This window comes from Mesorhizobium sp. M8A.F.Ca.ET.165.01.1.1 (genome assembly GCF_004792065.1).
Lineage (GTDB): Bacteria > Pseudomonadota > Alphaproteobacteria > Rhizobiales > Rhizobiaceae > Mesorhizobium.
On the sequence record NZ_SRTH01000012.1, the window covers coordinates 54,185 to 110,701 of the forward strand.

Annotated in this window: 53 protein-coding genes, 1 pseudogene and 1 riboswitch (2 of these 55 only partly in view); of the genes and pseudogenes, 25 read left to right on the forward strand and 29 right to left on the reverse strand. The window is 64.2% G+C overall.

What is annotated here, in order from left to right:
- The 4 genes and pseudogenes from serA to EN808_RS25875 form a co-directional block, all read left to right on the forward strand.
- On the forward strand, window positions 1-1,334 hold the 3' portion of the coding sequence (gene serA, locus EN808_RS25860) for a phosphoglycerate dehydrogenase (RefSeq protein WP_127279677.1). Its footprint begins 268 nt before the window's first position; 1,334 of the gene's 1,602 nt are visible here — the last part of the coding sequence; its start codon lies off the left edge, out of view; it ends in the stop codon at window positions 1,332-1,334.
- 383 nt (window positions 1,335-1,717) lie between these two features.
- Window positions 1,718-2,470, forward strand: a complete 753-nt coding sequence (locus EN808_RS25865) for a gluconate 2-dehydrogenase subunit 3 family protein (RefSeq protein ID WP_189524166.1) — start codon at window positions 1,718-1,720, stop codon at window positions 2,468-2,470.
- Window positions 2,471-2,472: 2 nt separating this feature from the next.
- Window positions 2,473-4,238 (forward strand): annotated as a pseudogene (locus tag EN808_RS25870) (GMC family oxidoreductase).
- On the forward strand, window positions 4,235-5,446 hold the full coding sequence (locus EN808_RS25875) for a cytochrome c (protein WP_135917139.1): 1,212 nt from the start codon (window positions 4,235-4,237) through the stop codon (window positions 5,444-5,446). Before EN808_RS25870 ends, EN808_RS25875 begins: the two are co-directional and overlap by 4 nt.
- A gap of 62 nt (window positions 5,447-5,508) precedes the next feature.
- Here EN808_RS25875 and EN808_RS25880 read toward each other — a convergent pair whose 3' ends face one another.
- Window positions 5,509-6,408, reverse strand: coding sequence for a DMT family transporter (locus EN808_RS25880; RefSeq protein ID WP_135917140.1), 900 nt, complete (start codon window positions 6,406-6,408; stop codon window positions 5,509-5,511).
- Between the two features lie 211 nt (window positions 6,409-6,619).
- Here EN808_RS25880 and EN808_RS25885 point away from each other — a divergent pair, with 211 nt between their 5' ends.
- Window positions 6,620-7,918: an adenylosuccinate synthase gene (locus EN808_RS25885; RefSeq protein ID WP_127279499.1), complete on the forward strand. Its 1,299-nt coding sequence runs from the start codon at window positions 6,620-6,622 to the stop codon at window positions 7,916-7,918.
- A gap of 75 nt (window positions 7,919-7,993) precedes the next feature.
- Window positions 7,994-9,733, forward strand: a complete 1,740-nt coding sequence (locus EN808_RS25890) for a hypothetical protein (protein ID WP_127872118.1) — start codon at window positions 7,994-7,996, stop codon at window positions 9,731-9,733.
- A 26-nt stretch (window positions 9,734-9,759) separates the two neighbouring features.
- On the opposite strand, the gene EN808_RS25895 is transcribed toward EN808_RS25890, so the two are convergent.
- The 4 genes from EN808_RS25895 to EN808_RS25910 form a co-directional block, all read right to left on the reverse strand.
- Window positions 9,760-10,059, reverse strand: a complete 300-nt coding sequence (locus EN808_RS25895; RefSeq protein ID WP_127279501.1) for a CcdB family protein — start codon at window positions 10,057-10,059, stop codon at window positions 9,760-9,762.
- Entirely contained in the window at window positions 10,059-10,301 is a 243-nt protein-coding gene (locus EN808_RS25900) for a type II toxin-antitoxin system CcdA family antitoxin (RefSeq protein ID WP_135917141.1), read from the reverse strand. Before EN808_RS25900 ends, EN808_RS25895 begins: the two co-directional genes overlap by 1 nt.
- An 86-nt stretch (window positions 10,302-10,387) precedes the next feature.
- A complete protein-coding gene (locus EN808_RS25905) occupies window positions 10,388-12,205 on the reverse strand; it encodes an ABC-F family ATP-binding cassette domain-containing protein (protein ID WP_135917142.1) in 1,818 nt (605 codons plus the stop codon).
- Between the two features lies 1 nt (window position 12,206).
- Window positions 12,207-12,851: a thiamine diphosphokinase gene (locus tag EN808_RS25910; protein ID WP_135917143.1), complete on the reverse strand. Its 645-nt coding sequence runs from the start codon at window positions 12,849-12,851 to the stop codon at window positions 12,207-12,209.
- Between the two features lie 86 nt (window positions 12,852-12,937).
- Window positions 12,938-13,052, forward strand: a riboswitch (TPP riboswitch).
- A gap of 43 nt (window positions 13,053-13,095) precedes the next feature.
- Between EN808_RS25910 and thiB the strand changes: the two genes are divergently transcribed.
- The 4 genes from thiB to EN808_RS25935 all read left to right on the forward strand — a co-directional run bounded on the left by thiB (window position 13,096) and on the right by EN808_RS25935 (window position 18,409).
- Window positions 13,096-14,094: a thiamine ABC transporter substrate binding subunit gene (gene thiB, locus EN808_RS25915; RefSeq protein ID WP_135917144.1), complete on the forward strand. Its 999-nt coding sequence runs from the start codon at window positions 13,096-13,098 to the stop codon at window positions 14,092-14,094.
- 224 nt (window positions 14,095-14,318) lie between these two features.
- Window positions 14,319-15,938 carry a thiamine/thiamine pyrophosphate ABC transporter permease gene (gene thiP / locus EN808_RS25925; protein ID WP_135917145.1) on the forward strand — a complete coding sequence of 540 codons (1,620 nt, stop codon included), beginning with the start codon at window positions 14,319-14,321 and terminating at the stop codon, window positions 15,936-15,938.
- Window positions 15,931-16,707, forward strand: a complete 777-nt coding sequence (gene thiQ, locus EN808_RS25930; protein ID WP_135917146.1) for a thiamine ABC transporter ATP-binding protein — start codon at window positions 15,931-15,933, stop codon at window positions 16,705-16,707. Before thiP ends, thiQ begins: the two co-directional genes overlap by 8 nt.
- Before the next feature lie 232 nt (window positions 16,708-16,939).
- Window positions 16,940-18,409, forward strand: a complete 1,470-nt coding sequence (locus EN808_RS25935) for a M48 family metalloprotease (RefSeq protein WP_023784820.1) — start codon at window positions 16,940-16,942, stop codon at window positions 18,407-18,409.
- Between the two features lie 15 nt (window positions 18,410-18,424).
- On the opposite strand, the gene EN808_RS25940 is transcribed toward EN808_RS25935, so the two are convergent.
- A complete protein-coding gene (locus EN808_RS25940) occupies window positions 18,425-19,288 on the reverse strand; it encodes an RNA polymerase factor sigma-32 (RefSeq protein WP_135863176.1) in 864 nt (287 codons plus the stop codon).
- Window positions 19,289-19,599: 311 nt separating this feature from the next.
- Between EN808_RS25940 and EN808_RS25945 the strand changes: the two genes are divergently transcribed.
- From EN808_RS25945 to EN808_RS25955, 3 genes are all read left to right on the forward strand, one after another.
- On the forward strand, window positions 19,600-20,373 hold the full coding sequence (locus tag EN808_RS25945) for an amino acid ABC transporter substrate-binding protein (RefSeq protein ID WP_135863173.1): 774 nt from the start codon (window positions 19,600-19,602) through the stop codon (window positions 20,371-20,373).
- Between the two features lie 137 nt (window positions 20,374-20,510).
- Complete coding sequence (locus tag EN808_RS25950; RefSeq protein ID WP_127279397.1) at window positions 20,511-21,191, forward strand: amino acid ABC transporter permease; 681 nt, start codon at window positions 20,511-20,513, stop codon at window positions 21,189-21,191.
- A complete protein-coding gene (locus EN808_RS25955) occupies window positions 21,188-21,958 on the forward strand; it encodes an amino acid ABC transporter ATP-binding protein (protein ID WP_135917147.1) in 771 nt (256 codons plus the stop codon). The genes EN808_RS25950 and EN808_RS25955 overlap by 4 nt, the downstream gene beginning before the upstream one ends.
- Window positions 21,959-22,037: 79 nt before the next feature.
- Here EN808_RS25955 and EN808_RS25960 read toward each other — a convergent pair whose 3' ends face one another.
- From EN808_RS25960 to EN808_RS36445, 7 genes are all read right to left on the reverse strand, one after another.
- Window positions 22,038-22,619 carry a CarD family transcriptional regulator gene (locus tag EN808_RS25960; protein ID WP_006327799.1) on the reverse strand — a complete coding sequence of 194 codons (582 nt, stop codon included), beginning with the start codon at window positions 22,617-22,619 and terminating at the stop codon, window positions 22,038-22,040.
- A 370-nt stretch (window positions 22,620-22,989) separates the two neighbouring features.
- On the reverse strand, window positions 22,990-23,328 hold the full coding sequence (gene fdxA / locus EN808_RS25965) for a ferredoxin FdxA (RefSeq protein ID WP_095089463.1): 339 nt from the start codon (window positions 23,326-23,328) through the stop codon (window positions 22,990-22,992).
- Window positions 23,329-23,563: 235 nt separating this feature from the next.
- Window positions 23,564-23,950, reverse strand: a complete 387-nt coding sequence (locus EN808_RS25970) for an RNA-binding S4 domain-containing protein (protein ID WP_127279399.1) — start codon at window positions 23,948-23,950, stop codon at window positions 23,564-23,566.
- 13 nt (window positions 23,951-23,963) lie between these two features.
- Entirely contained in the window at window positions 23,964-27,350 is a 3,387-nt protein-coding gene (locus EN808_RS25975) for a helicase-related protein (RefSeq protein ID WP_135917148.1), read from the reverse strand.
- A gap of 725 nt (window positions 27,351-28,075) precedes the next feature.
- Window positions 28,076-28,801 (reverse strand): acetoacetyl-CoA reductase, encoded by a 726-nt coding sequence (phbB, locus tag EN808_RS25980; RefSeq protein ID WP_127277284.1) that lies wholly within the window; start codon window positions 28,799-28,801, stop codon window positions 28,076-28,078.
- Between the two features lie 122 nt (window positions 28,802-28,923).
- The gene (locus tag EN808_RS25985; RefSeq protein WP_127277282.1) at window positions 28,924-30,108 is read right to left on the reverse strand and encodes an acetyl-CoA C-acetyltransferase; all 1,185 of its coding nucleotides are present in this window, start codon (window positions 30,106-30,108) and stop codon (window positions 28,924-28,926) included.
- 23 nt (window positions 30,109-30,131) lie between these two features.
- Window positions 30,132-30,290 (reverse strand): hypothetical protein, encoded by a 159-nt coding sequence (locus EN808_RS36445; RefSeq protein WP_167531411.1) that lies wholly within the window; start codon window positions 30,288-30,290, stop codon window positions 30,132-30,134.
- A 120-nt stretch (window positions 30,291-30,410) separates the two neighbouring features.
- Here EN808_RS36445 and phaR point away from each other — a divergent pair, with 120 nt between their 5' ends.
- Window positions 30,411-31,019, forward strand: coding sequence for a polyhydroxyalkanoate synthesis repressor PhaR (phaR, locus tag EN808_RS25990; protein WP_127277280.1), 609 nt, complete (start codon window positions 30,411-30,413; stop codon window positions 31,017-31,019).
- Window positions 31,020-31,115: 96 nt separating this feature from the next.
- Here phaR and EN808_RS25995 read toward each other — a convergent pair whose 3' ends face one another.
- A complete protein-coding gene (locus EN808_RS25995; RefSeq protein WP_127872113.1) occupies window positions 31,116-31,535 on the reverse strand; it encodes a rhodanese-like domain-containing protein in 420 nt (139 codons plus the stop codon).
- Between the two features lie 108 nt (window positions 31,536-31,643).
- On the opposite strand from EN808_RS25995, the gene ftrA reads away from it, so the two are divergent.
- Entirely contained in the window at window positions 31,644-32,642 is a 999-nt protein-coding gene (gene ftrA / locus EN808_RS26000; RefSeq protein WP_135917201.1) for a transcriptional regulator FtrA, read from the forward strand.
- A gap of 15 nt (window positions 32,643-32,657) precedes the next feature.
- On the opposite strand, the gene EN808_RS26005 is transcribed toward ftrA, so the two are convergent.
- On the reverse strand, window positions 32,658-33,800 hold the full coding sequence (locus EN808_RS26005) for a citrate synthase (protein ID WP_135917149.1): 1,143 nt from the start codon (window positions 33,798-33,800) through the stop codon (window positions 32,658-32,660).
- 93 nt (window positions 33,801-33,893) lie between these two features.
- Here EN808_RS26005 and EN808_RS26010 point away from each other — a divergent pair, with 93 nt between their 5' ends.
- The 5 genes from EN808_RS26010 (at window position 33,894) to EN808_RS26030 (ending at window position 41,864) form a co-directional block, all read left to right on the forward strand.
- The gene (locus tag EN808_RS26010; protein WP_135917150.1) at window positions 33,894-34,982 is read left to right on the forward strand and encodes a citrate synthase/methylcitrate synthase; all 1,089 of its coding nucleotides are present in this window, start codon (window positions 33,894-33,896) and stop codon (window positions 34,980-34,982) included.
- Between the two features lie 223 nt (window positions 34,983-35,205).
- Entirely contained in the window at window positions 35,206-36,336 is a 1,131-nt protein-coding gene (locus EN808_RS26015; RefSeq protein ID WP_135917151.1) for a patatin-like phospholipase family protein, read from the forward strand.
- Window positions 36,337-37,163: 827 nt separating this feature from the next.
- Window positions 37,164-38,336 (forward strand): efflux RND transporter periplasmic adaptor subunit, encoded by a 1,173-nt coding sequence (locus EN808_RS26020; protein WP_135917152.1) that lies wholly within the window; start codon window positions 37,164-37,166, stop codon window positions 38,334-38,336.
- Window positions 38,337-38,414: 78 nt separating this feature from the next.
- On the forward strand, window positions 38,415-41,585 hold the full coding sequence (locus EN808_RS26025; protein WP_135917153.1) for an efflux RND transporter permease subunit: 3,171 nt from the start codon (window positions 38,415-38,417) through the stop codon (window positions 41,583-41,585).
- A gap of 120 nt (window positions 41,586-41,705) precedes the next feature.
- The gene (locus tag EN808_RS26030; protein ID WP_127278628.1) at window positions 41,706-41,864 is read left to right on the forward strand and encodes a DUF3309 family protein; all 159 of its coding nucleotides are present in this window, start codon (window positions 41,706-41,708) and stop codon (window positions 41,862-41,864) included.
- 50 nt (window positions 41,865-41,914) lie between these two features.
- Here EN808_RS26030 and EN808_RS26035 read toward each other — a convergent pair whose 3' ends face one another.
- Window positions 41,915-42,874 carry an SDR family oxidoreductase gene (locus EN808_RS26035; RefSeq protein ID WP_135917154.1) on the reverse strand — a complete coding sequence of 320 codons (960 nt, stop codon included), beginning with the start codon at window positions 42,872-42,874 and terminating at the stop codon, window positions 41,915-41,917.
- A gap of 95 nt (window positions 42,875-42,969) precedes the next feature.
- On the opposite strand from EN808_RS26035, the gene EN808_RS26040 reads away from it, so the two are divergent.
- Window positions 42,970-43,884: a LysR family transcriptional regulator gene (locus tag EN808_RS26040; protein ID WP_135917155.1), complete on the forward strand. Its 915-nt coding sequence runs from the start codon at window positions 42,970-42,972 to the stop codon at window positions 43,882-43,884.
- On the opposite strand, the gene EN808_RS26045 is transcribed toward EN808_RS26040, so the two are convergent.
- The 3 genes from EN808_RS26045 to EN808_RS26055 all read right to left on the reverse strand — a co-directional run bounded on the left by EN808_RS26045 (window position 43,842) and on the right by EN808_RS26055 (window position 46,239).
- A complete protein-coding gene (locus EN808_RS26045; RefSeq protein WP_135917156.1) occupies window positions 43,842-45,023 on the reverse strand; it encodes an MFS transporter in 1,182 nt (393 codons plus the stop codon). The genes EN808_RS26040 and EN808_RS26045 overlap by 43 nt on opposite strands.
- Before the next feature lie 98 nt (window positions 45,024-45,121).
- A complete protein-coding gene (locus tag EN808_RS26050) occupies window positions 45,122-45,430 on the reverse strand; it encodes a DUF1244 domain-containing protein (RefSeq protein ID WP_135917157.1) in 309 nt (102 codons plus the stop codon).
- An 11-nt stretch (window positions 45,431-45,441) separates the two neighbouring features.
- Window positions 45,442-46,239: an N-formylglutamate amidohydrolase gene (locus EN808_RS26055; RefSeq protein ID WP_135917158.1), complete on the reverse strand. Its 798-nt coding sequence runs from the start codon at window positions 46,237-46,239 to the stop codon at window positions 45,442-45,444.
- A gap of 287 nt (window positions 46,240-46,526) precedes the next feature.
- Between EN808_RS26055 and EN808_RS26060 the strand changes: the two genes are divergently transcribed.
- From EN808_RS26060 to EN808_RS26070, 3 genes are all read left to right on the forward strand, one after another.
- Entirely contained in the window at window positions 46,527-46,973 is a 447-nt protein-coding gene (locus tag EN808_RS26060; protein WP_245464385.1) for a DUF1036 domain-containing protein, read from the forward strand.
- Entirely contained in the window at window positions 46,970-48,403 is a 1,434-nt protein-coding gene (pyk, locus tag EN808_RS26065; protein WP_127278621.1) for a pyruvate kinase, read from the forward strand. Before EN808_RS26060 ends, pyk begins: the two co-directional genes overlap by 4 nt.
- Before the next feature lie 320 nt (window positions 48,404-48,723).
- Complete coding sequence (locus EN808_RS26070) at window positions 48,724-49,356, forward strand: L,D-transpeptidase (protein ID WP_335930841.1); 633 nt, start codon at window positions 48,724-48,726, stop codon at window positions 49,354-49,356.
- 33 nt (window positions 49,357-49,389) lie between these two features.
- Here EN808_RS26070 and EN808_RS26075 read toward each other — a convergent pair whose 3' ends face one another.
- The 4 genes from EN808_RS26075 to ykgO all read right to left on the reverse strand — a co-directional run bounded on the left by EN808_RS26075 (window position 49,390) and on the right by ykgO (window position 51,891).
- Window positions 49,390-49,854 carry a hypothetical protein gene (locus EN808_RS26075; RefSeq protein ID WP_127278619.1) on the reverse strand — a complete coding sequence of 155 codons (465 nt, stop codon included), beginning with the start codon at window positions 49,852-49,854 and terminating at the stop codon, window positions 49,390-49,392.
- A 42-nt stretch (window positions 49,855-49,896) separates the two neighbouring features.
- Window positions 49,897-50,964, reverse strand: a complete 1,068-nt coding sequence (locus EN808_RS26080; protein ID WP_127278618.1) for an alpha/beta hydrolase — start codon at window positions 50,962-50,964, stop codon at window positions 49,897-49,899.
- Between the two features lie 83 nt (window positions 50,965-51,047).
- The gene (locus EN808_RS26085) at window positions 51,048-51,656 is read right to left on the reverse strand and encodes a hypothetical protein (protein WP_135863162.1); all 609 of its coding nucleotides are present in this window, start codon (window positions 51,654-51,656) and stop codon (window positions 51,048-51,050) included.
- Window positions 51,657-51,765: 109 nt separating this feature from the next.
- Window positions 51,766-51,891, reverse strand: a complete 126-nt coding sequence (gene ykgO, locus EN808_RS26090) for a type B 50S ribosomal protein L36 (protein ID WP_006203764.1) — start codon at window positions 51,889-51,891, stop codon at window positions 51,766-51,768.
- A gap of 243 nt (window positions 51,892-52,134) precedes the next feature.
- On the opposite strand from ykgO, the gene EN808_RS26095 reads away from it, so the two are divergent.
- Window positions 52,135-52,554 carry a lysozyme inhibitor LprI family protein gene (locus EN808_RS26095; protein ID WP_127281106.1) on the forward strand — a complete coding sequence of 140 codons (420 nt, stop codon included), beginning with the start codon at window positions 52,135-52,137 and terminating at the stop codon, window positions 52,552-52,554.
- A gap of 16 nt (window positions 52,555-52,570) precedes the next feature.
- On the opposite strand, the gene EN808_RS26100 is transcribed toward EN808_RS26095, so the two are convergent.
- The 6 genes from EN808_RS26100 to EN808_RS26125 form a co-directional block, all read right to left on the reverse strand.
- On the reverse strand, window positions 52,571-53,647 hold the full coding sequence (locus tag EN808_RS26100; protein ID WP_135863159.1) for a 5-(carboxyamino)imidazole ribonucleotide synthase: 1,077 nt from the start codon (window positions 53,645-53,647) through the stop codon (window positions 52,571-52,573).
- Window positions 53,644-54,141, reverse strand: a complete 498-nt coding sequence (purE, locus tag EN808_RS26105; RefSeq protein WP_135863157.1) for a 5-(carboxyamino)imidazole ribonucleotide mutase — start codon at window positions 54,139-54,141, stop codon at window positions 53,644-53,646. Before purE ends, EN808_RS26100 begins: the two co-directional genes overlap by 4 nt.
- 98 nt (window positions 54,142-54,239) lie before the next feature.
- Window positions 54,240-55,148, reverse strand: a complete 909-nt coding sequence (locus EN808_RS26110) for an anti-sigma factor (protein ID WP_127278471.1) — start codon at window positions 55,146-55,148, stop codon at window positions 54,240-54,242.
- Window positions 55,145-55,684 (reverse strand): sigma-70 family RNA polymerase sigma factor, encoded by a 540-nt coding sequence (locus tag EN808_RS26115; protein ID WP_127278470.1) that lies wholly within the window; start codon window positions 55,682-55,684, stop codon window positions 55,145-55,147. Before EN808_RS26115 ends, EN808_RS26110 begins: the two co-directional genes overlap by 4 nt.
- A gap of 46 nt (window positions 55,685-55,730) precedes the next feature.
- The gene (locus EN808_RS26120; RefSeq protein ID WP_127278469.1) at window positions 55,731-56,054 is read right to left on the reverse strand and encodes a hypothetical protein; all 324 of its coding nucleotides are present in this window, start codon (window positions 56,052-56,054) and stop codon (window positions 55,731-55,733) included.
- Between the two features lie 19 nt (window positions 56,055-56,073).
- On the reverse strand, window positions 56,074-56,517 hold the 3' end of the coding sequence (locus tag EN808_RS26125) for an aminotransferase class V-fold PLP-dependent enzyme (RefSeq protein WP_127278468.1). Its footprint extends 762 nt past the window's final position; only the last 444 of its 1,206 coding nucleotides appear in the window; its start codon lies beyond the right edge, outside the window; the stop codon is at window positions 56,074-56,076.

Below are 56,517 nucleotides of genomic sequence, written 5' to 3' on the forward strand. Positions count from 1 at the left end.
GTATCATCGTGATGAATACGCCCTTCGGCAATTCGATCACGACGGCCGAACACGCCGTGGCGATGATCTTCGCGCTCGCCCGCCAGATACCGGAAGCCAACGCTTCGACCCATGCCGGTAGATGGGAGAAGAACCGTTTCATGGGCGTCGAGATCACCGGCAAGACGCTCGGCGTCATCGGCTGCGGCAACATCGGTTCGATCGTCGCCACACGCGGCGTCGGGCTGAAGATGCATGTCGTCGCCTTCGACCCGTTCCTGTCGGACAAGCGGGCCGAGGAACTCGGCGTCGACAAGGTGGAACTGGACGAACTCTTCGCCCGTGCGGACTTCATCACGCTGCACACGCCGCTGACCGACAAGACCCGCAACATCATCGATGCGGCCGCCATCGCCAAGATGAAGAACGGCGTGCGCATCATAAACTGCGCCCGTGGCGGGCTGGTGGTCGAAGCCGACCTCGTCGCGGCGCTGAAGAGCGGCAAAGTGGCGGGCGCCGGTATCGACGTGTTCGAGGTCGAACCGGCGGAGCAGAATACGCTGTTCGGCATGGAGAACGTGGTGGCGACGCCGCATCTCGGCGCCTCGACGGCGGAAGCGCAGGAGAATGTCGCGCTGCAGGTCGCCGAGCAGATGGCCGACTACCTGATCAAGGGTGCAGTCTCCAACGCCATAAACATGCCGTCGATCACGGCGGAAGAGGCGCCACGGCTGAAGCCGTTCGTCAAGCTCGCCGAAGTGCTCGGCGCCTTCGTCGGCCAGGTGACCGAGGATCCGATCACCGAGGTCGAGATCCTGTTCGACGGCTCGACCGCGACGATGAACACGCGCGCGCTGATCAGCGCTGCCCTGGCCGGGCTGATCAGGCCGCAGGTCGCCGACGTCAACATGGTCTCGGCGCCGATCATGGTGAAAGAGCGCGGCATCATCGTCGCCGAGGTCAAGCGCGACAAATCGGGCGTCTTCGACGGCTATATCAAGCTGACGGTCAAGACCGAGCACAGGACCCGCTCGATCGCCGGCACCTGCTTCTCCGACGGCAAGCCGCGCTTCATCCAGATCAAGGGCATCAACCTCGACGCCGAGGTCGGCCAGCACATGCTCTACACGACCAATGCCGACGCGCCCGGCATCATCGGCCTGCTCGGTACTGTCTGTGGCGAGAATGGCGTCAACATCGCCAACTTCCAGCTTGGCCGCAATCGGCCGGGGGGCGACGCCATCGCCCTGCTCTATCTCGACGCGCCGTTCCCGGAAAAGGTGCTGGAGCAGGTGCGGGGCCACAAGTCGATCGACTCGGCAAAGCGCCTCCAGTTCGACGTGGGCGGGTTCTAGTCGATCCCTCCGCACCCTCAGGGTGATAAGCAAAACCATTACGACGCCCCGTTTGCCGGCATGCATGCGGGGCGTTGCCGTGACCGCTGGAGTGGCCTGGCGGATTGGGCCGTTGCCGGCGGTAGCACGCTTTGGAAACCCGCCTGATGATACGCCCGTTGCTTCAAGCTGCTACAAGGATATCCTCTTTAGCCATCAGTACATTAGCGCATTCCGATAAGAAGATGACTGGCCTAATCTAACGATTTTGTGATCTGCTTGACGATCCCGGTTTCTTTCCGCAGGCTGACACCAAGTGATTGGCATGACTTAAACTTAACTGATTTTGTCATGATTTTGCGCGCCCCTTTCGGCGCGCCTCTATTGTTGTCGGGGTGCCTTCGATGGATCGTCACAATACTGTCGGACTGAGCCGCCGTCTTTTTCTGTCTTCGGTTGCGATGTTTACGGTAACGGCAACATCGGCAAGCTTTGCCCGATCCTTGTCGGGCTCGCTGCCTTGGGCGCCGCTGTCGTCCGATCCGCCGATGCAGGTCGTGTCCGGCGGCTGGCAGTTCTTCACGCCGCAGGAAGCCGCGCTCGTCGAGGCCATCGTCGACCGCCTTGTCCCCGCCGACGATCTCTCGATGGGCGGCAAGGAGGCCGGCTGCGCTGTCTATATAGACCGTCAGTTGACGGGCGCGTTCGGAACGTCGAGCCGGCTCTACACAAAAGGACCGTTCCTGCCGGGGTTGCCCACGCAAGGTTACCAGGGCGAAGCCAATCCCGCCCAGCGTTACCGCATCGGCCTTGCCGCCATCGACGCTTTCCTGAAACAGCGCGACGGCAAGACATTCGCCGAGCTCCAGCCGGCGGACCAGGATGCATTCCTGACCGCCATGGAAGCTGGAAAGGTTGACTTGCCAAACGGCGTCAAGGGTCCTGGTTTCTTCGGGCTTCTGCTGCAGAACACGATGGAAGGGTTCTTTGCCGATCCGGTCTATGGCGGCAACAAGGACATGGTCTCGTGGCGCATGCTTGGTTTCCCCGGCGCGCGCTATGACTACCGGGACCACGTCAGCAAGCACAATCAGCCCTATCCGCGGCCGCCCGTCTCCATCGAGGGCAGCCCGGAATGGCTCGTGAAAAGGAGCTGACCATGACGACGATACTGCCTCGCAAGGATGTCGTGATCGTCGGCCTCGGCTGGACAGGGTCCATCCTTGCGCATGAACTCACCGATCAGGGCCTGGACGTTCTGGCCATCGAGCGTGGTCCCTGGCGCGATACGGCAACCGATTTCAACATCGGCTACGCACAGGACGAGTTGCGCTACAGCGTGCGGCGCGACCTGTTCCTGCAGCCTGCCGTGGAAACGCTGACCATGCGCAACGACCCGTCGCAGACGGCGCTGCCGATGCGCGATTTCGGCTCGTTCCTGCCAGGCAACGGTGTCGGTGGCGCCGGGGTGCACTGGAACGGCCACACCTGGCGGTTCTGGGATTCGGATTTTCAGATCAAGACCAACCTGACCAAGAGGTATGGCGCGGCACGGATCGCCGATCTCCAGGTCGAGGACTGGGGCGTGACCGGCGCCGAGATGGAGCCTTATTACGACCAGTTCGAATATCTGGCGGGCATCTCGGGCAAAGCCGGCAACATCAAGGGGCAGCTACAGGAAGGCGGCAATCCGTTCGAGGATCCGAGGTCGCGGGACTATCCGAACCCGCCGATGGAGATGACCTACGCGCCGACCCTGTTCGCCAATGCCGGCCGGTCCATGGGATTGCACCCGTTCCCGACACCGTCCGCCAACATGTCGCGGACCTATGTCAATCCGCTCGGCATCACCATGGGCAGTGCACCTATTGCGGATTCTGCGAGCGGTTCGGCTGCGCCAACTATTCCAAATCCAGCGCCCAGACCACCATCCTTCCCGTCCTGATGAAGAAGGCCAATTTCGAGGTCCGGACCGACAGCGAGGTGCTGCATGTCGATCTTGCCGCCGGCGGCAAGTCGGCGCGCGGCGTAACCTATGTCGATACGTCGGGACAGGAATTCTTCCAGCCGGCCGATCTCGTGCTTCTGTGCGCCTACGGCCTGCACAATGCCCGGCTGATGATGCTGTCGGGCATCGGCAGGATCTATGATCCCGCTACCGGCGAGGGCACGGTCGGCCGCAACTACTGCTACCAGACCAACGCCGGCGTGCAGGTGTTCTTCGATGACAAGAACTTCAATCCGTTCATTGCCGCGGGCGCGCTCGGTCAGACGATCGACGACTATAATGGCGACGCCTTCGACCACGGCGGGCTCGATTTCGTCGGCGGCGCGGGCATAAACTGCATCCCCACCAATGGACGTCCCATTGGGACCCGGCCGACGCTGCCGGGCACGCCGAAGTGGGGCAGCGCCTGGAAGAAGGCGACCGTCGCGGGCTACAAAAGCACGCTCGGCTTCTCCTCGCAGGGCAGCAGCTACGCGACACGCACCAACTATCTCGACCTCGACCCGACCTACAAGGATCGCTTCGGCCGGCCGCTTATGCGCATGACCTTCGATTTTCCGGACAACGATATCAGGATGTCGAATTACCTCTGCGACCGGATGGAGGAAATTGCCAAGACGCTTGGCGGCAAGCAATACAATGTAGGCCGTCGCAAAAAGGGCTGGGACAGCGTCCCATATCAAAGCACCCACAATACTGGCGGCGCCATCATGGGAACCGACCCGAAGAAGAGCGCGGTCAACACCTTCCTGCAAAGCTGGGATGTGACCAACGTCTTCGTCATCGGCGCGTCGGCCTTTCCGCAGAATGCCGGCAAGAATCCGACCGGAACGGTCGGCGCGCTCGCCTACCGCGCCGCTGACGGCATCCGCAATCATTATCTTCGCAATCCCGGCGCCCCGTTGGTGCAGGCATGAGGACGCTCGCTGCCGGCGCCGGCGCGGCCCTGCTGGCGATCACGCCTGCACCTGCCGCCGATCAGGCCGACCAGATCATCCGCGGCCAATACCAGGCGGTGCTCGGCGATTGCGCGGGCTGTCATACGAGGCCGGGGGGCAAGCCGCTGGCCGGCGGCCTGCCGCTCGAAACGCCCTTCGGCGCACTGGTGCCGCCCAACATCACGCCCGACCACGAGACGGGCATCGGCAATTGGTCGGAGATCGATTTCCGCAACATGATGAAGACGGGCGTCGGCCACGATGGCGTGCGGCTCTATCCCGCCATGCCGTATCCCGCCTATACCAGGATGACCGAGCAGGACATCTCCGACCTGTGGGCCTACATGACCACGGTCGAGCCGGTCGCGAACAAGGTCGAGGCGAACCAGTTGCCGTTCCCGTTGAACATCCGGCTGGCGATGTGGGGCTGGAATCTCCTGAACTTCAGCGAGGCGAGCTTCCAGGCCGATCCCTCCAAGTCGGCGGAGTGGAATCGCGGCGCCTATATCGTCCAGGGGGCCGGGCACTGCGGGACCTGCCATACGCCCAAATCCTTCCTGGGCGCCGATCAGGACTCCAGCTTCCTGCAAGGGGCGTCGCTGCAGGGCTGGTTCGCCCCCGACATCACCAACAATGCTCAATCCGGCCTTGGCAAATGGTCGCAAGAGGATGTGGTCGCTTACCTCAAGACCGGCGTCAACGCGCATTCGATCGCGTCCGGTCCGATGGCCGAGGCGATCGAGAACTCGACCTCCAAAATGACGGATCCCGACCTAAAGGCCGTGGCCGTCTATCTCAAGAACCTGGGGTCGGACACCGGCAGTGCGCAGGCGCCCAAGCCCGACGAAGCGCGGATGGTGGCGGGCGAGGCGATCTACCGTGACAATTGTTCGGCCTGCCATGGCGGCGACGGCGCCGGGGCCGGCGCGTTGTTCCCCACCCTCATCGGCAATTCCATCGTCGCGCAGGGCAATCCCGAGACGCTTGCGCGCGTCGTTCTTGCCGGAAGCCAGGCGGTGCACACGACTGGTGCTCCGACCACGCCTTCGATGCCCTCGCTGGCATGGCGGCTGAAGGACCAGGAAATCGCCGACGTGCTGACCTATGTGCGCGGCAGCTGGGGCAATTCCGCGCCGGCGGTCTCGTCCGACGATATCGCGGCGGTGCGCAAGGAATTGGTGCCGTAGCCTGCATTCCGGGCTGGATTTCGATATCGTTGCGAAAGCCGAACGATTGACTGACGGCGGCTCTATCGGCGGTTCAGCATCGTCTTTCGTCCGCTGTATTCGGCGAGCCAGATGCCGCCCAGAACGAGGACCAGCGCCAGCGCCTGATAGAGCTGGAAAGTCTCGCCGACGATCAGCACCGAAAGCAGCGTGCCGAAGATCGGCACCAGATTGATGAACAGGCCGGCGCGGTTGGCGCCGATCAGCTCGTTGCCCCTGATATAGGTAATCTGCGAGATCACCGAAGCGCCGATCGCCGTATAGACGATGACAGCCCAGCCGCGCGCATCGGGCACGATCACCTTGCCGGCGGCGGCCTCCCACAGGAAAAAGGGCAACGAGGTGATGAGTGCCGCGAACGACATGGCCAGCATCAGGCTTTGCCAGCGCATCGCCGGCTTCAGCCGCAACCCGACCGAATAGCCGCTGTAGAGAACGACCGCGACCAGCATGATGGCGTCGCCGAAATTGAGTTCCAGCGTCAGCAGCCGGCGTGGATCGCCATGGCAGGCCGTCAGGATGACGCCGAAGATGGTCAGCACCACGCCGGCGATCTGCGCCCAGTTCACGCGCAGGCGGAAGAAAACGAAATTGGCTGTCATGATCAGGATCGGCATCGCCGCCTGCTCGATAGAGACATTGATTGCCGTGGTGTAATTGAGCGCGGTGTAGAAAATGGTGTTGAACAGGGTGAAGCCGCTGGCGCCCAGCGCCGCCAGCACGATCCAGTGCCTGCGCACGACAGGCCAATCCTCCTGGATCGTGCGCCAGCCGATCGGCAGTAGGATTGCCACGGCCAGCATCCAGCGCAGGAAGACCAGCGTCATCGGCGAGACGTGGTCGACCGCCAGCTTGCCGGCCACCGAATTGCCGCCCCACAGCAAGGTGGTGAGCAGCAGGAACATGTAGGCGCTTCGATGCATCGCGGGCTTCCGGCCGCAGGATGAGTTGCGGTGTTTGCCGGCCTATTGCCCCCGTCAGTCCAAGTAAATGATGTCAAAGCCGAAAATTGTTGTGCCTCAGGGCATTTTCGGCGGCAAAGAAAGGTCGCACTCGCGAGGTCTTGACGCTATAGAGGCCTGTCGTTTCGAACCATATCCAAGCCGCGCGGCGGCGTCTCAAGGGAAAAGAAACATGGCCAATGTGGTGGTCGTCGGCTCGCAGTGGGGCGACGAAGGCAAGGGCAAGATCGTCGACTGGCTGTCGGAGCGCGCCGATGTCGTCGTGCGTTTCCAGGGCGGCCACAATGCCGGCCACACGCTGGTCGTCGACGGCAAGGTCTACAAGCTGTCGCTGCTGCCTTCCGGCGTCGTGCGGGAAGGCAAGCTGTCCATCATCGGCAATGGCGTGGTCTTCGATCCGCATGCTTTCGTCGCCGAAGTGGAGAAACTGAAGGGCCAAGGCGTGGACGTGACGCCGGATCGCCTGAAAATAGCCGAAAACACGGCGCTTATCCTGTCCGTACACCGGGAGCTGGACGGATTCCGCGAGGATGCCGCTTCGAATTCCGGAACGAAGATTGGCACGACCCGGCGCGGGATCGGCCCCGCCTACGAGGACAAGGTGGGCCGCCGCGCGGTTCGGGTGATGGATCTGGCGGATTTGGAAACTTTGCCTCTGAAGGTCGACAGGCTGCTGACGCACCACAATGCGCTGCGTCGCGGGCTCGGCCATGGCGAAGTCACGCATGACGCGATCATGCAGGAATTGACCTCGGTCGCGAACGACATCCTCCCCTACATGGACCGCGTCTGGAAGGTGCTCGACGACAAGCGCCGCGCCGGCGAGCGCATCCTGTTCGAGGGCGCGCAAGGCACGCTGCTCGACATCGACCACGGCACCTATCCGTTCGTCACCTCGTCCAACACGGTCGCCGGACAGGCGGCCGCCGGCTCCGGCGTCGGTCCGGGCGCCATCGGCTACGTGCTCGGCATCACCAAGGCCTACACCACGCGGGTCGGCGAAGGTCCGTTCCCGACCGAGCAGAAGAACGAGATCGGCGAGTTCCTCGGCACGCGCGGCCATGAATTCGGTGTCGTCACCGGGCGCAAGCGCCGCTGCGGCTGGTTCGACGCGGTGCTGGTGCGCCAGGCGGTTGCCGTCAACGGCATCAAGGGCATCGCGCTGACCAAGCTCGACGTGCTCGACGGGCTGGACGAGATCAAGGTCTGTACCGGCTACAGGCTCGACGGCGAGACGATCGACTATCTGCCGGCAAGCCAGGGCGCGCAGGCCCGCGTGGAACCCATCTACGAAACGCTGGAAGGCTGGAAAGGCACCACCGCCGGCGCGCGCAGCTGGAACGATCTACCGGCCCAGGCGGTCAAATATGTCCGGTACATAGAGGAGTTGATCGGCGCGCCGGTCGCACTCCTCTCCACCAGCCCGGAACGGGACGACACGATACTTGTGACCGATCCGTTTCAAGACTAGTTTCTGAAGCCTTTCCGGGCATCGCGGCTGATTTGCGGGGGCCGGCGCGGAGGCAAACTACAGGTCGACTGAAGCATGGCAGATTTCGTTGCTGTTCTGAAAAACGCGTTCGAGAAGCACGGCGACGAGACGCCCGAGAAGCGTGCGCGCATCTATAACAGCGTTCGCGCCATGCTGGCGAAGAAGCTTGCGGAATATTCGCCGCCGCTGGCTCCCGAGGCCATAGACAAGCAGAAACGCTCGCTGGACGACGCCATTGCCGGCGTCGAGCGGGACTACGTCAAGAGTGTGCCGGAGACGGACCCGCTCGCGGAACTGGAGCACATCTTTTCCTCCATCGACCGCAACAAGAACCAGTCGAGCCACGTCAAGCAGCCGGCCAAGGCCGAATCGATTCCCGCTCCGTCCCCGTATCGGCAGGCGCCTGTCGCGGCCAGCCCGGAGCCGTACAAGCCGGCGCAGCCCGTGGCGAACCCCGAACCCAACCGGCCTGCTCCAGCGGTCAAGGTCGAGCCAGCCTGGCAAAGGTCGACGCCGGTCCAGCCCGCTCCGGACTTTTCGGAGAAGACCTTGCCGGGAATGGACGCGGATCGGGACGACGACCAGGACGATGTCTTTGCCAATGACGAAGCGCCGGCGGGCGCCGACACTTTCGAGCGTTTGCGCCCAGCTGAACGCAGGCGCGGCTATGGCGGACTGATCGCCGCCGTCGTCGCGTTGCTGGTCGTTGCCGGCGGCGGTTACGGCATCTGGCTGAACAAGGATGCCTTCGGCAAGATGCTGGGCCTGGGCGGCAGCAAGGTTGTTGCCAAGACCGAACCGGTGAAAACGGCGCCGGCCAAGCCGGCGACCGATGCCGCGGCCACGCCACCGGCGCCCGCGACCGGTGCCGAAGGCACGAAATTCACGCAGCGGCTGACGCCTGAAGGCGGCGAAACCGATCCCGGCCCGGGCGGTGGACAAAGCGGCATAGGCGAGGGTGAATCCGTCGCCGCGCTGACGACGCCGCCAACGGCGACGAATGCGCCGGCCACGGCCGCGCCGGCGGTTCCCGCACCGGCTGCCAATACGCCCGCTGCCGCCACGCCCGCGGCAGGCGCGCCTGCCGCCACCACGCCTGCGGCGGGCACCCCGCCCACGACACCACCCGCCAACGGAACCGCGCCCGCGGCGCCGGCCGGTGCCGCCGCCACGCCGCCGCCCGCGCCGGCGGGCGCCGCTCCGGCGGCTCCGGCCGCGGCTGCGGCGCAAAGCTCGGTTCCGGTCGGCCAGAAGGCGATCTTCTACGAGGAGCGCACCAGCACCGCGCAGGGTTCGGCCGAGCCCGGCAGCATCGTCTGGTCGCTGGTGCAGGAATCGCCCGGCGGCGACCTGCCGCCAGAGCCTGCGATCCGTGCCGAGGCGACCATTCCCGGCAAGGACATCCAGTTGCGCATGACCATCCGCCGCAACACCGACCAGACCCTGCCGGCGAGCCATATCATCGAGATGATCTTCCTGACGCCCGACGGCTTCGAGGGCGGCGGCGTCGACAACATATTGCGCGTCGCCATGAAGAGCTCGGAACAGGATGCCGGCAGCCCGCTGATCGGCATCCCGGCCAAGATCGCCGACGGCTTCTTCCTGGTCGCGCTCAACGACACCAAGGCCGATGAAGACGCCAACATGACCTTGCTGCGCGGCCAGGACTGGATCGACGTACCGGTCGTCTACAAGACCGGACGGCGGGCATTGCTGACCATGGAAAAGGGCATTCCCGGCGAGAAGGTGTTCGACGAGGCGATCAAGGCCTGGCAAGCGAAAACGGCGGGCTGAGCAGACGGCGTAACGGCGGCCTTCGATCAGAAACCCTGGAACAGCATGTCGAGCGCGGCGACGATCTCGTCGTGATGTTTCGTCAAGTTCAGCCGACTTTCACCCAATTCGCTTGCCGGAACGGTAGCAATCAGGTGTGTCGCCATAACCAGCTTCCGGCCGTTGATGTCGAAGATCGGATGAAGCTTTCGCATCGGCGGCGGCACCGTTGCGAACGGCAGAAGGGGGACGACTACCCGCGTCCTGAAATTGTCGAGCAGATCGGATTGAACGTCGAGCAAATAGTTGCCTTCGACGCGACCGGCGAAGACATCATAGCGGGGCATCAGAACTGCCGGTACTCTTCCAACGGGACGCCATGTTTCTCGATGTAGTCGTTCCACGTCTCCATCGTGGCGCGGTTCTCTAGCTTCCATAGCCGCGTTTTTTCGGCCGCCACCGCTTCCGCGATGCCGGCCTCCGCGGCGCGCGAGACATTCACATCAAGCCCTTTGGCTTCCCGCATGAGATTTGAGTCGATCGACAGATTTGCTGGCTGACGGACCGCATTCAAGGCAATCTTACGCATGGTGGGCCTCCGCGACATGCGCATAATATATGCGCATTCCGATATGGAAGGCAATAAAATCAAGCTGCCCCGATCGCGGGCGGAACCTACCCTTCCATCTCTTCCCGCAGCATCTCCAGTTCCAGCCATTCCTCTTCCAATGCGGCCAAGGTGGCGCGCTCCTTGTCGAGGGCGGCGATGGTCTTCTGGAACGAGGCCGGGTCGCGCTCGTAATAGGCCGGGTCGGAGATGTTGTTTTCCAGCCGCGAGATCGACGCTGTCACGGCCTCGATCTTCTTGGGCAAGGAGTCCAGCGCGAACTTCTGCTTGAACGACAGTTTTTTGGCCGGCCCTTTTGCTACGGCAGGTTCTGCCTTGGTGGTCGGCGCGTCGCCGGCGTCGGCCTTGGCGCGCGCCTTGCGGTCGTCGAGCCGGGTGCCGCCGCGCTGCGCCAGCATGTCGGAATAGCCGCCGGCATATTCAATCCAGCGGCCACCACCGTCCGGCGCGATGACGCTGGTGACGGTGCGGTCGAGGAAATCGCGATCGTGGCTGACCAGGATGACGGTGCCGGCGAACCCGGCGACCAGTTCCTGCAGCAGTTCCAGCGTCTCCATGTCGAGATCGTTGGTCGGCTCATCAAGTACCAGCAGGTTCGCCGGGCGCGCCAGCACGCGCGCCAGGATCAGCCGCGCCCGCTCGCCGCCGGACAGCTCGCGCACCGGCGTGCGCGCCTGCTCCGGCTTGAACAGAAAATCCTTCATGTAGGAGACGACATGGCGCTGCTCGCCATTGATGACCAGGTTCTCGCCGCGCCCGTCGGTGAGATATTGCGCCAGCGTCTCCTGCGGGTCGACCGCCTCGCGCTTCTGGTCGAGCGTGGCGATCTCCAGATTCGTGCCGAGCCGTATCGAACCAGCGTCCGGCGCCAATTCGCCGGTCAGCATCTTCAGAAGCGTCGTCTTGCCGGCGCCGTTCGGTCCGACGAGGCCGACGCGGTCGCCGCGCTGGATGCGGGTCGAGAACCCCTTGACGACGGTGAGGTCGCCAAAGCTCTTCTCTATGTTTTTCGCCTCGATCACCAGCTTGCCGGATTCGGCCGCGTCGCTGGCCACCATTGTCGCGGTGCCCTCGGCGCCGCGATGGCCGCGAAAGCGCTGGCGCATGGTCTGCAGTTCGCCGAGACGTCGCATGTTGCGCTTGCGCCGTGCCGTCACGCCGTAGCGCAGCCAGTGCTCCTCGCGCACGATCTGGCGGCCGAGCTTGTGCTGCTCGCGCTCTTCCTCCTCCAGCACGAGGTCGCGCCATTCCTCGAAATGGCCAAAGCCCTTGTCCAACCGGCGGGTCTGGCCACGGTCGAGCCAGACGGTGGCACGCGACACACGCTCGAGGAACCGGCGGTCGTGCGAGATCACGATGAGCGCCGAGGAAGTCCGGACGAGCTCCTCTTCCAGCCATTCGATCACCGACAGATCAAGATGATTAGTCGGCTCATCAAGGAGCAGGATGTCGGGCTCCGGCGCCATGACGCGGGCAAGGGCGGCGCGCCTGGCCTCGCCGCCGGACAGGTCTGCCGGCCGCTCCTCGCCCGACAGGCCGAGATGCTCCATCAGATAGCTGGCGCGGTAGGGATCGTCGGCCGGGCCGAGCCCGGCCTCGATATAGGCCCGCACATTGGCAAAGCCGTCCATGTCGGGCATTTGCGGCAGATAGCGGACAGTCGCCGAAGGCTGGCGGAACACCTCGCCGTCCTGCGGTTCGATCAGGCCGGCGGCGATCTTGAGCAGCGTCGACTTGCCGGACCCGTTGCGGCCGACCAGCGCGATCTTGTCGCCGGCCGACGCTGTCAGGGCGGCGCCATCGAGCAGCGGCGTGCCGCCAAAAGTCAGTCTTATCCCGTCGAGATTGAGAAGGGGCGGGGCCATGTCAGCTTTCGGGCAATGGATAGGGATGGGCGAGCAGCAGCGCGCGGCCGTGGCCGAGCGCGATGTCGAGGCGGCCCTTGACCTCGTTGGAAATGGTCAGCGACGATCCGAAAGCCACCTCGACCTTGTCGAGCGGCCATTTGGCGCCGGTGACGGTCAGGCCGGAGAGTTCGGAAAAGCCGAGAATAGAAAATAGCGTGCCGTCGGCATAATCGAAGCTGGCCCTGCCGTTGAGCAAGGGGACACCCTCCTGGGCGCCGCTGGTCAAAAGCACATCCGTTCCGGCCTCGGCCAGCCGCAGGCCAAGCGCCAGATGCAGGAAGGCGTGATCGGCGCGCTTGCCGCCGAAGGCGCCCGCCAGCACAAGGCGGGTCGCTCCACGCTCCAGTGCGGCCGCGATTGCCAGTTCGCCGTCGGTCTTGTCCTTTTCCGCCGGGAAGGTTTGCCGGGGCACGGCGGCGAGATGGGCGGGCAGATCGGCCGGAACCGAATCGAAATCACCGACCCACAATTCCGGCACTAGGCCCAGTATCCGCGCATGACCGATGCCGGCGTCGGCGGCGATCACGCGCGAGCCTTCGACCTGGCGGTCGAGCCGGGGCGTGCGGAGGAGATCGCCGCCAAGCAGGATGGTGAATGTGCTCATATCCCGTCGCCTTACCAGCCCGGCACGGGAAACGGAAGGCGGCAAACTCCCACTTGCGTGTCCCACCCGCCGGGCCTATGTGTCGAAACGCTCTAACGGGGTGCCGGACGCGAATTTCGCGGACCGGCTGAGAGGCAGTCTCGCCAACCCGCTGAACCTGATCCGGTTTGTACCGGCGGAGGGATTAGACGTTTCGGACAGTCCGACGCCTCAATTCCTTTCAACGCAAACGAAGGAGGCGCCGATGCGCACGTTTTTATATTCTCTCATCGCAGCCACGGCAGTGGCCCTGTCCGGGCCGGCTTTGGCCAAGGACAAGCTCACCGTCTACACCTATGAGAGCTTCACCGCCGACTGGGGTCCGGGCCCCGTGGTGAAGAAGGAATTCGAGGCCGAATGCGGCTGCGATGTCGAATTCGTCTCGGTCGCCGACGGCGTGGCGCTGCTCAACCGCGTCAAGCTGGAAGGCGCTTCGACCAAGGCCGACATCGTGCTCGGCCTCGACACCAATCTCACCGCCGATGCCAAGGCCTCAGGCCTGTTCGCGCCGCATGGCGCGGCGAGCGATGTCAACGTGCCGGGCGGCTGGAGCGACGATACTTTTGTTCCCTTCGACTATGGCTATTTCGCCGTTGTCTACGATACGCAAAAGCTGAAGTCGCCGCCGAAAAGCTTGAAGGAGCTGGTCGAGGGCAGCGCCGACGACAAGATCGTCATCCAGGACCCGCGCACCTCGACGCCCGGTCTCGGCCTGCTGCTCTGGGTGAAGTCGGTCTATGGCGACAAGGCGCCGGAGGCCTGGGCCAAGCTCAAGACCAAGGTGCTGACCGTGACGCCGGGCTGGAGCGAGGCCTATGGCCTGTTCACCAAGGGCGAGGCGCCGATGGTGCTTTCCTACACCACCTCCCCGGCCTACCATATGGTCGCCGAGAACACCGAGCGTTACCAGGCGGCGTCTTTCGAAGAGGGCGAGTATCTGCAGATCGAGGTCGCCGGCATCACCACGACCGGAGCCAAGAACCCGCTGGCGGAAAAATTCATGGCCTTCATGACCGGACCGAAATTCCAGGACGCCATCCCCGAGACCAACTGGATGTTCCCGGCCGGCAAGACCGACAAGCCGCTCAACCCGGCCTTCGACAAACTGGTCAAGCCGACCAAGACCCTGCTGTTCAGCCCGGACGAGGTCGCGGCCAACCGCAAGGCCTGGGTGGATGAATGGCTGGCGGTGATGAGCAAGTAGTTGGCTGTATGATCCGAAGATGAATGCTCTACGGCGCCCCCCTCTGTCCTGCCGGACATCTCCCCCGCTTGGGGGGAGATTGGCTGTCATCGGCGATTTCGCCAATCGCCAACATTGCAGGAATGAGCTGGGCGCCGGAGCTGCTAATCTCCCCCCTCGTGGGGGAGATGTCCGACGGGACAGAGGGGGGCGCGAAGGAACGCGACGCACGTTAAAGGCCTTTCGTGCAACCCGCGTCTGATCCCCGCATTACCGCCGGCAGCGTAGCGCTGGCGGCGATCGCGCTCTTGATCGGCGGCGCGTTTGCCGGGCTGCTTGTCGAAGGCGCACACGACCTCTCCGGCGCCTGGGCGGCCTTCGACCCTTATCTGTTGCGCGTCGTGCGCTTCACACTCTGGCAGGCGGCCCTGTCAACGCTGCTCTCCGTCGGGCCGGCCCTGTTCGTGGCGCGGGCGCTGTCGCGGCATCCACGGTTTTTCGGCCGCGCCTTCATTCTGCAGCTCTTCGCCGTGCCGTTGGCGCTGCCGGCGATCGTCGCGGCGCTCGGCATTCTGGCGCTTTATGGCCGTGCCGGCTATTTCGCCGGCCTGTTCAACTGGGTTGGCGGCCAGGGCTGGCCGGGCATCTACGGCCTCTCCGGCATTCTCGTCGCCCATGTCTTCTTCAACCTGCCGCTGGCCACCCGCCTGTTCCTCGAGGCGCTGCAGACCATCCCCTCCGACCAGTGGCGGCTGGCGAGCCAGCTCGGCATGGCGGCGCGGCCGGCGTTCCGGTTGATCGAATGGCCAACACTGCGCGCCGCCATGCCCGGCGTCGCCGGGCTCGTCTTCATGCTCTGCATCACATCCTTCACCATCGTGCTGACGCTTGGCGGCGGGCCGGCCGCGACGACGCTCGAAGTCGGCATCTATCAGGCCTTGCGCTTCGATTTCGATCCCGCGAGGGCTGTCGCGCTGACATTGCTGCAGATCGCCTTGACCTTCATCGTGGTGCTGGCGCTGACGCGGCTCGGCGCCAATGTCGTCGGCGACACCAACCTGCCGGTCGCGCCGCGCCGCTATCTCTCCGTCAACGGCACCGAAGCCACACTGAATGCCTTGCTCATCGGATTGACGCTGCTGGTCGTCGCGGGACCGATGGCGGCGACCGTGATCGCCGGATTGAGCGCCGATCTCGACCGGCTGGCCGGCGAGACCGCTGTCCGGCAGGCGACACTCACCAGCGCCGTGCTCGGCTTCCTTTCGGCGCTGCTTTCGGTGATGCTCTCGTTGGCATTGACAATGGCGCGGCGGGCGCTGGCATCGAACCGCCGCTCCGGCCCAATGACACTGCTCGAACACGCCACCGATACCGGCGCCGGCTTTGTGCTGGTCGTGCCGCCGATCGTCGTCGGCGCCGGTTGGTTCCTTCTGTTGCGCCACGTCGGCGACGTCTTTGCCATCGCCCCGCTCATGGTCGTCACCGTCAACGCTGTCATGGCGATGCCTTTCGCGCTGCGCGCCATCCGCCCCGCCTATGATGCGGCAAGCGAGCGCCACGAACGGCTCTGCGCACAGCTCGGCATTTCCGGCTGGGCAAGGCTGAAGCTGGTCGACTGGCCGTCGCTGCGGCGGCCGCTCGCCACCGCCTTCGCCTTCGCCATGGCGCTGTCGCTTGGCGATCTCGGCGTCATCGCCCTGTTCGGCAGTGATTCCGTACAGACCTTGCCCTACCTTCTCCTGGCGCGCATGGGCAGCTACCGCACCCAGGACGCCGCCGGCCTGGCGTTGTTGCTGGGCCTTGTCTGCCTGGTACTGGTGCTGGCAGCGGACCGGCTGGGAAAGGGGATGGCCCGCGATGTCTGACGGTGCGGCTGACGGCAAAGGGGTTCCGGTGCGGCTGGACAAGGTCTCGTTCAGTTATGGCGAGGCATTGTTCGCTTTCGATGTCGAGTTCACCGCGACGCAAATCACTGCCATCATGGGGCCAAGCGGTTCGGGAAAGTCGACGCTGCTCAATCTGGTGGCCGGATTCGAGATGCCGAGATCCGGCCGCGTGCTGATCGGCGGGGGCGATGTCAGTGGTGAGCCGCCGGCCGTGCGTCCGGTGTCGATGGTGTTTCAGGAGAACAATCTTTTCGCGCATCTTTCCGTCGAGCAGAATGTCGGGCTCGGCCGTTCGCCATCGTTGCGGCTGACCGATACCGACCACGCCGATATCGCGGGCGCCCTTGCGCGCACCGGTCTTGCCGGCAAGGAGAAGCGGCTGCCGCGCGAACTTTCGGGCGGTGAGCGCCAGCGCGTCGCCCTGGCTCGCGTGCTGGTGCGTGACCGCCCGGTGCTGCTGCTCGACGAACCCTTCGCCTCGCTTGGGCCCGCCTTGCGCGACGACATGCTCGACCTGGTTGCTGGCCTTCATGCCGAGCGTGGCATGACGGTGCTGTTCGTCACGCACCAGCCGCAGGATGCCCGCCGCATCGGCCAGAAGGTGGTGTTTCTGGACAATGGCGCCATCGCCGCCACAGGCACGGCGGACGATTTCTTTTCCGGGGCTGGTCCGGAGGCGTTCCGGCGCTATATCGGTGCGGGTGCCGGGGATGCCTTATCACGAGATATTGCCCGGAAGCGGACATAATTTACGCTCAAACCGGCCCGAGGCGATGTGGCGCTTGCTTGCCATGACTGGAGTAGTGTGGCTAGGTCCGCTCGATACCGGTCCGGCACTGGCCGTGATTTGCCTACAGCATCTGCTGCCCGCCCCGAGGGGCGGGCAGCAGATGCTGTAGCAGTTTGTTTTGCGCATTGCATGATCATGCGCAAGGACCTGAAAGGAAGCCATTCTGGCGATCGGCGTTGACAGGCTACGAATGAACCCGCTGGCGCGCTTCCTGGCGCTGGCTGGCTTTGCCGTGGCGCTGGCGAGCTGCCAGATGTTCACGCCTCCGGAGGTCCAGGAATCCGGCTTCCAGCCATCCGACAAGCCGATCACGGTGGACAATGTCGCCGCCAACAACAAGCTTGCCGAACTCGCCAAGGCGCAGCATCCGCGCATCCTGGCGACCTATGGTGGCGAATATTCCGATCCCAAGCTCGAGCGCATGGTCGCCAAGGTGGTCGGCAATTTGACCGTGGTATCGGCCAACCCGACGCAGACCTATCGCATCACCATCCTCAATTCGCCCAACGTCAACGCCTTCGCGCTGCCGGGCGGCTATCTCTACATAACGCGCGGCCTCCTGGCGCTGGCCAATGATTCGTCCGAGCTCGCCGCTGTCATCGCGCATGAAATGGGACACGTCACCGCCAATCATGGCCTGCAGCGCCAGCAGTTGGAGGCCGAGGAGGGCCTGGCGACCAAGGTCGTCTCGGATGTGCTCGGCGACAGCCCGACCGCCAAGGCAGCACTGATCCGCGGCAAGCTCAGGCTGGCGCAGTTCTCGCGCAACCAGGAACTGGAGGCGGACGCCATCGGCATCAAGTCGATCGGCGAAGCCGGCTACGATCCCTATGCCGCCGGCCGATTCCTGCAGTCGATGTCGGCCTACACCGATTTCCGCTCGATCAGCGGCGCCACGGACGCCAGCCTCGACTTCCTTGCGACGCACCCCAACACGCCGCAGCGCATCGATCTGGCACAGCGCCACGCCCGCCAGTTCGGCGCGCCCGGCTTCGGCACGCGCGACCGCGATTCCTTCCTCGCCGGCATAGACGGCCTGCTTTACGGCGACACGCCGGAAGAAGGCTATGTGCGCGGCGAGACCTTCCTGCATCCGGGCCTCGGCGTGTCGTTCACGGTGCCGGACGGTTTCATCATCGACAATTCGGCGGCAGCGGTGACGGCGACCGGTCCTGGCGACATAGCGATCCGCTTCGATGGCGTTTCGATCGACAAGAACCGCGCCTTGACCGACTATATCAGAAGCGGCTGGGTGGCTGGCCTCGACGACAGCACTGTCAAGCAGGAAACCATCAACGGCAATGAGGCGGCGACCGCGCATGCCGGCGCCGAAGGCTGGCAGTTCGATATCGCGGTGATCCGCGCCGGCGGCCAGGTTTACCGATTGCTGACCGCGGCGCCCTCGGCCAGCACCTCGCTGGAAACGGTGGCGCGCTCGGTCAGCGGCTCCTTCCGCATTCTCAGTCCCGCCGAAAAGGCGGCCCTGAAGCCACTGCATATCCGTGTGCTTACGGTACAGCCGGGACAGACCATGGGCTCGCTTGCCGCGCAGATGGTGGGCGTCGACCGCAAGCTCGACCTGTTCCGCGTGCTCAACGCGTTGTCGCCGGGGGCCGCGGTTTCGGCCGGCGACAAGGTCAAGATCGTCACCGACAAGTAGCGCCCATTGCGCGAATCAGGCGGCGGTCGCCATGAATTCGGGATTCTGCTTCACCAGCGCGACCTTGAGCTTTTCCATCGCGCGGGCCTCGATCTGGCGGACGCGTTCCTTGGAAATGCCGAGCGTCTCGCCGAGTGCCTCGAGCGTGGCGCCCTCGTCGGTCAGCCGGCGTTCCTCGATGATGCGGAGTTCGCGGGCGTTGAGAGCTTGAAGCGCCTCCCTCAGCCAAAGCGAGCGGCGCGCGACGTCGATCTTGTCGCCGACAATCTCGTCGGGCAGGGGATCGTCGGAGACCAGGAAATCCATCCGCTCGGTCGCCCCCGCATCGTCGGCAAGCGGCACGTTGAGCGAGGAGTCCGGGGCGGAGAGGCGTGAATCCATCAGCGCCACATCAGCCTCGGAGACACCAAGCGCAACCGACACCTCGCGGTAGAGGGTTGTGTTGGAGAGCGGTTCGGCGCCGTTCGCGAGGCGCGCACGCAGGCGCCTGAGATTGAAGAACAGGGCCTTTTGCGCCGAACTGGTGCCGCCGCGCACGATCGACCAGTTGCGCAGGATGTAATCCTGCATCGAAGCGCGAATCCACCACGTCGCGTAGGTCGAAAACCGTACCTCGCGCTCAGGCTCGAAGCGGGCCGCGGCCTCGAGCAGGCCGACATGACCTTCCTGGATCAGGTCGCCAAGCGGCAGGCCGTAGTGACGGAATTTCGAGGCCATGGAAATGACCAGCCGCATATGGGCAACGGTGATGCTGTGCAATGCGTTCTGGTCGTTGTCTTCTTTCCAGAGCAATGCAAGCCGATGCTCCTCATCGCGCTCGAGGTAGGGCGCCCTCATTGCCGCGCGGACCATGATCCGACCTGCCGTGTCTTCCATCATAAGGCGCTCCCTGGCTCAGGCGATGCGGATGACAGGCACCGGCTTGAAATGACGGCGTCGTGCCCTAGAACAGCCAAAACTGCCGTGCGCGGGAAAGGTTCCGCTGGCGCGGGCAGGCGAGCGATGAGATCCGGGCAATTTCGGCACGGCTGCCCGGAACTCTGAATGCTGCAGAGAAATTCCTTTTAGAGTATTCGATTTCTGGAATTGGCCCTCTTTGAAATTTCATTCCTTATTTTTTCGACCCGCATCTGTCATTTTCCAGCCCTCACAACATGCCTGACATCAGGCCAAGGACGGATCACAGAAAAATGAAATGGCTCAAGTCACTCATCATCGCCGGAACGCTGCAGGCCCTGGCGGTCGCATCGGGCCATGCCGGCGCCAATCTCGACGAGATCAAGCAGGCCGGCGTCATCAAGGTCGGTACGGAAGGCACTTACGCGCCTTTCACCTACCATGATGCATCCGGAGCGCTGGTCGGCTTCGACGTCGAAATCGCCAAGGCGATCGCCGACAAGCTTGGCGTCAAGGCGCAGTTCCTCGAGGGCAAGTGGGACGGCCTGATCGCCGGCCTCGATGTCAAGCGCTACGACGCCGTCATCAACGAAGTCGGCATCACCGATGCCCGCAAGGCCAAGTACGATTTCTCCGATCCCTACATCGCCTCCAAGGCGGTGCTGATCGTGCGCGGCGACAACACCGACATCAAGACCTTCGCCGATCTCAAGGGCAAGAAGTCGGCGCAGTCGCTGACCTCCAATTTCGGCAAGCTGGCCGAGTCGAATGGCGCCGAACTGGTCGGCACCGACGGCTTCGACCAGTCGATCCAGCTGCTTTTGACCGGCCGCGCCGACGCCACCATCAATGACAGCCTGTCGTTCCTCGACTTCAAGAAGCACAAGCCCGACGCCAATGTGAAGATCGCCGCCCAGGAAGAGAATGCCGATTATTCCGGCGTCATCGTGCGCAAGGGCGATCCGGAGCTGGTCGCGGCCATCAACAAGGCGCTGGCCGACATCAAGGCCGACGGTACCTATCAGAAGATCGCCGACACCTATTTCGGCCAGGACGTGTCGAAGTAATTCATAAAGCGGGGCCGGTCGTCGCCCCGCGGCCCATCCAGCGGCGAGCCGTTTTTGACGGCTCGCCGCTTTTGTCGTGATATGGCTGACGCATTCGCGCTTCGATGACGCCGCTTGTTCATTCCGGAGGATTTTTCGTGCCGCACTGGCTGCAACTGATGCTGGAGTCGCTGCCCTCGCTGCTGTGGGCAGCGTTGATCTTCACCGTGCCGCTGACGCTGCTGTCTTTCGTGCTCGGCCTGACGGTGGGGTTGGGCGCGGCGCTCGGCCGGCTGTTCGGCCCGAAGCCGCTGGTGGCGCTCGTGCGCTTCTATGTCTGGATCTTCCGCGGCACGCCGCTGCTGGTGCAGCTGTTCCTGATCTTCTACGGCCTGCCTTCGGTCGGCATCCTGCTCGATGCCTTTACCGCGGCGCTGATCGGCTTCACCCTCAACATCGGCGCCTACACGTCGGAAATCATCCGCGCGGCGATAGGCTCGGTGCCGAAAGGCCAGTGGGAGGCCGGCTACTCGATCGGCATGACCTGGAGCCAGGCGATGCGGCGCACCATCCTGCCGCAAGCCGGCCGGGTGGCGGTGCCGCCGCTCTCCAACACTTTCATCTCGCTGGTCAAGGACACGTCGCTGGCCGCCGCCATCACCGTGCCGGAGATGTTCCAGGCAGCGCAGCGTATCGTTGCCACCACCTATGAGCCGCTCATCCTCTATGTCGAGGCTGCGATCCTCTATCTGGCGATGAGTTCGGTGCTGTCGGCCTTGCAGACGCGGCTGGAGGAGCGGCTCAACCGCTATGGCGGCTTCCTGGAGGCACGCTCATGATCGGCCTCACCAACATCGAAAAACGCTTCGGCGAAAATCTCGTGCTGAAAGGGGTGACGGTTGCCATCGCCGAGGGCAGCGTCACAGCCCTTGTCGGTCCTTCGGGTGGGGGAAAAAGCACGCTGCTGCGCTGCATCAACCTCCTGGAGATCCCGACCTCGGGCACGGTGCGGATCGGCGACGAGATGCTCGAGTTCCGCCCGGGCGGAAAGGTGCCGGCGGCGGACATAAGGCGTCTGCGCCTGCAGACCGGCATGGTGTTCCAAAATTTCCAGCTGTTTCCGCATCGCACGGCCATCGAAAATGTCATGGAAGGTTTGGTCACGGTGCTCAAATGGTCGCCCCAGAGGGCACATGAACGGGCGCTCGCGCTGCTGGAGAAGGTCGGCATGGCCCACAAGGCGGATGCCTGGCCGGCGACGCTGTCGGGTGGCCAGCAACAGCGCGTGGCGATCGCCCGGGCGCTGGCGCCGTCGCCCAAGGTGCTGCTGTGCGACGAACCGACTTCGGCACTCGACCCGGAATTGGCGCAGGAGGTGGTCGATGTGCTTAGTCAGCTCGCCAGCGAGGGAACGACCATGGTGATAGCGACGCATGATTTGCGCCTGGCTTCCAAGATCGCCCAGGAAGCGGTGTTCCTCGATGCCGGCGTCATTGTCGAGCAGGGGCCATCCGCCACGCTGTTCGGCAATCCGGAGCGCCAAAGGACAAAGCGGTTCATCGCCACGCTGAAGCAGGAGGCGGCGGAGAAGGAGGCCGGCGCATAGACGCGGCAATCTCCGGCAATCTTAAAGACAAAAAACCCGGCACGAGGCCGGGTTTTTCGTTAACTCGAAAGCGAAAAGCTCAGGCAGCCTCTTCCTGCTCGGCTTCCTCATTGTCGGCCTTGGCGCCACGCTTGGGGCCCTTGTTGAGATTGACCTCGATCAGGCGCACGGCTTCGGTTTCCGACATGCGGTTGACGGCCGCGATCTCGCGGGCCATGCGGTCGAGCGCCGCTTCATAGAGCTGGCGTTCGGAATAGGACTGCTCCGGCTGGTTGTCGGCGCGGTAGAGGTCGCGCACGACTTCCGAGATCGAGATCAGGTCGCCCGAATTGATCTTGGCATCATATTCCTGGGCACGGCGCGACCACATGGTGCGCTTGACGCGGGCGCGACCCTGCACGACCTTCAGCGCGCGCTCGACATAATCCTCTTCCGACAGCTTGCGCATGCCGATGGAGGTCGCCTTGGCGACCGGCACCTTGAGCCGCATCTTGTCCTTCTGGAAGTCGATGACGAACAGTTCCAGCTTGTGGCCAGCCACTTCCTGCTCATCGATCGAGACGATCTGGCCGACGCCATGCGCCGGATAGACGATGTACTCGCCGGTCTTGAAACCGTGACGCGCGGCCGTGGACTTCTTCTGCGGGGTGATCGTTGCCATTACGCCCTGAACTCCTTGTTGTGGGCCGGCGGCGGTGCCGGCTGAACTCACGTGATCGGGGTCACCGATCATTAGCCGCACAACAGATGAACCCACCGGAAAAAGCCGGGACCGGCAAACCGCACGAATTGCGACCGCCTGGCCCAGATCGCTCTGGTCCGGAATGGGATTTTCACCTTTCAGTGATTTGGGGCGTCTGCGCCATAAATCGACGTTGTGTCACCGGCATGTTTCGCTGATGTAACACAAAAAGTCGGAAGAATCAAGGTTTTGCTGCGTAAGCGAAGGCCACAACCAATCGCCGCCTGTCAAGGCGGTTAATCCGACGTGCTTGTTACGCTACGTCATACAAGCCTTTACGGCGGTGTTGTCAATCGCCTTCGCCGGGTTCGGCGGAGAAGTATTTCTCGAACTTGCCGGCCTCACCGTCGAAGCTCTTGGCGTCGGCCGGCGGCTCCTTCTTGGCGGTGATGTTCGGCCATTTCTCGGCATATTCGGTGTTGATCTGCAGCCATTTGTCAAGGCCGGACTCGGTGTCGGGCTTGATCGCGTCGGCCGGGCATTCCGGTTCGCAGACGCCGCAGTCGATGCACTCGTCGGGATGGATGACGAGCATGTTCTCGCCTTCGTAGAAACAGTCGACCGGACAGACCTCGATGCAGTCCATATATTTGCATTTGATGCAGTTGTCGGTCACGACATAGGTCATCGGTCGGCTCCGGGATGTCCCGTTTTTGTTGGCTTTTTTTGTGAGGTAACGCCTTTATCGGCTGCTTGCAAGGGTGGCCGTTCCCAGGGGCGTCAGGGTTTGGGAATGGAATTCCAAGTGGGCGGCGCCGCGAAGGCCCGGCATGCCCCACCGGCCGTCCTGTTTGCCGCTCCCGGTTCTGCTTTTTGTTTGTCGCTGCCCTCGGGCAACGCCCCTCCGCGGTCGGTCGAACGGCTCAATCTTCGTCGAGCAATCGGTCGGTCTGGCGGCGCTCTTTTTTGGTCGGGCGGCCGCTGCCTGCCTCCCGCAACGCCGGGATGGCATCGGGAAGGGCGTCGGCCTTGGGTGCGGGCGGCGGCGACATGTCTTCATAAAGAGTGCGGGCTTCCTCGGCCGGGCCGCGCCGCACTCCGGCGCCGAGCACCTTCCAGACGAAGATACGCCGGTCGAGCGTGATGGTCAGCACGTCGCCCGGCTTGACCAGATCGGATGCCTGCGCTGCTTTGTCGCGATTGATGCGCACGCGGCCGGCGACCACCAATTTAGCCGCCAGCGAGCGCGATTTCACCGCACGCGAAAAGAACAGCCATTTGTCGATGCGCTGGCGGCCTTCAGCAACCATCGAAGCGCCGAGCCTACTTCTTTAGCTGGTCGCGCAAGGCGGCGAGCTTGGCGAAGGGGGAATCCGGATCGAAGCGCACCGGGCGCTCCTCGCGCGGCTTGGGTTGGAAGGCGGGCTTTCCGCCCCCCTTGCCTTCCGGCCTGCCGCCCTTCCAGTCCGGGCGGCCTTCACGGCGCTCGGGACGATCGCCTTGCGGGCGGCCATCGCGGCGCTGCTCGCCGTCACCTTGCGGCTTGGGCTTGAACTTTGAGCGGTCGAAGCGCGGCTTGCCGGCGCCGTCGCGGCGTCCTTCATGGGCGGGACGGTCCGTGGGCGTGCCTGTTGCCGGTGCGCCGCCGGCATCGGCCGACGCGTTGCCTCGGCCACGCGCTTGTCCGTTTTGCGGGCGGTTGTTGCGGCCGTCGCGATGACGCGGACGCTGGTCAAAGCGGCCTTGGCGCCACAACAGGATCGGCTTTGGCGCTTCGGCTTCCAGCACCGTTTCGCCGACGGCTTGCGCCACCGCAACGGGTTCGGCGGCTTCCGTCGGCGCGGAGGCCCCGACGGCCGGCTCCGCCGCCGCGGCGCCCTCTTCTGGGGGCGCGGCGTCAATCTCGGCAGTCTCAGCTTCGGCCCGCGACTCAACCGGCGCCGGCTCGACGGGTTCAACGGCGGCTTCGGCCACAGGCGCCTCTTCGCCCCCTGCAACGTCAGCCGTGGCTTCCGCCTGCTCTTGCACGGCAGCTTCCGTCGGCGCGTCTGCCGCGATTTCGGCCGCAACCTCCATCGCCGCGGCGGCTGCCGCATCCGGCACCGGTTCCGATCCTTCGGCGGCTGGCGCTGCCGCCTCTTCCGCCGCCTTGGCCTGTTCCGCGCGGGCTGCCTCCGCGGCTGCCTGCTTGGCCGCGGCGGCTTCCCGCGCGGCAGTATCCTGCGCTTCCAGCCGCGCCTTGACGTCCGCCGCCGGCTTCGGCTCGGCGCGATAGCCGAGACCCTTGAGAATCTCTTCCATGTCGTCGGCGGTGGCGCCGAGGATCGACATCATCGGCGGCGTCACCATGAAGGACTGGCCGTCATAGGCGCCGTCCGGTCGCTGGCCGAGGCCGGGCTTCCAGTTGGTCGCCGGGCGGATCAGGTCAGCCAGCCGCTCGAGAATGTCGATGCGAACGGCGCGGCGGCCGAGATTGCGGTAGCCGGCAAGCTTGTAGAACGCCTTGTCGAAGGCCGGATCGATCACCACCGAGGTGCGGCCCGATGCCAGCGCATGGACGACGTCGCCGAAGCCGGGCTTGTCCTTGCCGTCGTTCTTCAGCGCCCACAGCAAGGTCACCAGTCCGGCGGGCGCCGGTTTGATCAGCGCCGGCACGAAGACGTGGTAGGCACCGAAGCGCACGCCGAGCCGGCGAAGCGCCGCGCGGCCTTCCTGGTCGAGCGACTTCATCTCCTCGGCGATGTCGCGGCGATTGATGAGGCCGAAATTCTCGACCAGCTGGAAGGCGATGCCGCGGCCGATACCGGAAATCTGATCGGCATTTTTCAAGTCGACCAGCGGCTTCAGCAGGGATTCGATCTGGAAATTGACGAAGCGCTCGGCGCGCGCGGCGACCTTGTCGCGCGCCGGGCCGGTGAGCTGTTCGTCGGCCAGCAGCACCAGGCGCGGCTTCAGCGCGTCCTCGCCCGAAACCAGCGTGCCGATCGGCGCGCCGATCCAGCGCAGCGTGCCGTCCGAACCGAGCGCTAGATCGCCATTGGCGCAGGCACCGAAGCGCTCCGCGCGTGCATCGAATTCGGCGGCCAGCGCCTTTTGCGCGGCCGTGCGCACGGCCTTGGCGTCTTCGCCGCCGGCGGTCTGGTCGGCGGTGAAGCGGAACCCTTGTAACTCGCCGACGTGATGGCCTTCGACAAGGACGGTTCCGGTAGGACTGATTTCGGCTTCAGGCATGGTATTTTCTCTAAGGCGCCGCATGAGGACGGAAGTCCTGCGGTCTACGAAGCGTTTCGTCAACCGCTCATGCAGCGCATCCGACAATCTGTCTTCGATTTCGCGCGTCTTTTCCTGCCAGTGTGCCTGATCGGCCAGCCAGCCGGGCCGGTTCGACACGAATGTCCAGGTGCGGATCTGGGCGATGCGGTGCGACAGCGTGTCGATATCGCCCTCGGTGGTGTCGGCGCGGCGCACCTGCTCGGCCATATAGTTCTCGTCGACATGACCATGCCGGGCGAGGTCCATGTAGATCGAGGCGATGAGGTCGGCATGCTGGGCGGGCGCGATCTTGCGATAATCCGGCAGCGCGCAGGCTTCCCACAGCAACGCCACGCGCTTGGCATTGGTTGCGAGCGCGCGGATGCCTTCGTCGCGGGAGAGATGTTCGAGCGCCTGGGCATCGACGGCCGGCAGTGCGCGTGTCAGGCCCTCGACCGGGGCGTTGGTCTCAATGGAACGCTTCAGCGCATCGAGGCTGGCGAAATCGAATTGGGCGGTGCGCCACTGCAGCACCTTCACCGGGTCGAAGTCATGGCCCTCGATCTTCTGGACCAGGTCCTCGTCCAGCGGATCGACCTGGCCGGTGACGCCGAACGTGCCGTCGCGCAGATGCCGGCCGGCGCGGCCGGCGATCTGGCCGAGTTCGGCCGCCGTCAAATTGCGGTACTGGTAGCCGTCGAACTTGCGGTTCTGGGCAAAGGCGACATGGTCGAGGTCGAGGTTGAGACCCATGCCGATCGCGTCGGTGGCAATGAGATAGTCGACATCGCCCGACTGGAACAGCGCCACCTGGGCATTGCGGGTGCGAGGCGACAGCGCGCCCAGAACCACCGCCGCACCGCCCTGCTGGCGCCGGATCAGCTCGGCGATGGCGTAGACCTCGTCGGCGGAGAAGGCGACGATCGCGGTGCGCCGTGGCAGGCGCGTCAGTTTCTTGGAACCGGCATAAGCCAGATGCGACAGGCGCGGCCGCGTCACCACCGAGACGCCTTTCAGCAGCCGCTGGAGGATGCCGTGCATGGTGGCCGCGCCGAGCAGCAGCGTTTCCTGGCGACCGCGCAGATGCAGGATGCGGTCAGTGAAGATATGGCCGCGCTCGAGGTCGCCGGCCAGTTGCACCTCGTCGATGGCGACGAAGGCGGCGTCGGTCTCGCGCGGCATGGCTTCGACGGTGCAGACCGAATATTTGGCGCCCGGCGGCTGGATCTTCTCCTCGCCGGTGATGAGCGCCACCTTGTGGGCGCCAACTTTCTCGCAGACGCGCGTGTAGACCTCCCGGGCCAGCAGCCTCAGCGGCAGGCCGATGACGCCGGTTTCGTGCGCCACCATGCGCTCGATGGCGAGATGGGTCTTGCCCGTGTTGGTCGGCCCAAGCACGGCGGTCACGTCGCGGCCCGACAGGATCAGCGGCTCGGTATGTTTCTGCTGGATGTTCATCGGCTCGGAAATAAGGCTTTCTGGCCTCTCGTTGTCGGGAGCGTGCCTGGACGGCGCGTATGACAGCCGACACATAGGGATTTCGGGCGCGAAGCGAAAGCGGAATGTTCCGCCCGGGTTCCGAAGACGCCCGTGTCAGCCCGCAAATCAGTTCCTGCTTAACAGTTGGAACGAGTCTGGAACGAATCAGCGACGAATCGGTGACTCCGTCAGATTCAGCTTTTGTTCACGGCTAGATATGGATTTTGCGACCATGAGTCTCACCACATGCTGAATCAGAAAACTGGCCCGTTTTATGCTAGGCGAACCTCTCTGTTAACTTTCGCCTGTGAACGAGGTCGGGGGCTCGATGCGCACTGCTCAAGATTATGAAATTGTTAATCTTTCTGAATTGTGGGTTAAGAAACTATGGGTGATCTCGGCCTATTAATGTTAACTTCCGCTCAAAGCCGGAACGAATCGGCGACAAAACAGCGTCAGCGCTATTTTCCCTTTTTGTTCCCCCAATATCTTGTGTTGTGAACAGCTTATCCACCGAGAATCCACAGGCTTGCCCACAGGTTTCGCGCAGGCGCGCTGCCGCCATTAACCTTTGCGTGCCGGATTGGGGCAGCCGCTCGTAGCGAGGGGTTTTAGGCCCAGAGCATCACTTGAAAACGGACCGGTTTCCCGGTCCGTTTTCGCCCGTCAAGGCCGCTGGTTGGTGGGCAGGCGAAAATCAATGCCTAGACGAAGTACTGGCCGCCATTGGCGGTGAGGGTCGAGCCGGTGATGAAACCGGCATCCTCGGAAGCGAGGAAGACGACGCAGCGCGCGATCTCTTCCGGCTCGCCGAGGCGGCCGACCGGGATTTGCGGGATGATGCGCTCGTTGAGCACTTTCTCGTCGATCGCCTTGACCATCTCGGTGGCGATGTAGCCCGGGCAGATGACGTTGACGGTGATGCCCGCGCGGGCGCCTTCCTGGGCGAGCGCTTTCGAGAAGCCGATGTCGCCGGCCTTGGCAGCGGAGTAATTGACCTGGCCGGCCTGGCCCTTCTGGCCGTTGATCGAGGAGATGGTGATGACGCGGCCGAACTTGCGGTCGCGCATGCCGCTCCACAGCGGATGGGTCATGTTGAAGACACCGGACAGATTGGTGTCGATCACCTCTTTCCACTGCTCGCGCGTTATCTTGTGGAACATGGCGTCGCGGGTGATGCCGGCGTTGTTGACCAGTACCGAGACAGGGCCGAGGTCGGCCTCGATCTGCTTGATGCCGGCGGCGCAAGCGTCATAATCGGCGACGGACCATTTGTAGACCGGAATGCCGGTCTCGGCCTTGAATTTCGCCGCCGCATCGTCATTGCCGGCATAGTTCGCGGCAACCGAATAGCCGGCAGTCTTCAAAGCGATCGAGATGGCAGCGCCGATACCGCGCGATCCACCCGTGACGATTGCAACCTTGGTCATGTGTTCTCCTCCCGTTGGTCGGAGGAGCGAATAGGGAGTAGCCAATAGCGAATAGGGTTTGATGTCCCGCCGCGCTGAGGCCGTTCTTCCTTATTCGCTACTCCTGTTCGCTATTGGCTTGTTCAGATGGCTTCGACGCACATGGCGACGCCCATGCCGCCGCCGATGCATAGGGTGGCCAACCCCTTCCTGGCGCCGCGGCGACGCATCTCGAAGACCAGCGTGTTGAAGACGCGGGCGCCCGAGGCGCCGATCGGATGGCCGATGGCGATGGCGCCGCCATTGACGTTGACGATCGAGGGGTCCCAGCCCATGCCCTTGTTGACGGCGCAGGCCTGCGCGGCGAAAGCCTCGTTAGCCTCGACCAGGTCCAGATCGCCGACCGACCAGCCTGCCTTTTCCAGAGCGCGCTTCGAAGCGGGAATAGGTCCGGTGCCCATGATCGCCGGATCGACGCCGGCGGTTGCCCAGGACACGATGCGCGCGAGCGGGGTGACGCCGCGCCGAGCGGCCTCCGCTTCGCTCATCAGCAGCGCGCCGGCGGCGCCGTCATTGATGCCGGAGGCGTTGGCGGCGGTCACCGTACCGTCCTTGTCGAAGGCCGGCCTCAGCTTGGTCATAGCATCGATCGTGGCGCCGTGGCGGATGTACTCGTCCTGATCGACAACCGTGTCGCCCTTCTTGCCCTTGATGGTGAAGGCGACGATCTCGTCCTTGAACTTGCCGGCTTTCTGCGCGGCCTCGGCCTTGTTCTGCGAGCCCAGCGCGAACTGGTCCTGGTCGTCGCGGGTGATCTGGAACTGGCGGGCGACGTTCTCGGCGGTGTTGCCCATGTGGTAGCCGTTGAAGGCGTCCCACAGCCCGTCCTTGATCATGGTGTCGATCATCTTGTAGTCGCCCATCTTGACGCCGGCGCGCAGATGCTCGGCGTGCGGCGACAGCGACATCGATTCCTGGCCGCCGGCGATGATCACCTTGGCGTCGCCGGTGGCGATCTGCTGCATGCCGAGCGCGATGGCGCGCAGACCCGAGCCGCAAACCTGGTTGAGGCCCCAGGCGGTGGTTTCCTTGGGCAGGCCGGCAAGGATCGAGGCCTGGCGGGCTGGGTTTTGGCCTTGCGCCGCGGTCAGCACCTGGCCGAGGATGACCTCGTCCACCTCGGCCGCCTCGACGCCCGTACGTGACAAAAGCTCCTTGATGACGACAGCACCGAGTTCATGCGCCGGCGTGGCCGCGAAAGCACCGTTGAAGGAGCCGACGGCCGTGCGTGCGGCACTGGCGACAACGATGGAATTGGCAGAGGACATATTCTTCTCCAGACTTCGAGCTGTCATGTTTTCAGGCATTGTTGGCAACTTTTCTTGCCCTTTCCATGACCCAAGTCAAACCGGAAATCGGCATGGCGCCCATGCGCCGCAAGCAGGTCGCGCATCGCCGTGCCGGCGGACCGGGCGCTGCTGCGCAGCATATTTTGCCCGCTATGCAGCATAATATGATCCCGCAGTGCACAAACTGCTTGGAATTGTGGGGCTTTTGCGCATATCCTCAAAAAGGGCGCAATCGTTACCGGCTGCTTACTCAGGCGTGCCGGTGTCCGGGGAGGATGCAGATGGCCGCAAAAGACGACCCGATCATTATCAAGAAATACGCCAACCGCCGCCTCTATAATACGGGGACGAGCACCTATGTGACGCTCGAGGATCTGGCCGAGATGGTCAAGAAGGGCGAGGAATTCACCGTCCAGGACGCCAAGACCGGGGACGACATCACCCATCCGGTGCTGACGCAGATCATCTTCGAGCTGGAGAACAAGGACGGGCAGAACATGCTGCCGATCCCGTTCCTGCGCCAGCTGATCGCCTTCTATGGCGACCAGATGCAGATGATCGTGCCGAGTTTCCTCGAACAATCGATGATCGCCTTCTCCAAGGAACAGGAGCGGTTCCGCGAGCAGATGAAGGGGGCCATCGGCAAGTCGCCGCTGGACGTGATGAAGATGGCGACGCCGATGAAGGCGCTGGAAGAACAGACACGGCGCAACATGGAAATGTTCCAGAATGCGATGCGGCTGTTCACGCCATTTCCGCCGGCGGGTTCCGCACCCGCCGCGGCCCCTGCCGAATCGGCCAGGAAGGAAGCGCCGGAGAAACCCGACGATCTGCAGCAGCTGAAGGACCAGATCGCTGCCATGCAGCGCAAGCTCGACACAATGTCGTAAGGGGCGGGGTCCAGGCCAAAATCCGCCGGTGTCTTATCGGTCGATGGTCGACTGCCACAGGTCGCGGATTTCGTCGGGTAGCCCGTCCAATGGGCATCATGGGCGCAGGACACCAGGCTCCTTGCCCGAAGCGAAGGGCAGGTCCTCATCCTGCCAGCCTGAAATGCCACCGATCATGATCTTGACCGGAAGACTAAGGCTGGCCAGTTTGAAGGCCGCCCGATCCGCGCCATTGCAGTGCGGGCCGGCGCAATAAACCACGAACAGCGTGCCTGACGGCCATTTTCCCATCCGCTCGGCCGATATCTCGCGGTGCGGCAGATGCAGCGCGCCCGGTACATGGCGGCGTTCATAGGCTTGCGGCGATCCGACGACGTGCAGAAGCACGAAGTCCGGCTCTCCGCCGCGCAGCGTCGCGGCGACATCGGAACAGTCGGTTTCCACGGAAAGCCGGCGCAGGAAATGGTCCCGGGCAATCTCCGGCGATGCCGCCGGTATGTCTGTCACATAGCTCATCAAATTTCTCCATCTCTGATGGAGCTGTTCTCCATCGCTGATAGGTCAGAGGTAGCGCAGCGAGCCGGGCGATTGCAGCTGGCAGCTTTGCCATATATCGTCAAGATCATGCCAAACATGTCGCTTGCCAGTCCGCCCCCTGCCAACCCGCTTGTCGTCGCAATCGCCTATGACGGGCTGTGCACGTTCGAATTTGGCGTGGCGGCCGAGGTGTTCGCCTTGCCCAGGCCTGAGATGGGCCCGGATTGGTACCGTTTTGCCGTTGCCGGCATAGACGCCGGTGAAATGCGTGCGATGGGCGGCGTGCGCATCCTCGCCGATGGCGGACCTGACTTGATCAGCGAGGCCGGCACGGTCATCGTGCCGGGATGGCGCGGTGTGGATTGTCCTGTGCCGCCTTTGCTGATCGACGCACTTCGCAAGGCGAGCGAGCGGGGTGCGCGGGTTCTTTCCATCTGCTCGGGCGTCTTCGTGCTTGCCGCGGCCGGCCTGCTCAAGGGCAAGAAGGCAACCACGCATTGGCGCTACGGCGAAAGGCTGAAGGAGCGGTACCCCGACATCACGGTGGTACCCGATGTCTTGTACATCGACGAGGGAAATGTGCTGACATCGGCCGGCAGCGCGGCCGGGATTGACCTCTGCCTGCATCTGGTCCGGCGCGATTTCGGCACCAAGGCGGCCAACATGGTGGCGCGCCGCCTGGTCGTGCCGCCGCACCGCGACGGCGGCCAGGCGCAATATGTCGAGAGCTCGGTGCCCGAACCTCACGAGCGCAGTCGGCTTGGACCGTTGATAGACAGGATGCGCGCCGACATTTCCGCCGACTATCCGGTCGCCACCCTGGCCGACCTGGCCGGGATGAGCGAGCGGACATTTCTACGCCGGTTCGCTGCCGCAACCGGCGTCACGCCGGCAAGCTGGCTCCTGTCCGAACGGCTTTCTCGGGCGCGTACGCTGCTCGAAGATACAAGCTTGCCGATCGACCGCGTTGCCGAGACGGCCGGATTTGGCGCGGCGGCGACGTTGCGGCATCATTTCCGCCGGCGGTTCGCCACGACCCCCGCCGCATACCGGGCGCGGTTCGGGGCCAACGCCAACTCCGGCTGACAACGTCTCAGGCCGTCACGTCAACAATCCCTCATAGCGGCCGCGCGGCCTGATGATGCTGCCGCTCACGATCTGTTCGACCATGTGCGCGGCCCAGCCGACGCTGCGTCCAAGCGCGAAGAGCTGGAACGGCGCATCGCGCGGCAGGCCGAGGCCGCGCGTCAGCACGGCAAGGGCAAAGTCGATATTCGCTGGAGCGCCGGTCGCGGCGATGGCGGCGGTTTCCAACGACCGCAATGTCTCGTCATTGTTGTCGATGGCCGCCAGAAGCGCCGTGGCGCGGGGATCGCCCTCGGGATAGAGTTGGTGGCCGAAACCCGGCAGCGGCCGGTCGTGGCCGAGCCAGCGCCGGATCGCGGCATCGGATCCATGACTTGCGGCGTCCTCCGCCAGTTGCATAACCGCCTCGCCGGCGCCGCCGTGGCGCGGGCCGGACAGCGTCGCCAGGCCCGCGAGCAGGCCCGCGGCGGGCGAGGCGCCGGTCGAGGCCGCGACGCGGGCCGCGAAGGTCGATGCGTTGAGTTCGTGATCGGCGAGCAGGACAAGGGCACGGCGGATTGCTTCCGCGCCATCATCGTCCACCGACCAGCCCCGTGCCAATCGCCGATGCACTGGTTCCGGTCCCGCCACGGCACCGAGGGCGCCGGCCAGCACGCCGATCGCGTGCGCCGCGTCGGCGCATAGCGAGGCGGCACTTCGTCCCAGCGAAGGCCGCGCCTGGCCGGCAAGCAAGGCGAGTTGCGCAAAGGCCGGGGCGCGGCCGATCTGGCGCGCCGCATCCGGCGACGGCGTTTCGAAACGGACGGGGCGAGGCAGAGCCCAGAGCAGCCCAGCGGTTTCTTCCAGCGTGGCATGGTCGGACAGCGCTGCGGCGTCCCGGCCTCGATAGATGAGGTGGCCGTGCCAGACGGTCGAAACCGAAGTGACAATCGACGGCTCGCCCCAGGCGATCGCGCTTTCGGCGATGGCCGAGGGGCTGCGCCCGCGCGCCCTTCGCGTTGCCAGCGCCGCGATGTCGTCGGCGCGGTACTGGCTGCGGCGCGGATCGTCCCGATCCGGGCGCATGCCGATGCGTCCGCGGCTGACATAGGCATAGAGCGTCTGCGGCCTCACGCGCAGCCGTTCCAGCGCCTCTTCCCGCGACAACCATTCGGACATTTGGGTCTCTGATATTGATTCTATTGATCAAGATTGATGTAGATGGTGCCCACCCTTATCTCCCATCGGGAAAAGCTTCAAGGAGACAAGGCTATGGCGAATGGGCTCGATGATGTGGTGGCGGCCGAAACCGTGCTGTCCGATGTGGATGGTCTAGGCGGTCGCCTGACGATCCGGGGCCATTCGCTTGGGGAATTGGCAGGGCGATGGAGCTACGCCCAGGTCGTCCACCTGCTGCTGGACGGGTTCTTCGACGATCTGCCTGGCGATGCCGAACTGGCGGCAAAACTGGGTGAGGCTCGCGTCGAGGTGTTTGACCGGCTCGCGCCCGCGCTGCCCTTGCTGACACCGCTCGACATCTACAGCGCCATGCGTGCGGGCATGGCACTGCTGCCGGATGACGAGACGCTGACGGACGCCTTGCGGCTGATCGCGGCGCCGGCGGTGCTGACGCCGGCCCTGCTGCGCCTGCAGCGCGGCGAGCAGCCGATCGCACCCGACGGCAAGGCGGATCATGCCGCCGACATGTTGAGGATGCTCAGGGGATCGGTTCCGTCGCCGGCCTTGGCCAAGGCGCTCGACACCTATCTGGTGACTGTGTGTGATCACGGGCTCAATGCGTCGACCTTCGCCACCCGCGTCGTCGCCTCGACCTTGGCCGGCCTGACATCGTCGGTACTGGCGGGCCTCGGCGCGCTCAAGGGACCGCTTCATGGCGGCGCGCCCGGCCCGGTCATCGATATGCTCGACGCGATCGCCGCGCATGGCGATGCGGCCGGCTGGCTGCGCAATGAGATCGCGCAGGGCAGGCGCATCATGGGCTTCGGCCATCGCATCTACCGTGTGCGCGATCCGCGCGCTGATGTGCTGAAAGCGGTGGTGCGCAAGCTGGGCGGCGAGGGCGGCACCGGCCGCCGGCTGGCTTTCGCCGAGACGGTCGAGCAGACGGCGCTCGAGGTGCTTCGGATCGCAAAGCCGCAGCGCTCGCTGCAGACCAACGTCGAATTCTACACAGCGCTTGTCCTGGAAGCGGCGGGCTTTCCGCCGCAAGCTTTCAGCAATGTCTTCGCCGCCGGGCGCGTTTCCGGCTGGATCGCGCATGCCCGCGAACAGCAGACCACCGGACGGCTGATCCGTCCGCAGTCACGCTATGTCGGGCCGGTGCCGGATCTCGTCGCCTAGCTCCAGTCTGCCAGGGTTCATGCCTGTTTCGAAAGCTACGGCCTCTCCGCTTTGCAGCGGAGGGGCTTTTTCGACATGACCGAAATTTCATGTGATCACGCGACCGTGTTCGTGTTCTTGCCTTGGTCCGTCCTTATATGCTGCACTGCAACATAAGCCGGCGACAGCTGCTTCCTTCCAATGACGTAGGGGCAGGCCGGCGCATCAGGATGACAGGAACGCCATGACGAAGAACGGCAAGGCGGAGGAAAAGAAGAAGATCAACATCGCGCTTCAGGGCGGCGGCTCGCACGGCGCCTTCTCCTGGGGCGTGCTCGACCGGCTGCTGGAGGACGGCAGGCTGGAGATATCGGCCGTTTCCGGCACCAGCGCCGGCGCCATGAACGCGGTGGCGCTGGCTGACGGCTTTGTCCGCGGCGGAGTCGAGGGCGCGCGCAAGAAGCTGGACGATTTCTGGCATGCGGTGGCGGCGAAAGGCCGGTTCAGCCCGGTGCAGCGCATGCCGTGGGATGTTGCCTGGGGCAACTGGTCGATCGAGAACACGCCGGGCTATGTCTTCTTCGACACCATGTCGCGGGTGTTCTCGCCCTATGTCGCCAATCCGCTCGGCCTCAATCCGCTGCGCGACGTCGTCGCGCGGGAGATCGACTTCAAGAATGTCCGCGCCTGCAAGTCGATGGAACTGTTCATCTCCGCCACCAATGTCGAGACAGGGCAATTGCGGGTGTTTTCCGATGGCGAGATCGACCTCGATACGGTGATGGCCTCGGCCTGCCTGCCGCAATTGTTCCGTGCCGTCGAGATCAAGGGTGTGCCCTACTGGGATGGCGGTTATGGCGGCAATCCGGCGCTCTACCCGTTCTTCAAGACGGCGGCGACCGAGGACGTGCTTCTGGTGCAGATCAATCCGGTGGTGCGCGAGGGGACACCTAGAAGCGCCAACGAGATCCAGAACCGCATCGACGAGATCACCTTCAATGCCGGGCTGCTGCGCGAATTCCGCTCGATCGCCTTCGTCAAGGAACTGATCGCCGCCGGGCGTCTGCCGCATGGCGAATACCGCGACATCCGCATGCATCGCATCGATGCCGACGAGGCGTTCAAGGATCTGTCGGCATCCTCCAAGGTCAATGCCGAATGGGCCTTCTTGACCTATCTGCGCGACCTCGGCCGTACCGCCGCCAGCGACTGGCTGGAGGAGAATTACGATGCGGTCGGCAAGCATGCAACGCTCGATCTTTCGGGCGAACTCGATGACGGTTTCAAGCCGGTGCGCGGTCCCGCACCCGGCCGTCGGGTGAAGGAATTTCTCGCCGTTCGCAAGAACCCGGAGGCGGAGCGCCGTCGGGCCTGAACCTGACGGAATTGGCTTCAAGAGGGGGCAGCGTTTGCCGGCACTCGTGGCCAAGCTTCCGGAGCAGCGCCTGGTCTGGCGTCGGCGTGACAGCAACCTTGGCGTGCGGGAGAGCCGTCATCATGCTGACGTCTGTTGCCACTGACGATCGGATGGCGCCGGCCCCGGGGGCGTTCTGAGGCATCGGGCGCAACGCTCGATCCAGAATTGCGGATGGGACGAAACACACCCGGCGTTCTCGCGCCAGTCTCGCGCCGACCCCGTCGTCGCGCGTATCAGGACACGATGGGCGGGACGTAATAATGTCAGCGCATTGGTGTTTTCAGCATCTGGTTCGACCTCGGCGCATCGGGATCGGCACGCCTGATTCGAAGCAGCTGCCGCGCCTTTTCCCGAGCGATTCCAGGATCTTGGCCCGGCGTTGTGGCGCCGCAGCCCCTAGTCCCTCGCCGATAGCGGCGACGCGGATTGTCGGTTCGTGCCTGCACTTCAATCAGCGAAGCGAAGCGGATCGCGGCTCTATGCCGGAGACGGCCATGGCGATCAGGGCTGGTCGCCCGTCGCCTGCGTTTCAGGCCGGATCGTGAGCCGGCGGGCCGCTTCGTCAAGTAGACTGGCAAGTCACGAAGAACCGTTTCATGGCGGCCACAGCTTGTGCGGCTACGCAATGCTGCTGCAACTTTCGGACTATATTGCGGTGCAACTTTGATGTAGAAGCGCGCTCGCCGATCACGGCAATTTGAACCCGGTCAGGCGCGCACCCATATCGGCGACGCGCCCGCATCATAAGACGCGGTGCTGGCCGAACCCGCAGTGGAAAAATGACGATGCCTAAAATCAGGTTTCACAAGCTTGCAGCCATTGTTGTGCTCATCGGTTTCGCGGCGTGGATGGCGACAGGCGAGTTCTCATCGGTTGGCAGCGTAGCGGCCAACAAGGCCAAGGCAGCCGAGGTCGAGGGCAAGGCGCCGGACGCGAGCAAGCCGAAGACGGCGGAAGCCGAACCCAAGGCCACGCTGCGCACCGTCGCGGTGGTGACACCGCCGCGCAAGACCTATGCGCGCGCCATCCGCATTTCCGGGCTGACCGAGGCCGACAAGCGCGCGGTACTGGCAACCCGCGTTGCCGGCGTCATCGACAAGCTGCCTGTCAAGCAAGGCGATCACGTCAAGAGCGGCGATCTGGTGCTGATGCTCGCCGCCGAGGAAAAGATCTCGATGGTCGACAATGCCAAGCAGCTCGTGGCGCAGCGCAGGGCCGAGCTCGATGCGGCCGAGCGGCTGGCCAAGACAGGTAATTTGCCGAAGCTGCAGCTCGACACCGCCCGCTCCAATTTGACCCAGGCGCAATCCCAGCTGGACACCGCGCAGGCCGAGCTCGACCGCAACGAAGTGAAGGCTCCGTTTGACGGCGTCATCGACCGGGTGCCGGTGGAACTGGGCAGCTCCGTCATGCAGGGCGGCGAGGTGGCCACCATCCTCAAGCTCGATCCGGTGATCGCGCGCGGCGAGATCAGCGAGCGCGACCTCGGCTATCTCAAGATCGGTGACAAGGCCAGCGTTCGGCTGGTCAGCGGCCAGACCGTCGAAGGCACCGTGCGCTATATCAGCCGCGACGCCTCGTCGGCGACCCGCACCTTCCGCGTCGAGATCGCCATCCCCAATGCCGATGGCTCGGTGCCGGCCGGCATGACGGCGGAAATCCAGCTCAGCGCGTTGCCGACCGACGCCGTGCTTTTGCCGCGCTCGGTGGTGACGCTGGGCGACAAGGGCGATCTCGGCATCCGCGCCGTGGGCAAGGACAACAAGGTGGCGTTCTTCCCGATCGACCTGGTCGACGACACGCCGACCGGTCTCGTGCTTGGCGGCATCCCGGCGGATGCGCGCATCATCGTCGCCGGCCAGGAACTGGTGAAGGAAGGCGATGAGGTTAAGCCCGTCGAGGCCGACCAGGCGACCATCAACAAGCTGATCGGCGATGCCACCGCCGGGACGCAGTAGCGCCGGCGCCGGCGCCGGGCCTTGCCCGGCGACAGCGTGTCCGTTCGCCACTCCCGAAGCCAACAGCAGGCATAAGTCATGGATATCGTCAGACTCGCAATCAACAATGCCCGCCTGACCATCTCGGTCCTGGTCTTCCTGCTGATTGCAGGCTGGGTCGCCTATCAGTCGACGCCGAAGGAAGCGGAGCCCGACGTTCCGATTCCGATGATGTATGTCAGCCTGATCTATCAAGGCATTTCGCCTGAAGATTCCGAGCGCCTTCTGCTGCGGCCGATGGAAAGCAAGCTGAAGAGCCTGAAAGGCCTCAAGGAGATGCGCTCGGCCGCTTTCCAGGGCGGCGGCTATGTGCTGGTCGAGTTCCAGCCGCAGACCAACCTGGCGACGGCGCTGCAGGATACGCGCTCCAAGGTTCAGGACGGCAAGGCCGACCTGCCGCAGGCGGCCGAGGAGCCCGTCGTCACCGAGGTCAACATTTCCGAATTCCCTGTGCTCGTCGTAACGCTGTCTGGCGAATTGCCCGAACGCGTGCTGGCGGCCGCGGCGCGCGAATTGCGCGACCGTATCGAGGAAGTGCCCGGCGTCCTCGAAGGCTCGCTGCAAGGCTCCCGCGACGATCTGGTCGAAGTCGTCATCGATCCGATGAAGCTGTCTTCCTACGGCTTGCAACTCGAACAATTGATCGGCGCCGTCGGCGCGTCCAACAGCCTGGTCGCCGCCGGCAACATCGAGGGCTCGCAGGGTAAATACGCCGTCAAGGTGCCGTCGCTGATCGAGACGCCCGAGGATGTGGCGGCACTTCCCGTGGTCGCCGGTCCCAATGCCGTGGTTCAGGCCAAGGACATCGCGACCATCCGCTCGACCTTCGCCGATGCCACGACGATCACGCGCCTCAACGGCAAGCCGGCCATCGCCATCGAGGTCAAGAAGCGCATCGGCGCCAATCTGATCGACACGCTGACCAAGGTCAGGGAGGTGTCCGACACCTTCGTCAAGACCATGCCTGAAGGCATGCATGTGACCTACACGCAGGACAAGTCGGTCTTCGTCAACCAGTTGCTCGGCGATCTGCAGAATCACGTGATGATCGCGGTGATCCTGGTGTTCATCGTCATCCTCTACGCGTTGTCCGGTCGAGCCTCGCTGCTCATTGGCCTCGCCATCCCGTCATCGTTCCTGATCGGCATCCTGCTGCTCGCCATGATGGGCTACACGATCAACATGATCGTGCTGTTCAGCCTGATCCTGGCGGTCGGCATGCTGGTCGACGACGCCATCATCGTCACCGAGTTCGCCGAACGACGGATGAGCGAGGGCATGCCGAAGCAGGAAGCCTTCGCGCTCGCCGCCAAGCGCATGGCCGGTCCGGTCATCGCGGCAACGATGACCCGCATCGCCGCCTTCTCGCCGCTGCTGTTCTGGCCGGGGATCATTGGCGATTTCATGAAGTACATGCCGATCACGCTGATCGTCACGCTGTCGGCCTCGATGCTCTATGCACTGGTCTTCGCGCCGACGCTGGGTGCGATCTTCGCCAAGGCGCCGCAGCATCACGAGGATGGCAATCGTGATGGCTGGTACATGGCTGTCGTCAAGCAGGCGGTGCGCTTCCCCATCACCGTGATGGTGCTCACCGTCGTCTTGCTGGCCGGCATCTTCGTCGGTTATTCGAAGTACGGTGCCGGCGTCGAGTTCTTCCCGAGCGTCGAACCCGATTACGGCCTGCTCTATGTGCATGCCCGCGGCAACCTCTCGCTGGCCGAAATGGATACCGCGACCAAGATTGCCGAAAACCGGCTGCTCGGCTGGCCAGGCGTGAAGTCGGTCTATACACGCGTCGGCAAATCCGACGGCGGTGGCCAGGAAGTGCCCGAAGACGTCGTCGGCGTGATCCAGTACGAATTCATCGACTGGCGCGAGCGCAAATCGGCCAACGATATTCTGAACGATCTGCGTGGCGTCATGGCCGGCATTCCCGGCGTCGATGTCGAGGTTCGGGTGCCGGAAGCAGGCCCGCCGACCGGCAAGCCGATCCAGATCAGGCTCTCGGCCATCGATCCCAAGGGGCTCGACGAGAAGGCGCGCGCTGTCGCCGCGCGCATCGCCAAGGTGCCCGGTGTCATCGACATTTCCGATGGCTTGCCGCCGCCTGGCGTCGACTGGGCACTCGATGTCGACCGGGCCAAGGCAGCCCAGTATGGCATCAGCCCGACCTCGGTCGGGACGGTGGTGCAGCTCGTCACCAACGGCCTGAAGCTTTCGGAATACCGGCCCGCCGGCGCCGACAAGGCTGTCGACATCCGCCTGCGCTTGCCGGAGGACCGGCGCACGCTGTCGACGCTCGACGAGCTCAGGGTGCAAACCTCTCAAGGGTCGGTGCCGATCTCGAACTTCGTCGTCCGCAAGGCAAAGCCGAGCGTCGGCATCCTCAACCGCATCGACGGCGCCCGCACCGTGGTGGTGCAAGCCAACGTTGCCGCCGGCGCTCAGGTCGCCGCCGTGCAGCAGGAGGTCACCCAGGCCGTCACCGACATGAATCTTGGCAGCGGCATACGCTGGAAGCTGGCCGGCTCCAACGAGGACAGCGCGGAGGCCAGCGCCTTCCTCAGCAAGGCCTTCGGTGCCGCGATCTTCCTGATCTTCCTGGTGCTGCTGGCGCAGTTCAACAAGTTCACCAGCGTCTGGCTGGTGCTGTCCTGCGTGGTCATGGCGACGATCGGCGTGTTCCTCGGACTGCTGATAACAGGCGAGACGTTCGGCATCGTCATGTCGGGCATCGGCGTCATCGCGCTGGCCGGCGTGGTGGTGAACAACAACATCGTGCTGATCGACACCTATGACCGGCTGCGCGAGGAAGGCTGGGACAAGATGGACGCGGTGCTGCAGACCTGCCGCGAGCGTGCCCGCCCGGTGGTGCTGACGGCGGTGTCGGCCATTCTCGGCGTGCTGCCGATCGCCTTCGGGCTTGGGCTCGAAATCTTCCATCACGAGACGACGATCAACGCGCCGTCGACGCAATGGTGGATTTCGCTGTCCTCGGCGATCGTCTTCGGCCTGTCCTTCGCCACCATCCTGACCCTGGTGGTGACGCCGTCGATGCTGATGGTGTTCACGCGTGCCAAGATCAAGCCCGGCGAGCGGCGCGGTTGGTTCGGCCGCCTGTTCCGGCGTGGCAAGGGCGAGATCTCGTCGGACACGCCGGCAGCAGACGACGTGCCGGCGATCGCCTTCCCGAAAGCTGCGGAATAGGCAGACTTCCCAATGAACGGCAAAGGCCGCCTGGAACAACCGGGCGGCCTTTTGCATTTTCCCCCAAGGGTCAATGCCAAGCATTGTCTTGGAAGCACAACGCAGAGCGGGGAATTTGCCATGCCGATCAGCACCATCCTCATCATCGTCCTGATCCTTGTCCTGATCGGTGCGGTTCCGGCCTGGCCCCACTCGCGCTCCTGGGGATATGGCCCGTCGGGCGTTCTCGGCGTGGTGCTTGTGGTCGTCCTTGTGTTGCTGTTGGTGGGGCGGATCTGAGCGGCCGTTTCGTCCATCGACAGCCGCTGGCGGCTTGGCCGCGACGAGCCTCAGGCAGCTTCCGCGGCGCTATTCACCGTAGCGATCCCGATATCCTCAAGGGCCTCGGCGACCGCTTGATCGAGCGGTGTATGCGGGACCTCGCCGATGATGCTTTCCAGCCGCGTCGAGACCAATTGGTGGGGTTCGAAGCGCAGATAGGACATCGAGACGATCTCACGCCACATCGCCACGAACGGACTGCCGGCGCGCAGCACCCACCAGGGCATCGCCGTCATCTTCAACTGGCGGCCAATGGCTTTCTCGGCGGCGGCTTTGATCTCGAGATCGGTGATGGCGTGGCCTGGAAAATTCAGCGCCTCATAGAAGCCGAGCTTGTCGAGATTGCTGGCCAGCGCAACGAAGCCGACCGCGAAGTCCGGCAGATAGGCCCATTCATGCACAAGGTCGGCCGGACCGGGCGCTGTGTAGATGCCCTTGTTGATCTTGGCGGCAACGACCAGGTCGAACCAGGAGCCGCTGCCGGTACCGCCGAAAAAATCGCCGGCGCGCAGAAGGATGGTGCGCACGCGGCCCGCCTCGGCCTCACGACGGAACAAATCCTCCATGGCGCAGCGAATGCGGCCTTTTTCAGTGGTCGGGTGGAAGGGGGTGTCTTCCGTGATCACCGCCGGCATGGGCGAGCCGTAATTGTAGACCGTGCCGGGGAAGAGATGCACCGTGCCATTCGCATGGCAGGCGGCCATGACATTTTCGGCCATCGGCAGGCACTTGCCCCAGTCGGTGTAGATCGGGTTCAGGCCGTTGAAGATGATGTCGACGCCCTCGGTGGACCGGATCAGCGATTGACGGTCCAGCGCATCGCCAGCAACCGCGGTGGCGCCTGCGAGCTCTGCCGACACCTTGCCGGTGCGAGTGACGGTGCGGACGTCGAAGCCGGCGTCGATGAAGGCTTTGGCAACGACGCGGCCGAGCCGGCCATTGGCACCGAGGATTGCGATCTTGGTCATTTCAGGTCTCCGTGTTGGTGTTTGCAGCTCGAATATGATTGCCTCATCTGCGAATGAAAATTGACTAGGAATGGAGTTTTGATATTCATAAATGAATGGATGATATCGATTGGAACCTGATCAAGAGTTTCGTCACCGTGGCGGAAACCGGCAGCCTGTCGGCTGCGGCGCGCAAGCTCTCGGCCAGCCAGCCGACGCTCGGCCGTCATATCGGCGAACTCGAGCAGGCGCTGGGCGTCACCTTGTTCCGGCGCGGACGACGCGGCTATGAACTGACGGAAGCCGGCAGCACCCTGTTCGAACGTGGCAAGGCCGTAAGCGAACAGGCAAGCGCCTTCTCATTACTGGCGCTGGGTTCGGTCGAAGCGATCGAAGGCACGGTGCGGATTGCCGCCAGCGAAGTGGTGGCCGCCTATGTGCTGCCCGGCATGATGGCACGGCTCGGCATCGAGGAACCCGGCATCGAGGTCGAGATCGTTGCCTCGAACCAGGTCGAGAACCTGCTGCGCCGGGATGCCGACATCGCCATTCGCATGGTCAAGCCGGCGCAGAACGAACTGGTGGCACGCAAGGTCTGCGATATCGCGCTCTGCGCCTGCGCGGCCATCTGCTATCTGGAGAGGCACGGGCGCCCGCTGGAGCCTGCCGATCTCGTCGATCACGCGCTGATCGGCTTCGATCGCAGCGACGAGATGATCCGAGCCTTTTCCCAGTATGGCGCCCCGGTCACCCGAAACAGTTTTCGTTTCAGGGCGGACAATCAGGTCGTGCTCTGGGAAGCCGTGCGGGCGGGAAACGGCATTGGCCTTGGCCAGGAGCCGTTGGCAGACCGCGATCCGCTGGTGGAAAAGCTGTTGCCCGGCCTGCCATTGCCTGTCCTGCCGGTATGGCTGGCCATGCATCGCGACGTGCGCGGCAGCGTGCGTATCCGCCGGGTGGCGGATTTTCTCCACGAGGAACTGAAACGCTATTCGGCGGGCGCGGCATCCGGAGCGAATTCGGCGCGGTGAGCCAATCCGGCCATCAGAAGAACGACGATCAGCAGAGCCGACATGGCGATGAAGATCGGGCCGAAGCTGGAATGTTCGGCGACGAAGCCGATCGCCGACGGCGCCACCAGAATGCCGGAATACCCCATGGTGGTGACGACGCTCATGCCGGTGCCCGACGACATGCCCTCCTGGTTGCCGCCGGCCGAAAAGATGATCGGCACCATGTTGGCGATGCCGAAGCCGCACAGCGCGAAAGCTGATATGGCGAGCCAGGGCGAGGGTGACAGGCCGGCGATCAGCATGCCGGCGGCCGCGACGATGGCCGAGCCGCGCAGTGTCATCACCGCGCCGAAGCGGTTGCGGACGCCATCGCCGAAAAAGCGCATGATCGCCATGACGCCGGAGAAGGCGGCGTAGGCAAGGCCGGCGACGGCGAGGTCGGCGCCGAGTTCCTGCCGCAGATACAGCGCCGCCCAGTCGAGCACCGCGCCTTCGGAAATCATCGTCAGCAGGGCCATCAGGCCGATCAGGTAGACCAATGGGTTTGCCGGCAAAGCGAATTTATGATGCTCGGTCGCCTGCGGTTTGTTTTCGGCCACGATATGGGGCACCGCCGCCGCGATTGCCGCGAAGGCAAGCGCGGTCACCACCGAAGCATGGGCGAGATGGCCATACGTCTGGATGGCAAAGCCGCCAAGGGCGCCGCCGGCGAAACCGCCGAGGCTCCAGAAGCCGTGCGAGGAGGACATGATGGCGCGCCCCAGCCGCCGTTCCACCACCACCGCATTGGCATTCATGGCCACATCCATGCCGCCGATCGAGCCGCCGAAGATGAACATGGCGACGGCCGCCAGCGGCACGTCGGGCGCCAGTGCCACGATCAGCAGGCCGAGGCTGCCGCAGAGACCGAACCAGCGCAGCACGGTGCGCGAGCCATGTTTGGAGATCAGGTGGCCGCACCATGTCATGGCGGTGACCGCGCCGGCGCCGAACAAAAGGATCAGCAGGCCGAGCGTGAATTTCGAGATATCCAGCCGCGTCAGGAACACCGGAATCTGCGGCGCCCAGCTGCCGGTCAGGAAGCCATTGGCGAGGAAAATGGCCGCCACGGCCCAGCGGCCGCGAATGGCAGTCTGCATGGCGTTCGGCGCGTTCATAGGGCGATTCCGGTCAGAAAATGGCTTTGCGCGGCAAATTAGATCGATTCAATTTTCAGTCAAGCGCACTTTCGAGAAAGCATTTGGGCCAAACGGCCTCAGTGATCCTTGGGACGCCGGGCTTCGAATTCGGCCTTCTTGGCGTCCGAAGCCTCTGTCTGGTTGAGCGCTTGCCACTCGGCATAGGGCATGCCGTAGACGATCTCGCGCGACTGATCCTTGCCGAGGTTGACGCCCTTGGCTTCCGCTGCCTCGCGATACCAATTCGACAGGCAGTTGCGGCAGAAGCCGGCGAGGTTCATCAGGTCGATGTTCTGCACGTCGCTGCGCTCGCGCAAATGCGTCACCAGCCGGCGAAAGGCGGCGGCCTCGAAGTCGCGCTTCTGTTCGTCGCTGAGTTCGGTCATCGAAACCTCCGTCACAGCGGCCCGGTGCGCGAGCCGAACATCTTTACCGCATGTATATCGGGACGGCGGTCGATGGCGTCAACGATCGGCGCCAGCCGTTGGGCCCAGGCGAGAATGCCCTTCTGGTCCGCTATCAGGTCCTGGCGGATTTCGATCAGCGCGTGGGCATAGCCATTGACGATGGCATGCTTGAACATGGTGTCGCCGCGCAGAGCGCCGTCATACGGTTCGTTGTCGCCAACGATGAGGTTTTTGTCCTCGGCCAGCATGTCGATCAGCGGCCGCGCCACCCGGTCGTCCTTGTCCCAGAGGATGCCGACATGCCAGGGGCGTTTGATGCCCTGCATGACCGGCGTGAAGGAATGCACCGAAAAGATGAAGGGCGCCTGCCCGGAGGCCTGAACGACCGAAGCGATCATGGCGCCGACCGCGTCGTGGTAGGGCCGGTAGAAGCGGTCGAGACGCCTCTCGCGTTCTTCCGGCGCCATCGGATAGTTTCCCGGCACGATCGTGCCGTCATAAAGCTGGCGAATGAGCGTCGGGTCGTCCTCACCGCGATTGGGATCGATCAAGAGCCGCGAGAAATTGGCGATAAGTGCCGGCACGCCAAGCAAGGCGGCCAGTTCGCGCGTCACCGCTTCGACGCCGATGTCATAAGCGATATGGCGGTCGAATTCGGCCGACGGCAGCCCCAGGCTGCCATACTCCTCGGGCAGGTCGCGGCGGGCATGATCAGCCAGCAGCACGATGCTTCGCTTGCGGTCGCCCTCGACGATGTCGAAGGGCGCGAAAACTGTGGATCGGGTCATTGGCGGAAAATGGTCGTTCGCTGGCTTTTGGGGAGGATGCTATCGTCATTCCACGAAGACGACGCGTGCGCAATGCCGTTGTTTGGCCAAGGTTTCCCGGGAAATCTGGCAAGGGGCGACGGATCGTGCGCCGGGAGCCTTCCTAAATCGATTGGAATTGGACAAAACGGCGCGTTGACATGCGCCCGGACTTTTCCGAAAAGGGGCGCAGAGAGATGCTGATGTGGTTCTTGAGGGGTTTTGGAATGGGTTCCGCCGGCAGGCAGCGCATGCGCTCCGGCTTTGCGATGCCGCTCCTGATCCTGACCGGTGGCGTGTCGGCAATGGTCATGGCCTCGCCGGCGCACGCCGATTTCCGCGTCTGCAACGCCACGCAGAACCTGGTCGGTGTCGGCATCGGCTATCGTGCCAAGGCCGGCTGGATCACCGAGGGCTGGTGGCACATCGAAGGATCGAGCTGCAAGACGTTGATCGAAGGGCCGCTGTCATCAAGGTTTTATTATCTTTATGCAGAAGACGCCGAGCGCGGTGGACGCTGGGACGGCCCGATCAACATGTGCGTGGCTGAAAAAGAGTTCAAGATCGCGGGCGTAAGCGACTGCGTCGCCCGGGGCTTCCAGCGCGCTGGATTCCAGGAATATGACACGGGCGAGCAGGCAAGCTGGATGGTCCAGCTCACCGATGAGCCCGCAACGGGAGGCGCCCCAGCCGCCCCGGGAACGAACAGTCAATGAGACGTAGCCGCAAGGTCAAGATCCTAGCCACAATCGGTCCGGCCTCCTCGTCCGAGGAGATGCTGCAGAAGCTGTTCGAAGCCGGTGCGGATGTTTTCCGCATCAATATGAGCCATACCGATCATGAGCTGATGCGCACGCTGGTCGCACGTATCCGGTCCGTCGAGGAAAAAGTCGGCCGGCCGATCGGTATCCTGGCCGACCTGCAAGGTCCGAAGCTGCGCGTCGGCAAGTTCGCCAACGGCAAGGAAGTGCTGACGCTGGGCCAGACCTTCACGCTCGACGACAATCCCGAGCCCGGTACCTCGACCAGGGTTTACCTGCCGCATCCCGAAATCCTGAGTTCGGTCGAGGCTGGCCATCGACTCCTAATCGACGACGGCAAGCTCGAGCTGAAAGCGGTGAAGAGCGACGGCAAGTCGATCGTGTGCACCGTCATTGCCGGCACCACGATTTCCGACAAGAAGGGCGTCAGCCTGCCCGACACCGATCTGCCGGTGGGCGCGCTGACCGAGAAGGACCGCAAGGACCTCGACGCGGTGCTGGCGACCGGCGTCGACTGGGTCGCGCTGTCCTTCGTGCAGCGGCCGGAGGATCTGGCCGAAGCGCGCAAGATCGCGCGCGGCCGGGCGCTGATCATGGCCAAGATCGAAAAGCCGCAGGCTGTCGCCCGACTGGCCGAGATCATCGAACTGTCGGATGCGCTGATGGTTGCCCGCGGCGATCTCGGTGTCGAAATGCCGTTGGAAGCGGTGCCCGGCATCCAGAAGCAGATCACGCGCGCCGCGCGCCGTGCCGGCAAGCCGGTGGTGATCGCCACGCAGATGCTGGAATCGATGATCACCGCCCCGGTGCCGACCCGCGCCGAGGTCTCCGACGTTTCGATCGCCGTCTTCGAAGGCGCCGACGCCATCATGCTGTCGGCGGAATCGGCGGCGGGCGTTTATCCAGTCGAGGCGGTTGCCATGATGAACCGCATCGCCGCCAAGGTCGAAACCGACCCGACCTATGCCGGCATCATCAACGCGCAGCGCTCCGAGCCGGAAGCGACCGGCGCCGACGCCATTTCGCTGGCCGCCCGCGAAATCGCCGAAACGCTGAAACTGTCGGCGATCGTCACCTACACGGCATCAGGCACCACCGGCCTGCGCGCCGCGCGCGAGCGCCCGCAAGTGCCGATCATCGCGCTGTCGCCGATCCTCAATACGGCGCGGCGCCTGTCACTTTTATGGGGCACGCATTGCGTGGTCTCGCCAGACGCCACCGATCTCGACGACATGGTCAACCGCGCCTGCCGCATTGCACTGGAAGAGGAATTCGGCAAGCCGGGCGACCGCGTCATCATCACCGCTGGGGTGCCGCTCAGGACGCCGGGATCGACCAACATGCTGCGCATCGCCTATGTCGGATCGGAAACAGCCGGACGGTAAGCCTTCTCGAGGGAACACCGCGCGAACCGAGGTCACTTTTGGGCGACATGCATTGGCGCAGAGCCCACTGCGGCCGCAGTGCTACAAAAGTCTGGACAATCATCGCCGCCCTTGTCTCGACACAGGGCCGCCGCGATCCACTCTACAAGACGCGGTGAGGCGGCGTTAACAGCCGCTTCGCAACCGCCTGAATTTCCCTTCGCTTGAAAGTATATTGAATGTCATTTGCCGTTTCACGCCGGTCCCTTCTGACCGGGCTTTCGCTTATTGGCGTTTCGACCGTCTCCGCCTGTGCCCAACTGCCCAGGCAATCGATCAGCTTGGCGAGCACGCCTACCCCGGTTCCGCTCGAACCGGCACCGGAAAAGGCGCCCATCGAAGCTGCCGCGCCTGAAACCGTAAGCCCGGCGTCGCCCGACTATGCGGGCATGTACAGCGCGGTCGAAGACGGCGGCCATGCGCTGCCGGCAATCCCGTTCGCCAAGGTCGACGGGCGGTTCCTGAGGCAGAGCGTCGACGATCCGACAGGCGAAAAACCCGGCACGATCGTGGTCAATACGACCGACAAGCACCTTTACTGGGTGCTCGAGGACGGCAAGGCCATGCGCTACGGCGTCGGACTGGGGCGCCAGGGCTATTCCTGGAAGGGCCGCGCGATCGTCCAGCGGAAACGAAAATGGCCGACCTGGACGCCGCCTTCGGCGATGATCCGCAGGGATCCGAAGCTGGAAAAATGGCGCCAGGGCATGCAGCCCGGCATCAGCAACCCGCTCGGGTCGCGTGCGCTCTACATCTTCAAGGACGGCGTCGATACGCTCTACCGGATCCATGGATCGCCGGATTGGAAATCGATCGGCAAATCCGCGTCATCCGGCTGCGTGCGCATGTTCAATCAGGACGTCATGGACCTCTACGATCGGGTTCCCGGCAAGACGCCGCTGCTTGTTATCTAGCGGCTGGCGACGCCTGCCTAACACCTGATGGCCTCATACCGTCGCGGCTCCGAGCGCCCTTGCCGCGGCTTCCGCGTGATTTCTTGCCTGGAGAAACCGGCGCGCGCGAGGAATAGGATCGTACAGATACTGATCCGGGCCCAGTATCTTTCGCCGGTTGAGTTCGGTCGTATCGAGCAGATCGAAATCGACCCGCGCGATGGTGCAATGCCATCCGGTGTGGCGCGAAGCCCAGCCTCTCGCATGGTGTTCGAGCAACCGCTCTCGAGCGCAATAGCCGTGGTAGTCGAAAGCGATCACGCCGTTCGTCACGTAGATATGGTTTCCGGAAAAGCCTTCGCCGGGAATGATACGTTCGCCGTAAAATCCCTCCAGAGGCGGATGCTTGAGAAAGGTGCCGGCGAGAATGGCGCACGCGCCGTGACCGAAGAAGATGCGATCCGGCAGTGCCCATCGCTTTTCGGGATTTTTCTTTATGCCGTGTTTCAGGACATACATGCCGCTCTGTTCCCAATAGCGTCTTGCGATAGCTTCGGATTGTCAGGTCGGGGCGAGCTCGGCCCGTGGCTCCTTGATGTCGGCGCATTTGCCCACGCCATAGGCATCGTCGGCAATCCGGGCTTCCACCGTCGTGGCGATTGCTTCCAGGTCGATAGCCTTGCCGGCAACCTTCTCGATGGCGCCGACGACGAGGTCGGAGGCGATCCAGTCCGGCTTGTGGCCAAGATTTTGCACCCAGACCAGCTCGGCGCCTGATATGTCGCGCACTAGGCCGACGGAGTGAATGCGGGCATAGACCACCTTGTCGCGATCGCCGGAGATGACCACGGTCGGCGCCGTTATCACTTTGTAATGCGGTGCCGCGCCAAGCGCATACCGATAGAGCCCGGCGACGTCGGTGGCATTGGCGCGGAAGGCCGACGGCCGCAGCACCAGCGGGATCGCGGCTGAGGCGAGGTAATTTTCCGGCACTTTGTTGGGCGAGAAGACGCAGGTCGTGGCGTCCGCCATCTGCAGCGTTCCCGCAGGATAGCTCAGGGTCTCGGAGAACAGCCGGCCGATCACCGGAATGATGGTCAGGTCGTAGTACCAGGACGTCGCGCCGCCCGGCCAGGGATGGCTCGCCGGCGCCAGGAAGACAAGGCCGAGCGTCTTGTCGGCATGCTCGCGGCCGAAGGCCGCCGTCACCACGCCGCCGAAGGAATGGCCGACAATGATGGCCCGCTTGATGCCGAGACGGTCCATCAGCGCGGCGATGGTGTTGGCCTGTGCCGACGGATTTTCATTGTTGCCGGGGCCGCGTCCCGACCAGCCGGCTCCCGGCCGGTCGAAAAACAGCATTTCGGCACGGCCTTCGAGCAGCGGCCTGAGCGGCAGCATCTGGTCTTTCAAATTGGCGCTGGCGCCGTGAATGAAGACGATCGGTGGCAGATCCGCACCAACTGACGCGGGAACGTGGACATAGTGGATACGGGCACCGCCAATGTCGACGAACGCGCCGACCGGCGGACCGCGGCGCTCGATCAGCCATGAGCCGACGCGAGTGACGCCGACAAGGGCAAGGACGAGTGCGAAAAGGAAGGCGAGCGCGGCGTAGATCAGGTTCATGGGGGATATACGGGAAGGGAGGTTGATAAGTTGTAGGGCGGCAGTAGGGAAGCTCAAGCGCCTAATGCCTATTGCCTAGTCTATCAAATTCCCTCGCCGGCAAGCTCTTCCGACAGGGTCGCGACCTGGTTCTGGGCGCTGCGCATCATGGGATAGATGGCCAGCACCTTCTGCCAGGCCTCGAGCGCCGATTGCTTGTGACCGGTCTCCGCCATGATCTGGGCCAGGCCCGACAGCGCGCCGAAATGGCGTGGCTCGAGCTGCAGCGTGCGGTCGATATCGGCCATCGACTTGCCGTAGTTCTTCATCATGAAATGCACGGTGGCGCGGCGGTTCCAGCCTTCGGCATAGCTCGGCTGCAAGGTCACCACCTGGTCCAGGAAATCGAGCGCGACGTCGAACTTCTGATCGTTCATCGCATTTTGCGACCACTGCATCATCAGGTCGATCGAGGCGCTGCCGGACTGGAACCATTCGTTCCAGATGTTGCCGGCAATGCGCTCGGCGGCCTTTTCGTTGCGCTCGCGCTTCAGGTCGGAGAACAGCCTGTCGAGCCGGGCCTGTTTCGTCATCGGCGGGGCCGGAGTGTCCGGGGCCGCCGGCTGGGCCGCCTGATCGTTCGCTGCCCTGGCCGCTATGCTAACGGCACCGGAAAGAGGGAAAGCGATCAAAAATGCAAAAAGAATCCGCATCGCCCGACTCTAGTCCCGGGCGGCGGAACATCAAAGTGAATTCAACGTGGGAAGGTCGGCTCGCCGACAAGCATCAATGGGCGGAGGCAAAAAGCCTCCGGCCGAAAACTCAACCCTGGCGCGCCTTATAGCGCGGGGCGGTCTTGTTGATGATGTAGATGCGGCCCTTGCGGCGAACCAACTGGTTGTCGCGGTGACGCGCCTTCAGCGCCTTGAGCGAATTCTTGATCTTCATGGTCTTGCCTGTCGGTGTGGACCCGGTTCCGGGTCGAAATTATAAGGCGCGCCAGAAGACGCGCCTTTTGAACGGTGGGTGGCTCATAAACGAGGAGCCTTGCCCATGTCAACCGTAAGTCAACGGCAAGCGTGCTCCGCGTCCTGATATCATCAAATATCCGCCATGTCGGCACCCGTGGCATTGCGCGACCACGAGTCGGCTGGGATGATGCCGCGACAAGCAAGTGATTTGGGGACAAAGATGCGTCGAATTTTCCTGTTCGCCTGCCTCGCCGTCCTGGCGGCAGGCGCGGTCGCCCGCGCTCAGGAATGCGACCGTTCCGACGACAGCCAGCAAATGATGAACATCTGCGCCGGCGAGGATTATCAGGCCGCCGACGCCAGACTCAACGCAGCCTATCAGGCGCTGATCGGCTCTGATGATGCGGGTGGCAAGCGATTGCTTCAGGTGGCGCAGCGCGCCTGGATCAGCTTCCGGGATGCCGAATGCGCGCATAACACCGCGGCCAGCGCGGGTGGCTCCATCCACGCGATGGAAGTTTCGCAGTGCCTGACCAGGCTGACCAATGATCGCATCAAGCAACTCGCCGCCTCCGCCAATTGCGAGGAAGGCGATGCAAGCTGCGCCGGCCCCGGCGAGGACAGCGGCGAGGTGCAATAGGCTCGTGTCCCGCGAACTAAGTACGTGAACTGATGCGGGTGAAGTGGCCCATCTTGCGGCCAGGCCGCGCCTCCGCCTTGCCGTAGAGGTGCAGCATCAGGTCGGGCTCGGCGAGCAGGGCTGGAACGCGCAGCACGTCGTCGCCGATCAGGTTCTCCATCACGCAATCGGAGTGGCGATTGGGGCTGCCCAGCGGCAGGCCGGCAATGGCGCGGATGTGTTGCTCGAACTGCGAAACGATGCAGGCGGCTTCGGTCCAATGGCCTGAATTGTGGACGCGGGGCGCGATCTCGTTGGCCAGCAGCGAACCATCGGCCAGCACGAAGAACTCGACACCGATGACGCCGACATAGTCGAGCGCGGACAATATCTTCGACGCGGCGACCTGCGCGGCTACCGCCGTTTCGGGTTTGATGCCGGCCGGCAAGGTCGATGTGTGCAGAATGCCGTCGCGGTGCACGTTTTCGGCCGGATCATAGGCGGCGACCGCCCCATCGATCCCGCGCGCGGCGATGACGGAAACCTCCCGCTCGAAGGGCACGAAGCTCTCCAGGATAAGCGGCACATTGCCCATCGCCTCGCAGGTGCCGGCAAAGCCACCCGTCTCCATGTTGCGGAAGACGCGCTGGCCCTTGCCGTCATAGCCCATGCGCCGCGTCTTCAGGATGCCGCTGCCGCCGAATGCCTTCAGCGCCGCCGTCAACTCGTCGTCCGTGTCGACCGGACGGAAATCGGCGGTGGCGATGCCGATGCTGTTGAGGAATGTCTTTTCGCTCACCCGGTCCTGCGCCACGTCAAGCGCACGCGCTGGCGGATAGACCGCCACCTTGGCGGCAAGCGCGGTTGCAGCGGCCACCGGCACGTTCTCGAACTCGTAGGTGACGACGGCGCTGGCCGCCGCCAGTTCGGCAAGCGCGGCCGGGTCGTCATAGGGGGCCGTAATCTGCTTGTTGGCGACCTGGGCGGCCGGGCAATCCGGTTGCGGCTCCAGCACGGCGGTGCGGTAGCCGAGGCGGGCAGCGGCCATTGCAAGCATGCGGCCGAGCTGGCCGCCGCCAATGATGCCGATCGTCGATCCCGCGGGCAGGCTCACGGCGTGTCCGTCGGTTCGGCCGCGACCTTGGCGGTCTGCGAGGCGCGCCAGGCGTCGAGCCGCTGGGCAAGCTTGTCGTCGTTCAGCGCCAATACGGCGGCGGCCAGGAGGGCGGCGTTGGCCGCGCCTGCCTTGCCGATCGCCAGTGTCCCGACCGGAATGCCGGCCGGCATCTGGACGATGGAGAGCAGAGAATCCTGGCCCGACAGCGCTTTCGATTCCACCGGCACGCCGAACACCGGCAATGGCGTCATTGCCGCCGTCATGCCGGGCAGATGCGCCGCACCCCCGGCTCCGGCGATGATCACCTTGTAGCCGGCCGCCTTGGCGCCCTTGGCGAATTCATAGAGCCGGTCGGGCGTGCGGTGCGCCGAAATGATCAGCCTTTTATGGGGAACGCCAAGCGCCTCCAGCGTTTCGGCCGCCTGGCGCATCGTCGCCCAGTCGGATTGGCTGCCCATGATGATGGCGACGTCGGCGCGTTGATGGTTCAAGCTTCTGCTCCCCGGCGACAAAGGCGCGCCTTAGCGGAATTCGCGCGGGGCCGCAAGGATATGCGGCCATCGGCGAGATGCCGACGGCCACATCCGGCTCATACCGCGGCCTTGCGGAAGCGGGCGACGAAGTCGTCGAGCTCGGGGCGTTCCATGTCGGAGATCGCCCAGTAGGAGAAGGCGCCGTCGCTCCAGTGCACCATCGAGAAGCCGCCCGAGGAAAGATCGTCCGGCTGGGTGGCCTTGCCGCCCTGCTGCGGTTCGGCGACCAGCGTGATCAGGTGCTCGCGATGGCGGTAGACCAGTGCCGGTACCGGCCGGCCTGATATCACCTCGACCCGGCCGCCGATCAGCGCGAAGCCGTCCTGGGCAAGGTCGGGCGCCGGCGGCGAGACACCGATGCGGGCGTCGAGCCACGGCTTGACCGTATGGCGGTCGGAGGAAACGATGTCGATCGGACTCGCGGCGAGCAGGCTGCGGCGATGGCCGCTGGCGACAGCGGCGGCAAAGCCGTCCTCCGCGCCGTTGAACATCACCCATTGCGTCGCGCCGCTGGCCAGCACCGCGCTGATCATGATCGACGCCGCCATGGCGCGCCAGTCGAACGAGCCGAAGCGGCGTGCCCTTGGCGATGTGCGCGCCTGCGAAGGACGCGTCCCGGCTTCCCGTCTCTGGCCTGCGCCGGCGCCCGTGATCAATCCCGGCAGCGCCGACGGCGTGCCGCGCTGCGGCTCGGTCGCCTCTGCGTCGCCTTGCCGTTCGGTATCCGCCATGCCGATTGCCGCGATGCGGGCCAGAAACGCGTCGCTGACTTCGGGGCGGGGCAGGCGGCTGACCGCGCCTCGCAAGGCGACAATGCGGGCATGTTCGGCGGCAAGCCGGGGGTCGGCGGCGATGCGGCGCTCCACGGCAAGGGCGGCCGCGGCATCGAGTTCGCCATCTACAAGGGCGTGGATCATCAGTCTGATACCTTCGGGATCATCGGGCAGTCCGTCGTCGTGCGTCATGACGCTCTCCCCAAATCAGACGTCAGCAGGCCGCGGGCGCGGGCAAGCCTGGACATCACCGTGCCCATCGGCACGTCGAGCATGGCCGCTATTTCACGATAGCTGAGGCCGTTTATGTCGCGCAGCACCAGCGTCTCGCGAAACGGCTGCGGCAGGGCAGCGATCGCAGCCTCTAGTGCCGCCGTATCGGCCCTGGCGATCAGGCTCGCCTCCGGCCCGTCCTCGTCGGGCAGGCTGGTGCCATGGGCCGCCGCCATGTCGTCGAGATCGCAGAGATCGCCGACAGCCATCATGCCGCGCGGCCGGTTGCGCGCCATCCAGGTGTAGGAGGTGTTGCGCACGATGGTCAGCAGCCAGGCACGGGCATTGCCGCCGGCATAGCCTGATATGCCGGCATGCGCCTTGATGCAGGCGTCCTGCACGACATCCTCGGCGTCGGCGGCATTGCCGGTCAGCCAACGGGCCAGCGCCAGCGCATCGCCGAGATGCGGCAGCACCACCTGATTGAAGCGCTCTGCCAAGGCCCTCTCGCTCAAAGCAGCACCATGATCCGATACTCCGGGACGGACTGGGCGCGCCGCCTCAAGATGCGACAGCGATTTTGCCTTGCTTGCGGGAGGAAAGCCGCCGGAAACGGACAAAGTCGCCTGCCGTGCTGAAAGTGAATTCATCTGCATCACCGGTGTCAAGCGCCACAAGGGAGAGCCTGACGACCATCATGCTTGCCAGCGCACGGCGACGGCCGACGCCGCAACCATGGTCGCTGGCCTGGCAATGATGCGGCATGCCGATCTCCTCAACGCCGGAAGTGGCGTATGTCGAGAAGACTTGTCGAGGAGACGATTTATTCCCGCGTGGGCAAATCCGGCTGTTCACAGTCATGTGATCAGCCGGTGCTTTCGGCATTGTTGGTTCGGTTTGGCGATCAATCCGGCCAGCGCGAGACGCCTAACGAATCCTTGCGGGCGACCTTCATCGCGTCGGCCGGGCGCTCCTTCGCGGTCAGTACGGCGCGCAGGCGCTCGGCGACGATCTCCGCTTCGCCGGGGTGAAGGTTGCAGGGGTCGAGGAAGAAATGGCCGCGCTCGACCTCGTGGTTGCGCACGATGATCGGCGGCGCGCCCGCGGCAAGTGCCGAGGCGAGACCGGCGGCGGTGAAGCGGCTCTCGGGCGAGACGAATATCTGCAGCCGGTCGAGCGGATTGGCGGTGGGATCGGGAATGATGATGGCGGCGATGCCGGGCAGTCCCTGCAACGCATCCTTCCACAGGTTCAGGGCTGCCTCCTCGCGCCGGCGGATGCCGGCATGGTCACGCTTCTCCCAGGCTTCGAGCGCGGCCATGGTGCCGGCGATGCTTTCCTTGCCGAC

Coding starts and splice junctions, on each gene's coding strand:
- EN808_RS25905 (WP_135917142.1), bottom strand. CDS start 12,205: ATGGCCCCGCCCCTTCTCAATCTCGACGGGATAAGACTGACTTTTGGC.
- EN808_RS26085 (WP_135863162.1), bottom strand. CDS start 51,656: ATGCGGATTCTTTTTGCATTTTTGATCGCTTTCCCTCTTTCCGGTGCC.
- EN808_RS26015 (WP_135917151.1), top strand. CDS start 35,206: ATGACGAAGAACGGCAAGGCGGAGGAAAAGAAGAAGATCAACATCGCG.
- EN808_RS25935 (WP_023784820.1), top strand. CDS start 16,940: ATGAACCCGCTGGCGCGCTTCCTGGCGCTGGCTGGCTTTGCCGTGGCG.
- EN808_RS26050 (WP_135917157.1), bottom strand. CDS start 45,430: ATGACCGAACTCAGCGACGAACAGAAGCGCGACTTCGAGGCCGCCGCC.
- phaR (WP_127277280.1), top strand. CDS start 30,411: ATGGCCGCAAAAGACGACCCGATCATTATCAAGAAATACGCCAACCGC.
- EN808_RS26040 (WP_135917155.1), top strand. CDS start 42,970: ATGGATGATATCGATTGGAACCTGATCAAGAGTTTCGTCACCGTGGCG.
- EN808_RS25895 (WP_127279501.1), bottom strand. CDS start 10,059: ATGCCCCGCTATGATGTCTTCGCCGGTCGCGTCGAAGGCAACTATTTG.
- EN808_RS25975 (WP_135917148.1), bottom strand. CDS start 27,350: ATGAACATCCAGCAGAAACATACCGAGCCGCTGATCCTGTCGGGCCGC.
- EN808_RS26055 (WP_135917158.1), bottom strand. CDS start 46,239: ATGACCCGATCCACAGTTTTCGCGCCCTTCGACATCGTCGAGGGCGAC.
- EN808_RS25945 (WP_135863173.1), top strand. CDS start 19,600: ATGAAATGGCTCAAGTCACTCATCATCGCCGGAACGCTGCAGGCCCTG.
- EN808_RS25940 (WP_135863176.1), bottom strand. CDS start 19,288: ATGATGGAAGACACGGCAGGTCGGATCATGGTCCGCGCGGCAATGAGG.
- EN808_RS25970 (WP_127279399.1), bottom strand. CDS start 23,950: ATGGTTGCTGAAGGCCGCCAGCGCATCGACAAATGGCTGTTCTTTTCG.
- EN808_RS25955 (WP_135917147.1), top strand. CDS start 21,188: ATGATCGGCCTCACCAACATCGAAAAACGCTTCGGCGAAAATCTCGTG.
- fdxA (WP_095089463.1), bottom strand. CDS start 23,328: ATGACCTATGTCGTGACCGACAACTGCATCAAATGCAAATATATGGAC.
- EN808_RS25900 (WP_135917141.1), bottom strand. CDS start 10,301: ATGCGTAAGATTGCCTTGAATGCGGTCCGTCAGCCAGCAAATCTGTCG.
- EN808_RS26120 (WP_127278469.1), bottom strand. CDS start 56,054: ATGCCGAAAGCACCGGCTGATCACATGACTGTGAACAGCCGGATTTGC.
- EN808_RS26095 (WP_127281106.1), top strand. CDS start 52,135: ATGCGTCGAATTTTCCTGTTCGCCTGCCTCGCCGTCCTGGCGGCAGGC.
- EN808_RS26045 (WP_135917156.1), bottom strand. CDS start 45,023: ATGAACGCGCCGAACGCCATGCAGACTGCCATTCGCGGCCGCTGGGCC.
- pyk (WP_127278621.1), top strand. CDS start 46,970: ATGAGACGTAGCCGCAAGGTCAAGATCCTAGCCACAATCGGTCCGGCC.
- EN808_RS26110 (WP_127278471.1), bottom strand. CDS start 55,148: ATGACGCACGACGACGGACTGCCCGATGATCCCGAAGGTATCAGACTG.
- phbB (WP_127277284.1), bottom strand. CDS start 28,801: ATGACCAAGGTTGCAATCGTCACGGGTGGATCGCGCGGTATCGGCGCT.
- ftrA (WP_135917201.1), top strand. CDS start 31,644: ATGCCAAACATGTCGCTTGCCAGTCCGCCCCCTGCCAACCCGCTTGTC.
- EN808_RS26075 (WP_127278619.1), bottom strand. CDS start 49,854: ATGTATGTCCTGAAACACGGCATAAAGAAAAATCCCGAAAAGCGATGG.
- EN808_RS25875 (WP_135917139.1), top strand. CDS start 4,235: ATGAGGACGCTCGCTGCCGGCGCCGGCGCGGCCCTGCTGGCGATCACG.
- EN808_RS26025 (WP_135917153.1), top strand. CDS start 38,415: ATGGATATCGTCAGACTCGCAATCAACAATGCCCGCCTGACCATCTCG.
- EN808_RS26030 (WP_127278628.1), top strand. CDS start 41,706: ATGCCGATCAGCACCATCCTCATCATCGTCCTGATCCTTGTCCTGATC.
- EN808_RS25960 (WP_006327799.1), bottom strand. CDS start 22,619: ATGGCAACGATCACCCCGCAGAAGAAGTCCACGGCCGCGCGTCACGGT.
- EN808_RS26010 (WP_135917150.1), top strand. CDS start 33,894: ATGGCGAATGGGCTCGATGATGTGGTGGCGGCCGAAACCGTGCTGTCC.
- EN808_RS26020 (WP_135917152.1), top strand. CDS start 37,164: ATGCCTAAAATCAGGTTTCACAAGCTTGCAGCCATTGTTGTGCTCATC.
- EN808_RS25985 (WP_127277282.1), bottom strand. CDS start 30,108: ATGTCCTCTGCCAATTCCATCGTTGTCGCCAGTGCCGCACGCACGGCC.
- EN808_RS25880 (WP_135917140.1), bottom strand. CDS start 6,408: ATGCATCGAAGCGCCTACATGTTCCTGCTGCTCACCACCTTGCTGTGG.
- EN808_RS25890 (WP_127872118.1), top strand. CDS start 7,994: ATGGCAGATTTCGTTGCTGTTCTGAAAAACGCGTTCGAGAAGCACGGC.
- thiB (WP_135917144.1), top strand. CDS start 13,096: ATGCGCACGTTTTTATATTCTCTCATCGCAGCCACGGCAGTGGCCCTG.
- EN808_RS26005 (WP_135917149.1), bottom strand. CDS start 33,800: ATGTCCGAATGGTTGTCGCGGGAAGAGGCGCTGGAACGGCTGCGCGTG.
- EN808_RS25865 (WP_189524166.1), top strand. CDS start 1,718: ATGGATCGTCACAATACTGTCGGACTGAGCCGCCGTCTTTTTCTGTCT.
- thiQ (WP_135917146.1), top strand. CDS start 15,931: ATGTCTGACGGTGCGGCTGACGGCAAAGGGGTTCCGGTGCGGCTGGAC.
- EN808_RS26080 (WP_127278618.1), bottom strand. CDS start 50,964: ATGAACCTGATCTACGCCGCGCTCGCCTTCCTTTTCGCACTCGTCCTT.
- EN808_RS25910 (WP_135917143.1), bottom strand. CDS start 12,851: ATGAGCACATTCACCATCCTGCTTGGCGGCGATCTCCTCCGCACGCCC.
- EN808_RS25885 (WP_127279499.1), top strand. CDS start 6,620: ATGGCCAATGTGGTGGTCGTCGGCTCGCAGTGGGGCGACGAAGGCAAG.
- ykgO (WP_006203764.1), bottom strand. CDS start 51,891: ATGAAGATCAAGAATTCGCTCAAGGCGCTGAAGGCGCGTCACCGCGAC.
- EN808_RS26060 (WP_245464385.1), top strand. CDS start 46,527: ATGCCGCTCCTGATCCTGACCGGTGGCGTGTCGGCAATGGTCATGGCC.
- EN808_RS25995 (WP_127872113.1), bottom strand. CDS start 31,535: ATGAGCTATGTGACAGACATACCGGCGGCATCGCCGGAGATTGCCCGG.
- EN808_RS36445 (WP_167531411.1), bottom strand. CDS start 30,290: ATGCTGCATAGCGGGCAAAATATGCTGCGCAGCAGCGCCCGGTCCGCC.
- EN808_RS26035 (WP_135917154.1), bottom strand. CDS start 42,874: ATGACCAAGATCGCAATCCTCGGTGCCAATGGCCGGCTCGGCCGCGTC.